At 69.6% G+C, this 51,532-nt stretch carries 39 protein-coding genes and 8 pseudogenes (1 of these 47 only partly in view); 32 read left to right on the forward strand and 15 right to left on the reverse strand.

Going from position 1 to position 51,532, the window contains the following annotated elements:
• The 4 genes and pseudogenes from H4687_RS44905 to H4687_RS44915 all read left to right on the forward strand — a co-directional run.
• Nucleotides 1–649: pseudogene (locus H4687_RS44905) on the forward strand (CoA transferase subunit A) (it extends 115 nt beyond the left edge of the window).
• On the forward strand, nucleotides 649–1,299 hold the full coding sequence (locus H4687_RS44910; RefSeq protein WP_046916611.1) for a CoA transferase subunit B: 651 nt from the start codon (nucleotides 649–651) through the stop codon (nucleotides 1,297–1,299). Before H4687_RS44905 ends, H4687_RS44910 begins: the two are co-directional and overlap by 1 nt.
• Nucleotides 1,300–1,498: 199 nt before the next feature.
• Nucleotides 1,499–1,567, forward strand: a pseudogene (locus H4687_RS47855) (TetR family transcriptional regulator); the annotation flags it as partial.
• Nucleotides 1,568–1,951 carry a TetR family transcriptional regulator C-terminal domain-containing protein gene (locus H4687_RS44915; RefSeq protein ID WP_233443684.1) on the forward strand — a complete coding sequence of 128 codons (384 nt, stop codon included), beginning with the start codon at nucleotides 1,568–1,570 and terminating at the stop codon, nucleotides 1,949–1,951.
• 164 nt (nucleotides 1,952–2,115) lie between these two features.
• Here H4687_RS44915 and H4687_RS44920 read toward each other — a convergent pair whose 3' ends face one another.
• Nucleotides 2,116–3,096, reverse strand: coding sequence for a carbohydrate kinase family protein (locus H4687_RS44920; protein WP_192781846.1), 981 nt, complete (start codon nucleotides 3,094–3,096; stop codon nucleotides 2,116–2,118).
• 257 nt (nucleotides 3,097–3,353) lie between these two features.
• Here H4687_RS44920 and H4687_RS44925 point away from each other — a divergent pair, with 257 nt between their 5' ends.
• The 10 genes from H4687_RS44925 (at nucleotide 3,354) to H4687_RS44970 (ending at nucleotide 17,325) form a co-directional block, all read left to right on the forward strand.
• On the forward strand, nucleotides 3,354–4,376 hold the full coding sequence (locus tag H4687_RS44925) for a LacI family DNA-binding transcriptional regulator (RefSeq protein ID WP_079028238.1): 1,023 nt from the start codon (nucleotides 3,354–3,356) through the stop codon (nucleotides 4,374–4,376).
• Between the two features lie 74 nt (nucleotides 4,377–4,450).
• Entirely contained in the window at nucleotides 4,451–6,133 is a 1,683-nt protein-coding gene (locus H4687_RS44930; protein ID WP_046916610.1) for an ABC transporter substrate-binding protein, read from the forward strand.
• A 95-nt stretch (nucleotides 6,134–6,228) separates the two neighbouring features.
• Nucleotides 6,229–7,206, forward strand: a complete 978-nt coding sequence (locus H4687_RS44935; protein ID WP_046916609.1) for an ABC transporter permease — start codon at nucleotides 6,229–6,231, stop codon at nucleotides 7,204–7,206.
• Between the two features lie 13 nt (nucleotides 7,207–7,219).
• Nucleotides 7,220–8,140 carry an ABC transporter permease gene (locus H4687_RS44940; protein WP_046916608.1) on the forward strand — a complete coding sequence of 307 codons (921 nt, stop codon included), beginning with the start codon at nucleotides 7,220–7,222 and terminating at the stop codon, nucleotides 8,138–8,140.
• A gap of 3 nt (nucleotides 8,141–8,143) precedes the next feature.
• On the forward strand, nucleotides 8,144–9,097 hold the full coding sequence (locus H4687_RS44945) for an ABC transporter ATP-binding protein (RefSeq protein WP_046916607.1): 954 nt from the start codon (nucleotides 8,144–8,146) through the stop codon (nucleotides 9,095–9,097).
• Nucleotides 9,094–10,137, forward strand: coding sequence for an ABC transporter ATP-binding protein (locus H4687_RS44950; protein ID WP_046916606.1), 1,044 nt, complete (start codon nucleotides 9,094–9,096; stop codon nucleotides 10,135–10,137). The genes H4687_RS44945 and H4687_RS44950 overlap by 4 nt, the downstream gene beginning before the upstream one ends.
• Nucleotides 10,134–11,678: a glycoside hydrolase family 32 protein gene (locus H4687_RS44955; RefSeq protein WP_046916605.1), complete on the forward strand. Its 1,545-nt coding sequence runs from the start codon at nucleotides 10,134–10,136 to the stop codon at nucleotides 11,676–11,678. Before H4687_RS44950 ends, H4687_RS44955 begins: the two co-directional genes overlap by 4 nt.
• Nucleotides 11,679–11,761: 83 nt before the next feature.
• Nucleotides 11,762–15,334, forward strand: a complete 3,573-nt coding sequence (locus H4687_RS44960) for a glycoside hydrolase family 32 protein (RefSeq protein ID WP_192781792.1) — start codon at nucleotides 11,762–11,764, stop codon at nucleotides 15,332–15,334.
• A 207-nt stretch (nucleotides 15,335–15,541) separates the two neighbouring features.
• Nucleotides 15,542–15,784 (forward strand): ABC transporter permease family protein, encoded by a 243-nt coding sequence (locus tag H4687_RS44965; protein ID WP_046916246.1) that lies wholly within the window; start codon nucleotides 15,542–15,544, stop codon nucleotides 15,782–15,784.
• Nucleotides 15,785–15,849: 65 nt separating this feature from the next.
• Nucleotides 15,850–17,325 (forward strand): glycoside hydrolase family 32 protein, encoded by a 1,476-nt coding sequence (locus H4687_RS44970; protein WP_046916245.1) that lies wholly within the window; start codon nucleotides 15,850–15,852, stop codon nucleotides 17,323–17,325.
• A gap of 980 nt (nucleotides 17,326–18,305) precedes the next feature.
• Here H4687_RS44970 and H4687_RS44975 read toward each other — a convergent pair.
• Nucleotides 18,306–18,401: pseudogene (locus H4687_RS44975) on the reverse strand (hypothetical protein); the annotation flags it as partial.
• A gap of 154 nt (nucleotides 18,402–18,555) precedes the next feature.
• Here H4687_RS44975 and H4687_RS44980 point away from each other — a divergent pair.
• Entirely contained in the window at nucleotides 18,556–19,275 is a 720-nt protein-coding gene (locus H4687_RS44980; protein ID WP_046916244.1) for an IS6 family transposase, read from the forward strand.
• A gap of 41 nt (nucleotides 19,276–19,316) precedes the next feature.
• Here H4687_RS44980 and H4687_RS44985 read toward each other — a convergent pair whose 3' ends face one another.
• From H4687_RS44985 to H4687_RS44995, 3 genes and pseudogenes are all read right to left on the reverse strand, one after another.
• Nucleotides 19,317–19,469: a hypothetical protein gene (locus tag H4687_RS44985; RefSeq protein WP_159026177.1), complete on the reverse strand. Its 153-nt coding sequence runs from the start codon at nucleotides 19,467–19,469 to the stop codon at nucleotides 19,317–19,319.
• Nucleotides 19,470–20,025: 556 nt separating this feature from the next.
• Nucleotides 20,026–20,565: pseudogene (locus H4687_RS48660) on the reverse strand (FAD-binding protein); the annotation flags it as partial.
• A 664-nt stretch (nucleotides 20,566–21,229) separates the two neighbouring features.
• A complete protein-coding gene (locus tag H4687_RS44995) occupies nucleotides 21,230–22,138 on the reverse strand; it encodes a LysR family transcriptional regulator (RefSeq protein WP_046916242.1) in 909 nt (302 codons plus the stop codon).
• 184 nt (nucleotides 22,139–22,322) lie between these two features.
• Here H4687_RS44995 and H4687_RS45000 point away from each other — a divergent pair, with 184 nt between their 5' ends.
• The 4 genes from H4687_RS45000 (at nucleotide 22,323) to H4687_RS45015 (ending at nucleotide 25,679) form a co-directional block, all read left to right on the forward strand.
• Entirely contained in the window at nucleotides 22,323–22,769 is a 447-nt protein-coding gene (locus H4687_RS45000; RefSeq protein ID WP_046916241.1) for a nuclear transport factor 2 family protein, read from the forward strand.
• Nucleotides 22,770–22,844: 75 nt separating this feature from the next.
• On the forward strand, nucleotides 22,845–24,041 hold the full coding sequence (locus H4687_RS45005; RefSeq protein ID WP_046916240.1) for an NAD(P)/FAD-dependent oxidoreductase: 1,197 nt from the start codon (nucleotides 22,845–22,847) through the stop codon (nucleotides 24,039–24,041).
• Nucleotides 24,042–24,180: 139 nt separating this feature from the next.
• A complete protein-coding gene (locus H4687_RS45010; RefSeq protein ID WP_046916239.1) occupies nucleotides 24,181–25,014 on the forward strand; it encodes an NAD(P)H-binding protein in 834 nt (277 codons plus the stop codon).
• A complete protein-coding gene (locus H4687_RS45015) occupies nucleotides 25,011–25,679 on the forward strand; it encodes an NAD(P)-dependent oxidoreductase (RefSeq protein WP_046916238.1) in 669 nt (222 codons plus the stop codon). Before H4687_RS45010 ends, H4687_RS45015 begins: the two co-directional genes overlap by 4 nt.
• Nucleotides 25,680–26,857: 1,178 nt before the next feature.
• Here the strand turns inward: H4687_RS45015 and H4687_RS45020 are convergent.
• Both H4687_RS45020 and H4687_RS45025 read right to left on the reverse strand, forming a co-directional pair.
• Nucleotides 26,858–28,048 (reverse strand): IS110 family RNA-guided transposase, encoded by a 1,191-nt coding sequence (locus tag H4687_RS45020; protein ID WP_046916236.1) that lies wholly within the window; start codon nucleotides 28,046–28,048, stop codon nucleotides 26,858–26,860.
• Between the two features lie 434 nt (nucleotides 28,049–28,482).
• The gene (locus H4687_RS45025) at nucleotides 28,483–29,061 is read right to left on the reverse strand and encodes a TetR/AcrR family transcriptional regulator (protein ID WP_046916235.1); all 579 of its coding nucleotides are present in this window, start codon (nucleotides 29,059–29,061) and stop codon (nucleotides 28,483–28,485) included.
• Between the two features lie 88 nt (nucleotides 29,062–29,149).
• On the opposite strand from H4687_RS45025, the gene H4687_RS45030 reads away from it, so the two are divergent.
• Entirely contained in the window at nucleotides 29,150–29,596 is a 447-nt protein-coding gene (locus H4687_RS45030; RefSeq protein WP_046916234.1) for a DUF1772 domain-containing protein, read from the forward strand.
• A gap of 221 nt (nucleotides 29,597–29,817) precedes the next feature.
• Nucleotides 29,818–30,321 (forward strand): hypothetical protein, encoded by a 504-nt coding sequence (locus H4687_RS47220; RefSeq protein ID WP_079028235.1) that lies wholly within the window; start codon nucleotides 29,818–29,820, stop codon nucleotides 30,319–30,321.
• On the opposite strand, the gene H4687_RS45040 is transcribed toward H4687_RS47220, so the two are convergent.
• A complete protein-coding gene (locus H4687_RS45040; RefSeq protein ID WP_079028236.1) occupies nucleotides 30,305–31,204 on the reverse strand; it encodes an alpha/beta fold hydrolase in 900 nt (299 codons plus the stop codon). The genes H4687_RS47220 and H4687_RS45040 overlap by 17 nt on opposite strands.
• 57 nt (nucleotides 31,205–31,261) lie before the next feature.
• On the opposite strand from H4687_RS45040, the gene H4687_RS45045 reads away from it, so the two are divergent.
• Nucleotides 31,262–31,870, forward strand: coding sequence for a TetR/AcrR family transcriptional regulator (locus tag H4687_RS45045; RefSeq protein ID WP_046916232.1), 609 nt, complete (start codon nucleotides 31,262–31,264; stop codon nucleotides 31,868–31,870).
• A gap of 428 nt (nucleotides 31,871–32,298) precedes the next feature.
• Here H4687_RS45045 and H4687_RS45050 read toward each other — a convergent pair.
• Nucleotides 32,299–32,508: pseudogene (locus tag H4687_RS45050) on the reverse strand (helix-turn-helix domain-containing protein); the annotation flags it as partial.
• Here H4687_RS45050 and H4687_RS45055 point away from each other — a divergent pair.
• The 3 genes and pseudogenes from H4687_RS45055 to H4687_RS45065 all read left to right on the forward strand — a co-directional run.
• Nucleotides 32,502–32,717, forward strand: a pseudogene (locus H4687_RS45055) (IS6 family transposase); the annotation flags it as partial. The pseudogenes H4687_RS45050 and H4687_RS45055 sit on opposite strands and share 7 nt — an antisense overlap.
• Before the next feature lie 852 nt (nucleotides 32,718–33,569).
• The gene (locus H4687_RS45060) at nucleotides 33,570–33,779 is read left to right on the forward strand and encodes a plasmid mobilization protein (RefSeq protein ID WP_097248538.1); all 210 of its coding nucleotides are present in this window, start codon (nucleotides 33,570–33,572) and stop codon (nucleotides 33,777–33,779) included.
• Nucleotides 33,780–34,008: 229 nt separating this feature from the next.
• Entirely contained in the window at nucleotides 34,009–34,764 is a 756-nt protein-coding gene (locus H4687_RS45065) for a DUF5131 family protein (RefSeq protein ID WP_046916230.1), read from the forward strand.
• On the opposite strand, the gene H4687_RS45070 is transcribed toward H4687_RS45065, so the two are convergent.
• Nucleotides 34,736–35,857, reverse strand: a complete 1,122-nt coding sequence (locus tag H4687_RS45070) for a three-Cys-motif partner protein TcmP (RefSeq protein WP_046916229.1) — start codon at nucleotides 35,855–35,857, stop codon at nucleotides 34,736–34,738. The genes H4687_RS45065 and H4687_RS45070 overlap by 29 nt on opposite strands.
• Nucleotides 35,858–36,299: 442 nt before the next feature.
• Here H4687_RS45070 and H4687_RS45075 point away from each other — a divergent pair, with 442 nt between their 5' ends.
• The 3 genes from H4687_RS45075 to H4687_RS45085 are packed head-to-tail and all read left to right on the forward strand — an operon-like array spanning nucleotide 36,300 to nucleotide 39,765.
• A complete protein-coding gene (locus H4687_RS45075) occupies nucleotides 36,300–36,914 on the forward strand; it encodes a helix-turn-helix domain-containing protein (protein WP_046916228.1) in 615 nt (204 codons plus the stop codon).
• Complete coding sequence (locus tag H4687_RS45080; protein WP_192781793.1) at nucleotides 36,914–39,043, forward strand: hypothetical protein; 2,130 nt, start codon at nucleotides 36,914–36,916, stop codon at nucleotides 39,041–39,043. Before H4687_RS45075 ends, H4687_RS45080 begins: the two co-directional genes overlap by 1 nt.
• The gene (locus H4687_RS45085; RefSeq protein ID WP_046917658.1) at nucleotides 39,043–39,765 is read left to right on the forward strand and encodes a hypothetical protein; all 723 of its coding nucleotides are present in this window, start codon (nucleotides 39,043–39,045) and stop codon (nucleotides 39,763–39,765) included. The genes H4687_RS45080 and H4687_RS45085 overlap by 1 nt, the downstream gene beginning before the upstream one ends.
• Nucleotides 39,766–40,159: 394 nt before the next feature.
• On the opposite strand, the gene H4687_RS45090 is transcribed toward H4687_RS45085, so the two are convergent.
• On the reverse strand, nucleotides 40,160–41,062 hold the full coding sequence (locus H4687_RS45090) for a transposase family protein (RefSeq protein WP_046917657.1): 903 nt from the start codon (nucleotides 41,060–41,062) through the stop codon (nucleotides 40,160–40,162).
• A gap of 243 nt (nucleotides 41,063–41,305) precedes the next feature.
• Between H4687_RS45090 and H4687_RS45095 the strand changes: the two genes are divergently transcribed.
• Nucleotides 41,306–42,394, forward strand: a complete 1,089-nt coding sequence (locus H4687_RS45095; protein ID WP_404819317.1) for a pentapeptide repeat-containing protein — start codon at nucleotides 41,306–41,308, stop codon at nucleotides 42,392–42,394.
• A 132-nt stretch (nucleotides 42,395–42,526) separates the two neighbouring features.
• Here the strand turns inward: H4687_RS45095 and H4687_RS45100 are convergent, their stop codons facing one another.
• The 4 genes and pseudogenes from H4687_RS45100 to H4687_RS45110 form a co-directional block, all read right to left on the reverse strand.
• Nucleotides 42,527–43,819, reverse strand: a complete 1,293-nt coding sequence (locus H4687_RS45100; protein ID WP_225967023.1) for an IS256 family transposase — start codon at nucleotides 43,817–43,819, stop codon at nucleotides 42,527–42,529.
• Between the two features lie 7 nt (nucleotides 43,820–43,826).
• Nucleotides 43,827–43,958 (reverse strand): annotated as a pseudogene (locus H4687_RS48665) (IS701 family transposase); the annotation flags it as partial.
• 220 nt (nucleotides 43,959–44,178) lie between these two features.
• Nucleotides 44,179–45,483 (reverse strand): phospholipase D-like domain-containing protein, encoded by a 1,305-nt coding sequence (locus H4687_RS45105; protein WP_046919045.1) that lies wholly within the window; start codon nucleotides 45,481–45,483, stop codon nucleotides 44,179–44,181.
• Nucleotides 45,484–46,119: 636 nt separating this feature from the next.
• Nucleotides 46,120–46,884: pseudogene (locus H4687_RS45110) on the reverse strand (IS6 family transposase).
• Between the two features lie 8 nt (nucleotides 46,885–46,892).
• On the opposite strand from H4687_RS45110, the gene H4687_RS45115 reads away from it, so the two are divergent.
• The 3 genes from H4687_RS45115 (at nucleotide 46,893) to H4687_RS45125 (ending at nucleotide 51,403) form a co-directional block, all read left to right on the forward strand.
• Nucleotides 46,893–47,948, forward strand: coding sequence for a hypothetical protein (locus H4687_RS45115; protein WP_192781795.1), 1,056 nt, complete (start codon nucleotides 46,893–46,895; stop codon nucleotides 47,946–47,948).
• Between the two features lie 454 nt (nucleotides 47,949–48,402).
• On the forward strand, nucleotides 48,403–48,591 hold the full coding sequence (locus tag H4687_RS45120) for a hypothetical protein (RefSeq protein ID WP_046918770.1): 189 nt from the start codon (nucleotides 48,403–48,405) through the stop codon (nucleotides 48,589–48,591).
• A 277-nt stretch (nucleotides 48,592–48,868) separates the two neighbouring features.
• A complete protein-coding gene (locus tag H4687_RS45125) occupies nucleotides 48,869–51,403 on the forward strand; it encodes a DnaB-like helicase C-terminal domain-containing protein (RefSeq protein WP_046918771.1) in 2,535 nt (844 codons plus the stop codon).
• The last annotated feature ends 129 nt before the right edge of the window (nucleotides 51,404–51,532 follow it).

The following is a 51,532-nucleotide window of genomic DNA, read 5'->3' on the forward strand; positions in this document are numbered from 1 at the left end:
TGCACGCCCAGGGCGCCGGCGGCCTGAGCGTGGTCTCCAACAACTGCGGCGTGGACGGCCAGGGCCTCGGCATCCTGCTGGCGGCCGGCCGCATCGTCCGAGTGACCGGCTCCTACGTCGGCGAGAACAAGGAGTTCGCCCGCCAGTACCTCGCCGGTGAACTGGAAGTGGAACTCACCCCGCAGGGCACCCTCGCCGAACGGCTGCGCGCCGGCGGCACCGGCATCCCCGCCTTCTACACCCCGGCCGGGGTCGGCACCCAGGTCGCCGACGGCGGACTGCCCTGGCGCTACGGCCCCGACGGCAGCGTCTCCGTCGCCTCCCCGCCCAAGGAGACACGGGAGTTCCGCGGCCGGACGTACGTCCTGGAGGAGGCCATCACCGCCGACTTTGCCCTCGTACGGGCCGCCCGCGGTGACCGCCACGGTAACCTCGTCCTCCACCACAGCGCCTCCAACTTCAACCCCCTCGCGGCCATGGCCGAACGGACCACCATCGCCGAGGTCGAGGAGCTCGTCGAACCCGGCGCCATCGACCCCGACGCCGTCCACCTGCCCGGCATCTACGTCGACCGGATCGTGGGCCCGTCCCCGCCGACGACAAAGGCATCGAGAAGCGCACCGTGCGCGAGCGTGAGGAGCGGTACTGATGGCCTGGACCCGCGACGAAATGGCGGCCCGCGCCGCACGCGAACTGCCCGACGGCTCCTACGTCAACCTGGGCATCGGACTGCCCACCCTCATCCCGGGCCACCTCCCGCCCGACGTCCACGTGGTGCTGCACTCGGAGAACGGCATCCTGGGCACCGGCCCCTATCCGGCGGAGGACGAGGTCGACCCCGACCTGATCAACGCGGGCAAGGAGACCGTCACCGTCCGGCCCGGCGCCTCCTTCTTCGACTCGGCGCTATCCTTCGGGATGATCCGCGGCGGCCGCATCGATGTGGCCGTGCTGGGCGGCATGCAGGTTTCCGCGGCCGGTGACCTCGCCAACTGGACCGTACCCGGCAAGACGATCAAGGGTATGGGCGGTGCCATGGACCTGGTGCAGGGCGCCCGCAAGGTCATCGTCCTCATGGAGCACACCGCCAAGGACGGCTCCCCGAAGATCGTCGACGAGTGCACCCTCCCGCTGACCGGGCGCGCCTGCGTCCACCGCGTCATCACCGACCTCGCCGTCCTCGACATCACGGCCGACGGCCTGTCCCTGGTAGAACTCGCCCCTGAAGTGTCCCTCTCGGACGTTCGCGAGCGCACCGAACCGGAGGTGGGAATGGCACTCTCCGTCCCCCACGGCTGACTCCGCCACCAGGAAGAACCTCCGAATGTGTCCTGTCCTCACCCGACCCCTTCAGCAGGCAGCGGCTCACCGGGGCCGACTGGCGCCGCTTCCTCCATATACCGGAGGGACCGCGGCCGTCGGCGGACTGATGTGTACTGGGACCACGAAGGCCCTCCCGGATCGGCAGGATTGATCACGACATCACACAGGCCCTAGTGAGATCGTCGCCGCCAGCGGACTGTCCACCGGGGCGGTCTACAGCTACTTCCCCAGCAAGAACAACCTGGTGGCGGCCGTCTGCGAGAACGCCGTGGACAACCTCATCGACCTCGCCAGCATCCGCGACGCGGCCGAACTGCTCGACCGGGTCCGCGCCCGCCACGGCGACCACGCCCGGCTGATGGCGCAGGTCTGGGCCGAAGCCGCCGTCTCTCCCGACCTCGCCGCCCAGATCCGGGCGCAACTGGCCAAGGACCAGGAGAAGGTCGCCGGGCTCATCCGCCAGGACCGCTACGCCCGAGGCCTGCCCGACTCGCCGGACTGCTCCGGCGTGGCCGGCGCACTGCTCGCCATGCTCACGGGATATTCGCAGCGCCTGGCCATCGGCCAGGACTTCGACACCCCCGCCTTCCGACAGACCCTCCAAACCCTCCTCGGCGACGCGACCTGAAAGAACAGATCCACGCAGACAGAGCCGCCTCGCGTCGAAACGTCTTTCGGCAGCGGCACACGGCAGGCGGCCCACCGCCGACGACGCCGGGCCAAACCCCAGCATGCGCTTTGAATTCGACGCCCGTTGCCGCAGTCCTGTCTGTGGGAACGGGTATGCCACGTTCAGGCATGCGGCAGGAGCTGTTCCACGCCGACCTCCAGCGCCTCTTCGTCCAGCCAGGGCGGGTTCGCGCCGGAGACTGAGCAGGTCAGGGCGGCGACGCGGGCGGCGAAGGTGCAGGCGTCGGTGAGGTCGTCGAGGTTCAGCCGGTCGAGACGGCCTCCGAGGTGTCCGAGGGCGGCGAGGCGGTGGAGCAGGCCCGCGGTGAAGGAGTCCCCAGCGCCGACGGTGTCGACGACGTCCACGGCCGAGGTCGGGACGGTGACGCGGTGGCCGTCGAGGGAGGCGAGGGCTCCGCGCCCGCCGAGAGTGATCACGACCAGGCGCGTGCCGGCGGCGTGCCAGGTGTCGCACGCCTCCTCGGGGTCGGCACCGGGAAGCAGCAACGCGAGATCGTCCTCGCTGAGGCGAAGGATGTCGGCGAGGGTGCACCAGCGGGGAAGCCGTTCGCGGTAGACGGAGGGCGGTACGAGCAGGGGCCGGACGTTGGGGTCGATGGACCAGGTGACGTGCTCGCGCGCCCTGGCGAGATTGTCCTCGATGCGGCTGCCGCCGGGCTGCTGTATCAGCGCCAGGGAGCCGGTGTGCAGGCAGGCCGCATCGTCCAGCCGGGCGCCGGCGAGTTCGTCGTCGGTCCACTGCCAGTCGGCGGCGCTGTCGGCATAGAACGTGTAGGTGGCCTGGCCGGAGTCGTCGAGGTCGGCGACGGCGAGGGTGCTTGGCTCGGTGGCGGCGGTCACGCTGCCGGTCAGGTCGACGCCGGAGGCACTGAGGCGGGCATGGAAGAGGGCGCCGAAGACGTCGTGGGAGAACCGCCCGAGGAAACGAGTCCGGATACCGAGCCGGGCGAGGGCGACGGCGGTGTTGGCGGGGCCGCCACCGGGCAGGGCGCGCAGCGCGAGTTCATCGGAGCTGGACCGGGCGGGGTCGGTGAAGGCGTCGGCGACGCTCTCGCCGATGACGATGACGATGACGATGACGATGACGATGACGATGACGATGACGATGACGATGACGATGACCGGGGCCTGGGGCCGGGCCACGGTGACTGTCTGACTCTCCCAGGAAGAACGCAGGTCGCGAAGGGCACCGGGACGGTGGCCTGATGCAGCCCTTGCACGGGTATTGACATGCCGCTCAAGGCGGACGTAACTTCCCTGCCACAAGGAAGTAACGCGCGTTATTAAAGCGCGTAACCGGAGACGGTGTCTCGCCTCCGGCCGGCCGAAAGGGACTGGAAGTGGCCACGAACAAGACGCATCGCGTGACCATGAGCGATGTGGCGCTCCACGCGGGTGTCTCGCGGACCACCGTCTCCTTCGTCCTCAACGACAAGCCCGGCGCCGCCATCCCCGAGGAGACCCGTCGGCGGATCCTGGCGGCGATCGACGAGCTCGGCTACCGGCCCAACGCCGGGGCGCGGGCGCTGGCCGCGAACCGCAGCGGGTGGTTCGGGCTGATCACCGAGATCGTGACCGGCCCGTTCGCGGGGGAGGTGATCACGGGCGCGCAGAGCCGCGCCTGGGGTGACCGGAGGTTCCTGCTGATTGCGGCGAGCGAGGGCGACCCCGCCCAGGAGGCCGCCGCGCTCGACCAGATGCTGGAACACCGCGTGGAAGGACTCCTGTACGCCACGACCTGGCACCGCGCCGTCACGCTCCCCAAGGCCGCCCGCGAGGTGCCGACGGTGCTCGTCAACTGCTACGACGCGGAAGGTGAGTTGCCGTGCATCCTGCCCGACGAGGTGTCGGGCGGATACAAGGCGACCCGCCGGCTCCTGGACGCCGGTCACACCCGCATCGGGTTCATCAACCTCGACCCGGCGATCCCGGCCGCCATCGGCAGGCGCGAAGGATACGAACGTGCCCTGCGCGAGGCCGGGATCACCCCCGACCCCTCCCTCGTTCTCCCCGGCTGGGCGACCGCCGACAGCGCCTATACCGCCGCCTGCGAACTGCTGGACCGCCCGCCCGGCGACCGGCCGACCGCGCTGTTCTGCGGAAACGACCGGATGGCGATGGGTGCGTACGACGCGATCAAGGAACGTGGGCTGCACATCCCGCACGACGTGGCCGTGGTGGGGTTCGACAACCAGGAACTCATCGCCGCCTATCTGCGGCCGAAGCTGACGACGCTCGCCCTGCCCTTCGAGGCCATGGGCACCAAGGGCATCGACATGCTCGCCGCTCTCGCAGCGGGGCAGCCGCTCGACACCCATCAGGTGACGATCGACTGCCCGCTGCTCGAACGCTCGTCGGTCTGACCGCTAATCAGTCCGCCGAGGAATCCCATCCCGTCTTCGCCCTGTGTGTTGAAGAGAGGAAAAGAGTCTCCATTATGGCACCCTCCCGCATACCTTCACGGCGGCCCCGAGCCGTCCTGAGAGCGGTCACCGCGACCGCCGCCGCGGCCCTGGTCCTGTCCGCCTGTACGGGTGGCTCGGGCTCATCCGGCGCCGGTGACACCTCCGGCAACCAGCTGCTCACCATCCCGCGCGAGGATCTGGCGACGTTCACGCGCAACTTCAACCCGCTCTCCCCGCAGGCCGCCCCCATGACCCTCCAGGCGGTCTACGAGCCGCTGGCGGTGCACAGCATGGCGGACGCCAAGGACACACCGTGGCTGGCCACCAGGTGGGAGCAGGCCAAGGACGGCAAGTCCCTCACCTTCACGCTGCGCGACGGCGTCAAGTGGTCGGACGGCAAGCCGCTCACCGCCGACGACGTCGTCTACACCTTCGAGCTCCAGAAGAAGGTGCTCGGCGGCTTCGACTACCTCGACAAGGTCGCCGCGGTCGACGCCCACACGGTGAAGTTCTCCTTCAACAAGGCGTTCTCGACCGCCTTCTACGAGATCAGCGGCCACTACATCCTGCCGAAGCACATCTGGTCCAAGGTGAAGGACCCGGCGAAGTTCACCAACCCGGACCCGGTCGGCACCGGCCCGTACACCAAGATCGAGAAGTTCCAGAGCCAGTCGTACGAGCTGCGTAAGAACCCCGACTACTGGCAGCCCGCGAAGCAGCAGATCGCCGGCATCCAGATGCTCGCCTTCTCCGGCAACGACAGCGCCAACATCGCCTTCACCAACGGCGAGGTGGACTGGACGCAGTCGTTCATCCCGGACATCGAGAAGTCCTTCGTCGCCAAGGACAAGAAGCACAACCACTACTGGTTCCCGGCCACCGGTGCCATGATCAACTGGCAGTTGAACACCACCAAGGCGCCGTTCAACGACCCGGCCGTGCGCAAGGCGCTCAGCATGGCCGTCGACCGTGACCAGATCACCAAGGTCGCGATGAACGGCTACGCCGAACCCGCCGACTGCACGGGCCTGGCCCACACCTACGACAAGTGGCGTGACACGTCGCTGGCCGCCTCCTGCACCTGGACGAAGTACGACACCGACGCGGCGGCCAAGGCCCTCGACGCGGCCGGCTACAAGGAGAGCGGCGGCAAGCGGAAGCTGAAGAACGGCAAGAACTTCACCCTCGACATCTCCGTCGGCTCGGCCTCCTCCGACTGGATCTCGGTCGCCAACATCATCAAGCAGGACCTGGCGAAGGTCGGCATCACCGCCACCGTGAAGACGCCCGACTGGTCGGCGGTCTCGTCGTCGTACAACACCGGCACGTTCGACACCGGCATCGTGTGGAGCAACAACGGCGCCACCCCGTACGAGTACTTCCGCGGCGTAATGTCGACCAAGATGGTGCAGCCGGTCGGCAAGCAGGCCACGGAGAACTACCACCGCTTCGGCGACAAGAAGGCCGACAAGCTCATCGACGCCTTCGCCGCCGCCACGGACGAGAAGACGCAAGCCGAGCAGATGAACGGTCTGCAGGCGCTGTACAACAAGGACGCGCCCGTCGTCCCGCTCTTCACCGGCCCCGAGTGGGGCGCGTACACGGACGCCCGCTTCACCGGCTGGCCCACCGAAGAAAACCCGTACGCCACCCTCGGCAACCGCAACGGCAGCACGGTCCTCGTGCTCACGTCGCTGAAGCCCGTCAAGAGCTGACGCCGCCCGCGGACCGGCGGCCGCCCTCCTCCCCGGACGGCCGCCCCCGCGCACCGCCACACACGTTCACCCCCCACCGACAGGGAGCACGACCCGTGCGTCTGATCCTGCGCAACCTGGGGTTCTATCTGCTCGCCTTCTGGGCCTCCATCACCCTGAACTTCGTTCTCCCGCGCTTCATGCCGGGCGACCCGGTCTCCCGGATGTTCGCGCAGGCCCAGGGCACCATGCAGCCCGACCAGATAGCCCAGTTGCGGAAACTCTTCGGCCTCGACAACCGCCCCCTCTGGGAGCAGTACGTCTCCTACGTCAAGAGCGTCTTCACCGGCGACCTCGGCATCTCCATCTCCCGCTTCCCGACCCCGGTCTCCGACGTGATCGGCTCGCAGATCGGCTGGACCCTGCTCCTCGGTGGCGTCGCGCTCGTCATCGCGGCCGTGCTCGGCAACCTGCTCGGCATCGTCGCCGCCTGGCGGCGCGGCGGCGTCCTCGACTCCGCCTTCCCGCCTCTGCTGATCTTCGTCGGCTCGTTCCCGTACTTCTGGCTGGCCATGGGCGCGCTGTACCTGTTCGGGGTAAGCCTCGGCTGGTTCCCCATGCGGCACGCCTACGACGTCGGACTGACCCCCGGCTTCAACGGCGAATTCCTCTCCAACGTCGCCACCCACCTGGTGCTGCCCGCGCTGACCATCGTGCTGGTCTCCATCGGCGGCTGGATGCTCGGCATGCGCAACACCATGATCGCCACAACGGCCGAGGACTACATCACCATGGCCGAGGCCAAGGGGCTCAGCCCCTCACGGATCATGTTCCGCTACGCCGCCCGCAACGCGCTGCTGCCCTCCGTCACCAACTTCGGCATGGCCCTCGGCTTCGTCGTCGGCGGCGCCCTGCTCACCGAGGTCGTGTTCGCCTACCCCGGCATCGGCTACCAGCTGCTGATGGCCGTCCAGGGCCTGGACTACCCACTGATGCAGGGCATCTTCCTGACGATCACGGCGGCGGTACTGATCGCGAACTTCCTCGTCGACCTCGTCTACGTCCGCCTCGACCCGCGCGTCCGCGTCCGCTGAGGAGGCTGCCGACATGACCGCCATCGAAATCGCCACGGCCCCCGCGCCGACGGCCCCCGCGCGTGCTTCCCGTAGGCGCGGACTGCTGCGCCAGCTCATCGACAGCAAGAAGGCACTGACCGGGCTGATCCTGCTTGCTCTCTTCGCCCTGCTCGCCCTGCTCGCACCCGTCCTGGCACCCGGCGACCCGTCGCTCATCAACTCCACGGGCAGCCAGACCCCCTCGGCCACACACTGGCTCGGAACGACCGCCAAGGGACAGGACGTACTCGCCCTCACCCTCTGGGGCGCGCGCAGCTCCCTCTTCGTCGGGTTCACCGTGGGGCTCGTGGCAACCACGGTCGCCATCGTCGTCGGCCTCGCATCCGCGTACTTCGACCGCGTCGTCGACGACGCGCTGACCCTGGTCACCAACATCTTCCTGCTGCTGCCCGGCCTCCCGCTGCTCATCATCCTGGCCGCGTTCCTGCCGCCCGGGACCTCCACCGTGATCCTGGTCCTCGTCGTCACCGGCTGGGCGGGCTCGGCCCGTGTCCTGCGCGCGCAGGCCAAGTCGATCCGCGGCAAGGACTTCGTGGCCGCCGCCGTCGTCACCGGAGAACGCCCCCTGCGGATCATGTTCCGCGAGATCCTGCCCAACATGGCGTCCGTGGTGATGACCACGCTGCTCGGCTGCGTGATCTTCGGCATCGGCGCCCAGGCCGGCCTGGAATTCCTCGGCCTCGGCGACAGCAGCGTCGTCAGCTGGGGCACCAACCTGTACTGGGCCAGCAACGACGGCGCGCTGATGACCGGCACGTGGTGGGCCTTCGTCCCCTCCGGACTGTGCATCGCCCTCGTCGCCTTCGCCATCGCGCTGGTCAACTACGCGGTCGACGAGATCACCAACCCCAGGCTGCGCAACCGCCGTGCCCGCCGTGAGAGGAGGGGCTGAGCCATGGATCCCGTACTTGAGGTGAACGGCCTGCGCGTCGAATACCGCGGCGACGGACGCACCGTCGTGGGCGCCGACGACGTCTCCTTCTCCATCGGCGCCGGAGAAGTCTTCGGCCTCGCCGGAGAATCCGGCTGCGGCAAGTCGACCATCGCCAACGCGGTGATGCGGCTGCTGAAGCCCCCGGCGGAGATCACCGCGGGCACCATCCGCTTCCAGGGCAGGGACGTCCTCGCCCTGGACGCACGCGAGCTGCGCGCCTTCCGGTGGCGGGAGATCGCCATGGTCTTCCAGTCGGCGATGAACTCGCTCAACCCCGTCCTGACCATCGGCGAGCAGATCGTCGACATCTTCACCACCCACGAGCGGATGAAGAAGCGGGCCGCGCGGGAGCGGGCCGGCGAGCTGCTTCAGCTGGTCGGCATCGACCCGGGAAGGCTGAAGGCGTACCCGCACCAGCTCTCCGGCGGCATGCGCCAGCGCGTGGTCATCGCCATGGCCGTCGCACTCCACCCCCGGCTGCTGATCATGGACGAGCCGACCACCGCGCTCGACGTGGTCGTACAGCAGGAGATCATGGCGCAGATCCGCGACCTCCAGCGGGAGCTGGGCTTCTCCATCCTCTTCATCACCCACGACATGTCCCTGATGGTCGAGCTGTCGGACCGCATGGGCGTGATGTACGGCGGACGGATCGTCGAACTCGCCGACGCCAAGGACTTGTTCGCCAATCCGCTCCACCCCTACACCGAGGCGCTGATGAACGCCTTCCCGCCGCTGACCGGCCCGCGCCAAGAACTCACCGGCCTCTTCGACGCCCCACGCACCGCCGACAGCTGCGGCTTCCACGTCCGCTGTCCCGAGGACCGCTCGGACTGCTCCATGAACATCCCCGACCTACGCGAGATTGCCCCCGGCCGGTGGGCGGCCCAGAGCGCCCAGGGAGCCCCGCGATGACCCAGCCCCTGCTGTCCGTACGCGGTCTGACCAAGGACTTCCAGGTCGGCACCGTCTTCTCCCGGCGCCGCGTCCGAGCCGTCAACGACATCTCCTTCGATCTCCCGGCCGGCCGGATCACCGCCCTGGTCGGCGAGTCCGGCAGCGGCAAGTCCACCATCGCCCGCTGTCTCGCCCGCCTCGAACAGCCCTCCGCCGGACAGGTGCTGCTCGACGGCGAGGACGTCCTGCGCACCGAGCGGCGCCGGGCATCACGGGCGTACCGCCGCAAGGTCCAGATGGTGTTCCAGGACCCCTTCGGCTCACTCAACCCCGTCCACCGCATCGAGCACTTCCTCACCCGGGCCCTCATCCTGCACGGCCACTCCGCCACACCAGAGACGCTGCGCGAGCTGATGGCGACGGTCGGCCTGACCGAGGACATGCTCCAGTCCTACCCGCACGAACTCTCCGGCGGCCAGCGTCAGCGCGTCTCCATCGCTCGCGCGTTGGCAGTGGAACCGCGCCTCATCCTGGCCGACGAACCGACGTCGATGCTGGACGTCTCCGTACGCGTCGGCGTGCTCAACCTGATGCGGCGCCTGCGCGACGAGCGGAACATCGCCATGCTCTACATCACCCACGACCTGGGCTCCGCCCGCTACCTCGCCGACACCACCATGGTCATGTTCGCCGGCGAACTCGTCGAGGGCGGCGACGCACTGGCCGTCATGGACGCCCCCGCCCACCCCTACACCCGCCTGCTGCTGTCCGCCGTACCCGACCCCGAACGGGTCGGCAGCTACGACCCCGTCGAGCGCGCCCGCCTGCGCGAGGCGATCCTCAACCCCACTTCCTGCCCCTACGGCGACGACGGCACGTGCAGCCGCATCGACCCCGTCCGCCACATCGTCGGCGAAGACGACGGACAACCCCACTGGGTGCGCTGCCATCTGCGCGCACCCGCCTCCGACATCGCCCGCCGCGCCCTCAAGGCCACCGACCGGCCGGACGGCGAGGCCACAGACGACACCGAAGAAGCGGAGACCACCGCCGCATGACCCACGACCTCACCCTCCCCTCCGGCAGTCCCACCGCCGAGGGGCTGGCCGAGCGCGCCCTACGCGACCCCCACCGCCCCCGCTTCCACTTCACCTCGCCCGGCGGCTGGCTCAACGACCCCAACGGGCTGAGTCACTGGAACGGCGTCTACCACCTCTTCTACCAGTACAACCCGCTCGCCGCCGCCCACCACCGCATCCACTGGGGCCACGCCACAAGCACCGATCTCGTCCACTGGACCGACGAACCGGTCGCCCTCGTCCCCGGCACCGCTGGCCCAGACCGCGACGGCTGCTGGTCCGGAGTCCTCGTCGACGACGGGGGAGTGCCCACGCTCGTCTACTCGGGCAGGCACGGCGAGCGTGAACTCCCTTGCGTGGCCAGGGGATCAGCGGATCTTAGGTACTGGACCAAAGACCCGGCCAACCCGGTCATCACCGCCCCGCCGGAGGGCGTCGACATCACGGCCTTCCGCGACCACTGCGTCTGGCGGGAGGGCTCGGGCGAGAACACGGTGTGGCGTCAGCTGGTGGGCTCGGGAATCCGGGGCGTCGGCGGAACGGCCTTCCTGTACGAATCCGACGACCTGCGCAGCTGGCGCTACGTCGGCCCCCTGCTGACCGGCGACGCCTCGCAGAACCAGGGCCAGCTCGACTGGACCGGCACGATGTGGGAGTGCGTCGACCTCTTCCGGCTCGGCGAGGACGAGGAGACCGGCAGCACCGACGCGCTGGTCTTCTCCGCCTGGGACGAGGGCACCACCCACTACCCCCTGTACTGGACCGGCCGCTACCAGGGCGACACCTTCACCCCGACCGCCCTCCACCGCCTCGACTACGGCGGACGCTACTTCTACGCCCCCCAGTCCACTTGCGACGAGCACGGCCGCCGCATCATGTTCGGCTGGCTCCAGGAGGGACGGACGGACGAGGCGAACGCGCAGGCCGGCTGGTGCGGCGTGATGTCCCTGCCGAGGGTCGTCACGCTCGCCACGGACGGCGGCCTGCACCAGGCCCCGGTACCGGAGCTGACCGAGCTGCGGCGGGAGCGCGTAGAGGTGGCTCCGGGCCGTCTGGCCGACCCGTACACCCGTCTGTCCGCCGTGCGCGGGGACCAGCTGGACATCGAGACGACCCTGCGTCTCGCTCCCGGAGCGACCGCCCGGCTCGTGCTCCGCGAGACACCGGACGGCGCGGAACGCACGGTGGTGGAGGTGAGCAGGGTGCCCGACGGAGCGAGCGGCACGCTCCGCCTGCGCCGCGAGACCAGCAGCGTTGACCCGACGGTCGACACCGAACCCCGGTACGGCGAGCTGCCGTTGGACCCCGACGGGCGGGTCGACCTGCGGGTCCTCCTCGACCACTCCGCACTGGAGGTCTTCGCCAACGGGCGTGCCCTGACCGCCCGCATCTACCCCACCCGCCCGGACGAGGCCGTGAGCGTCGGTATCGGTGCCGACGGCGACGTGGCCCTGGAGCGGTTCGACGCCTGGCAGATGGCGTCGGCCTTCACCGACGGACCCCGGCCGCTGTGGCCGTGAGGGTCTTACACACGACCACGGCCCGCGGGGTGGACGTCCCCCGGGCCGTGGCTCACCCTCCCCTGCTCTCCTCAGGAGCTGCCATGAGCGTGTCCCGCCGCACCCTCCTGCTCGCCGGAGGAACCGCCGCCACCCTGCTGCCTCTCGGAGGCATCCTCCCCACAGCACAGGCCGCCACCCCGAGCGCCGCCGGAGCGACCCCCGCCGCCACCCCGATTCCCGACCCCATCCCCGTCACCGGCACCTGGACCCGCACCTCCGACGGCGGCCAGAAGGCGACCGCCGACCGGCGCGGGCCCGCCCTCGCCCTGTCCGAGCAGCAACTCGCGACCAAGGGCACGTACGCGGCCCGCGTCACGCCCCAATCCTCTTCCGCCGTAGGCGCGTTGGTGTTCCGGGCCGCCCTGGACGGCTCGACCGGATACGCGGTCGCCCTCGACCCCGGCCGCGCCCGCATACGGCTCTACGACCTGACCGGCGGCGACACACTCGCCACCGCTCCACTTCCAGGCACGCGGACCGCAAGACCCTATGACCTCGAAGTGGCAGTCGACGGACCCGAGCTGACGGTGCATGTCGACGGCAAGCGGCTCCTCCACACCGAGGACCACCGCCACGACACCGGCTCGGTGGGCCTGCTCGCCCAGGGCGGCACGGTCACCTTCGGCCCGCCCTCCCTCTCCTCAGTCACCACCAACCTCACCGGCTGGACCACGAGCGGCGGCACCTGGACGGCGAGTCCGCTGGGCTGGCGCGCGGCCCCGACCCAGGGAGCCACCGCCCGCGCCATCACCACGACCAAGACCTACGACACCGCGCTCCAGGCCGACCTGCTCCTGCACGACGCCTCCGCCATCGCCTCACTGCTGGTGCGCGCCGACGCCACGGCCACGCACGGCTACGGCGTCCAAGCCGACGCGGACCAGGGCAGGCTGAGGCTCTACCGCATCGACGGCGACGTCACCCTCGGCACGTACGCGACCACCATCAAGGCCGACACGGTCTACCGCCTGCGCGTCGAAGCCGAACGCGACGAACTGCGCGTGCACTGGCAGACCAACTTCCTCTCTCCCGACGGCTACAGCCCCGTCATCACCGCCCAGGACTCCACCCACACCAAAGGCCGACTCGCCGTCACGGCATCGGCCGGAGCGGTGTCCTTCGAGAACATCGCCGGTGCCGATCTCGCCACCGGCCTCCAGGGCTGGACGGCCCGCTCCGGCACCTGGACCCTCGACCTGCGCGGCAACCGCGGCGAGAACGGCCTGCGCACGGCCCCCTTCACCGACGGCGACCTGGTGGCGAGAGCCGACATCACCCCCGGCGGCCCCTCCTCCTCGGCCGGCCTCGTCCTGCGCGCGTCCGCGAACGGCTCCGGCGGCTACGAAGCCCGCCTGGAAGCCGGCCGCAACGCCGTCGTCCTGCTGGACCGCTCCTCCGGCGCCCGCCTCGCCTCCGCTTCCGGCCCGGTCCGGCGCATCGCGTCCGGCGGCACCTATCGCGTCGAGGCCCGAGCGACGAACAGGACGATCGAGGTGTACGTGGACGGCGCACGGGCGCTCAAGACCCGCGTGTCCCGAACCACTGGCGCCACCGTCGGCACCGCGGCCGCGCACGGGGCGTCGTACTTTCAGAACGTCGAGATCCGCAGCACCGCCGACTACTTCACCGAGCCGTACCGCCCCACGTACCACTACTCCCAGCTCAGCGGCTCCACCAGCGACCCCAACGGCCTGGTCCACTACGACGGCGAATACCACCTCTTCCACCAGGACGAGGGCCGCTGGGCGCACGCGGTGAGCACGGACCTCGTCCACTGGCAGGCCCTGCCGATCGCCCTGCCCTGGAACGCCTACGGCCACTGCTGGACCGGCTGCGCGGTCGTGGACGCCGACGACACCTCCGGCCTCTTCGACGGCGGCTCGGGCCTGATCGCCTACTACACGAGCTACCACCCGGACAAGCCGGGCGGAAACGCCAGCGTGCGCATCGCCTACAGCAGGGACAAGGGCCGCTCATGGCAGTGGCACAGCGGCTCAAGTCCGGCCGTGCAGAACCCGGGAGGACCCGACGGCGGCTGGACCTTCCGCGACCCGAAGGTCATCCGCGACGAGGCTCACGACCAGTGGCTGATGGTCGTCTCCGGCGGCGACCACATCCGCTTCTTCACCTCCACCGACCTCCTCACCTGGACCCAGGTCAGCTCCTTCGGCTACGGCGACTGGGCCACGCCCGGCGTCTGGGAATGCCCCGACTTCTTCCCCCTGCCGGTCGACGGCGACAAGGACAAGGTGAAGTGGGTCCTCACCCTGAGCACCGGCGCCGTACGCACCACGAACGGCTCGGCCGCCCAGTACTTCACGGGCGAGTGGAACGGCACCGGTTTCACTCCCGACCAGAAGGCCGGCACAGTCCTGCGCGCCGACTCCGGCCGCGACTACTACGCCGCCATGTCCTTCTACGGCCTGACCGACCACCGCCGCGTCTGGCTCGGCTGGATGAGCAACTGGGACTACCCCTTCAGCGCCCCGACCGGCGGCTGGAACGGCCAGCTGAGCACCCCCCGCGAACTGACCCTCACGGACACCGCCGACGGCGTACGCCTGGCGCAGCGCCCGGTCCCGGAGCTGGTTACGCTGCGCACGTCCACCACAACCCGCAAGGACCTCGCCGTCGGCTCCACCTCCGCGAACCCGCTCGCGGGAGTCCGGGGCATCGCCTACGAGATCGAGGCCGAGATCACCCTCGGCACCGCCACGGAGATCGGCTTCCGGCTCCGGACCGACGACGACCAGCACACGACAGTCGGATACGACGCCGAGGCGCAGGAACTGTTCGTGGACCGCTCGGCATCGGGCCTGAGCGACTTCACGCAGTACTTCACGGGCCGCACCACCGCGCCGATGAAGACGACCGACGGCCGCGTGACACTACGCGTGTACGTCGACTCGTCCTCGGTCGAGGCATTCGGCGCGGACGGACAGGCCGCCGTGACCAGCCTGATCTTCCCCGGCCCGGACGCCGACGGCATGGCCTTCTACGCCAAGGGCGGCACCACACACATCGACTCGCTCAAGGTACACAAGCTGGACAGCACCTACCGCCTGGTGGATCGGGTGAAGCCGCTGGTGGCCGCCCCGACCAGCGGTGAATTCCGCTCGGACCTCGGCAACTTGACGATCACCCCCGCCGGCCGCTGGTCGACGGACAGCGCGGGCCGCGCCGGAAGCTTCGACAAGGACTCCAACGCGATCTCGTCCCGCGCGACGGCGGACTTCGACCTCACCACCCTGGTCCGGCTCGGCGGCCCCGACCCGGACACGGGCGGTGCCCTCTCCCTCCTCTGGCGCGCCTCCTCCGACGGCGCCGACGCCTACTGCCTCAACATCGACCCCGACCTGCGCGTGATCCGTCTGGTCGCCAAGGCCAACGGCTTCTTCGACGACGGCGCCGCCCTCGCCCGCGTCCCGGCCCTGGTCCGCCGCGGCACGACCTACCCCGTTCGCATCCTCACCGAGCGCGACCGCATCCAGGTGTTCCTCAACGGCACACGGATCATCGACGTGACGGACACGACATACGCCGATGGCCACATCGCCCTGAACGTGTTCGGCGGGAGGGCGGCGTACCAGGACACCTACGCGCAGGAGCTGTGACCGCTGGTCAAACCGACCTGTTCCGCGCCAATCGCGGGTGTTGGGCGCTCGGTGAGCGGGCCGACCGGGAGCAGTACGCGCTGTTGTCGGCGCAGGCCATCGTGCGCCAGGCCATAGAGATCGACGGCCTGGTGTCGGCCGGCGGCCGTCGCGCCATCGAAGGCCGCTTCCACCGTCGTCGTCCCGCTGCAGGGCGGTCTGGCGCTGGTGCTCGCCCTGCTCGTCAACGCCAAGGTCAAAGGCGTCAACTTCTTCTGGCCGCTGATGGTCGCCCAGAGCGAGGACCTGCGGCCGGTCATGGTCGGCATCGACTACTTCGTCCAGACCAACCCCTCCTGGGGCGAGATCATGGCCTACTCGTCGATGATCACCGTGCCGGTGCTCGCGCTGTTCGTGGCCTTCCAGCGGTCCTTCGTCGGCAGCATCGCCTCCAGCGGCGTCAAGGGCTGACCCCACCTGTCCTTCCCCTTTTTCTGCACCAGTGCGCGCTTCGCGCACCCTTCGAAAGGCTCCGTGTGCCCACGCCGCCCGCCGACCCCCACCTGCCGGCCGTACACCTGCGCCCGCCCCGCAACTGGATCAACGATCCCAACGGCATGGTCTTCCACGACGGCCACTACCACGTGTTCTTCCAGTACAACCCGTACGGCCTGCTCCACGCCAACGTGCACTGGGGCCACTTCCGCAGCCCCGACCTGATCACCTGGGAACAGCTCCCGGTCGCCCTCGCCCCCACCCCCGGCGGCGACGACGCCGACGGCTGCTTCTCCGGCAACGCGATCTCCGTCGACGGCCGACTGCTGGCCTTCTACTCCGCCAACCGCACCGGCCGCTGGTGGCAGCCGGTCACCACCGCCGAGTCGTACGACGGCGGACTCGCCTGGACCAAGCGGCCGGAGCTACTCATCCCGCAGCCGCCCGCCGACACCACCATGTACCGGGATCCCTACGTCTGGCAGCAGGACGGCCGCTGGCGGATGCTGGTCGGCTCGGCCCTCGCCGACGGCCGCGGAGCGGCACTGCTCTACGAGTCCGACGACCTGGAGAACTGGGTCCATCGCGGTCCCTTCCACGCCGGCAGCCTTGCCGCCACGGACGATCCGGTCGGATGGGAGTGCCCTCAGTACGCGACCTTCGGTGACCGTGGCGTCCTTGTCGTCAGCGACTGGACCCCGGACGACGGCCCAAGCCATGTGACGGTCCACACCGGCCGTGAGGAAGAAGGCCGCTTCAGGTCGACCGCACCCCCGGTACGACTGGATCACGGCCCGGACTTCTACGCCCCCGCCCTGCTCAAGGCCCCTGAAGAAGGCCGGTGGCTGTTGTGGGGCTGGTCCTGGGAGGCCCGCGACGACTCCTGGGCGCACGAAGCCGGCTGGGCAGGCACCCTCACCCTCCCGCGCGAGCTCACCCTGGCCGACGACGGCACGGTCGGCCAGCACCCCGCCCGCGAACTGCTCGCCCTGCGCGGCGAACGCCTCCTGCACCGCACCGGATGCATCGCCGAGCCCGAGCCGGTCGAACTGGGGCAGGTCAGCCACACCTTCGACCTCACCACCACCCTGACCCCCGACCCCACCGGCACGACCGGCCTTCGTCTGGTCACCTCCGGGGACGGCACCGAGTACCTCGACATCAGCCTCGACCCCGCCGCCGGCCGGCTCACCGTCGACCGCGGCCACGCATCACTGGACGTACGGGCATGGGCAGGCGTGTACAGCCTCCCCTGCCCTGCTGCGAAGGTGCCCGGCACACCTGTCGAACTCCGTATCGTCGTGGACCGTTCGATCGCCGAGATCTACCTCGCCACCGGGCAGGTCCTCACCCTCAGGTTCTATCCGGTCGGCGACGGACCATGGCGGCTCCAGGCCCACAGCACAGGCCCCGGCGCCGGTTGCTTTACCGTCGAGGCATGGGCCCTGGATCCCGGCGGAATCCATCAGGAACCGCTCCTGGCGGCGCAGGGACAGGACAACATGACGGCCCAGTGACGGTGCGACGCCAGAAGTCGCTGATGGACTGCGCACCTCTGACGTGCGGCCGTCCGGTGTCATCGACCTGCCGCCATGAGGGACGTGGCGAGTACACAGGGACCTGACCGCCAAAGAGGCTCCGCCCCGACTATCGGGGCGGAGCCTCTGCGCTGGAAACGGAATCCGCTGCGCTCAGGTTCGAGACCCGTTTTCCGAGCTGGCGAGATGCTCCCGCGCGGCTTCGGTCCGTTCCCCTGTGGCCTCATTGAGGCCGAGTTGAGGCCGCAAGGACAGGAACAGACTGACAAGGGCTGAGCCACATCCGCATGGACAACTTCATCTGACCTGCGAAAACGTCATGGATGAGCGTTGATCGGCAAGGGCCGCCAAGATCCTCAAAGGACTCATAATCCGTCGGCCGTAGGTTCTCGAGTCCCACCCGCCCCACCTGTACAGGCTTCTGACCTGTGAAAACGTTCTTCTTGGGTGTCGGGGCGTCAACTTTGCCCCGGACGGAATGAATTCGCTGCTCGCGCGTTCAACGCCGTTGCGGTCAGCGTTGGTCAGAACAGCCCTGACCTGCACGGACGTGTCATGCAACGGTCTGGGCAAGCTGCCGTAGGTGCCTATGCGAGCGGCTGGACGCTGAATTCGGGACGCTGGCAGGTCGCGGGGAATCGGAAGTGGCTGCTTCGGTATCCCGTCGACGCCGCCTGACGGTCAGATCGGGGGCGCAGCGCCCTCCCGGGCGGGCTTGACGCCAGCACCGCTCTGTACGAGATGACGCCGGCGGCGCGCTCGGCGGCGTTGCGCTCAAGGTGACGGCTCGGTGCCCAGACCCGGCACTGAGGCGTCGCCTTCGCCGTCGACTCGCCCCGCACCTACGCGTGACGAGCCAGGCTTACGGGTGGAAGCCTGTAAGGACTGAGCCGCTTGCTGGATCCGTGCGCGGTCCATGCCAGCGTGGGACGTGGACGTCGAGTCATCCCGGCCTGGCCTCATCGGATGTGCTTTGCCGGCTTGGTGGCGGTGTTGAGCAGATACTCCATGGGTCCGCGGCGGAAGAAGCGGGACCAGATCGCGGCGAACATGATCAGCGTCACCCAGGACTCCTCGTCGTAGGTCGCGCCGAACCAGGGCAGCCAGCCCTGTATGACGAAGTGGCCGACGTAGGCGGTCAGGGGGCACTGTCACGTTGGCTGGCCGGTGGGATGATCTTCTGGTTGATCGTGCTGGAGGGGGCTGTCCGTGGGGGCCGTGTCGCTGTCGTACAAGGGGCATCGGTACCCGGTCGAGGTCATCTCCCCCTGTGTGTGGCTGTACTTCCGCTTCCTGCTGTCGTTCCGCGAGGTCGAGGAGTTGATGCTCGAGCGCGGGATCGTCCTCTCCTGCGAGACGGTGCGCCATTGGTGCGCCAAGTTCGGGCAGGCCTACGCCAGCGCGCTGCGCCGCCGGCAGCCCCGGCCCGGTGCCAAGTGGCACCTGGACGAGGTCTTCATCAAGATCAACGGCGAGCAGAAGTACCTGTGGCGGGCCGTCGACCAGAACGGCAACGTCCTCGACATCCTGGTGCAGAAGCGCCGGGACAAGGCCGCGGCCAGGCGCTTCCTCCGCAGGCTGATGAAGAAGACGCGCATGGTGCCGCGGGTGGTCGTCACCGACAAGCTCCGCTCCTACGGCGCCGCCCACCGCGAGGTCATGCCCTCGGTGGAACATCGCTCGCACAAGGGCCTGAACAACCGGGCGGAGAGCAGCCACCAGCCCACCAGGCAGCGTGAACGGGCGATGAAAGGCTTCCGCTCCGTGGGCGGGGCCCAGCGGTTCCTGTCCGCGTTCAGCGGTATCTCGCCCCGCTTCCGGCCCCGCCGCCATCTGATGACCGCTCCCGGCTACCGAGCCGGGATGACCGTCCGCTTCGCCATCTGGGACCAGATCACCGGAGTCGCCGACCTCGCCGCCACGGCCTGAGCACAGCCCGAAACCGGGCTCCACCACGCCGCGACACACCATCAGACCTCTACCCACCCAACAACGTGACAGCGCTCCTCGGAGCGCTCCCGCAGCCTGGGCGCGAGGGCCCTTGCCCGGGCCAGGACGTCCTCCGCGGTGACAGGGGCCTCCTGCGCTGTGCAGGCGGAGTCCAGCAGGTCCATCAGGCTCATGCGCCGCTCTCCCAGCGTCCGTCGGGTCGGGGTCACCGGCGTAGGCCCGCTCCACCCGTACGGCGCCGTCATGGCCCGCGGCGGCCGGGTCGGTGGCGTCGGTGTCCGACACCTCGCTGAACAGGGCGGACCGGACGGCCTCGGTGACGATGATCTGGGTCAGCGCGTCCACCGCCTCTCGGGTCCCGTCGACGCACACATGCACCAGGTACTGTCCGGCCGGGCCGGCGTAGGCCCCGGCCGCGGTCTCGTTGTACATCTTCACCACGCCGCGGGTCAGGCCCTGGCTCACCCAGCGGCGCACCTCGGCGGTCGCGGAGCGCACCTTGTCGGGGCTGAAGTTGAGCCGGACCACCCGCAGTGCCTCGGGCCTCGGCAGCAGCCGCACCGTGGCCGCGGTGACCACGCCGAGACCGGACTGGACGAACAGCTGCACCAGCGAGGGGCCGAGGCCGTGGGCGTAGACCGGGGTCGCGCGGCCGGGTTCGGGCCACCAGCCGACCCGGATCAGCTCACCGCTGGGCAGGACGGCCTCGACGCCCGTCAGATCCTCCGTGCGCTGGTGGCGCAGGCCCACACCACGGTCCAGGGCATTGCCGACGATGCTGGTGTGCGCGGAGGAGGCGGTCACGTTCACCATGCGTTCGGTGCCGTGCAGGAGTTCGGCGAGCCGGGCCTGGCTCACCCCGGGCTCCACGACGGCCCAGCCCCGGGCCACGTCGATGTCGCGGATCCGGTCGAGGCCGGACAGGTCGAGCACGACCGCACCGTCCCCGGCGGGCTCACGCGAGCCCAGTCCCCAGTTGCCTCCGGTGCTGAAGGCGTGCAGAGGGGCGCGGGCCCCGCCGTCCGCGAACAGTTCGACGACCCGCCGCACCTCCTCGGCCGTACGCGGACGCACCACACCGCAGACGTCCCGCGCCCGGTACTGCCCGGCGTTCGGCCCCAGCACGGAGTCCGGTTCTGCGCCGCTGACGCCCCGGGGACGCGTGACCCGGTCGGCGCCCACGATTCGTGCGGCCCTGTCCAGCACGGCCTCGACGCCCGCACCGGCGGACACCTCGTGCTGAAGGTCGGTCACGGAACGAACGGTCATGGACGCACCCCGGTTCCTTCGCGGATGAAGCGGTGAGGTCTACGGCGGCTCCGCAGACACGACAGGCACCTACCGCCACGCTAGAAACCGCCCCACCACGGCTCCCCGCCGATCGCGCACGGGCTCTGACGATTTCGCGCACGCGTTCGGGACCGCGCCGTCCGGGCGGCCGGTGGCGCCGGCGGCGGTTGAATCCCGGTTCTGGTTCACCCTTTCCGTGCCGGAGCCACGCAGGGGCACCACAGCCGCGGTCATGAGCGGCCGTGGGTGATGTGTTCCTCCAGGACCTGTGCACCGGGCCGAAGGTGTTGTGCCCGAAAAGGCAGTGGCCGACGGCGAGTTGGCGGTCCGTGCGGGCCCGCGTGTCGGCGGAGCCGGCGGCGTGCCCTGCCTGTGCGACGGTGCCGGGCCCAGTGCGCAGCCGACACGTACGCCGCCTCGCTGCGACTTCGCAGTGTGTACCTCCCGTCCCTCCCAGGAGAGGGACGGACGGCTGGGCGGCCGAGCCCGGGCGGCCCGGGGCGCCGACCAGGCCGGAAGCGCATGTGCGCCGCAGCGAAGCGGATCCTCCGCATCGCGCGGATAGGGCCTCGCGGTGTCGGCCCTCCCCGGCCGCCCCGGCGCCGGCGACTGCGGTCGAACCGGCGGGGCTTGCGCTGTCCGGTCAGCTGCCGTCGTCCGCCATGGAGAGGGGACCGAGGTCGGCGGCGGTCTGGGCCAGTGCGCGGAGGGCGGGGCCGTCGGCGGCGGATCGCCACGTGAGGGCCCAGTGCATGGTGGGGGCGTCGCGAACGGGGAGGAAGACGATGCCGGGGGGACGGTTGTAGCGGGCGGCGATCTCGCCCAGCGGGTGGACACACTGTCCGGAGGCGACCAGGGAGAGAACCTCGTGGAAAGTCCGCGCGGCGGGCCCGCGCGGGATACGGCGGCCGAGCGGCGTACGTGTGGGGACCATGGCCGCGATCCAGTACTCGGGGGCGTCGGGGCCGAAGTCGACGACATGGTTGTCGCCGAGGTCCTCCAGCGACGCGGTCCCGCGCTCGGCCAGCGGATGGTCTGCCGCCACGGCGAGCACGCGGCCGCCGGTCAGCACGGTCGGGCCGACCGTGAGGTCCGGTTCGGCCACCGGGAGCCACAGCACGTGCGCGTCGTGCTCTCCGGTGCGCAGCGCGGTGAACGGGTCGCTGCCGTTGATCTCGCCGAACTGGACATCGCTGCCGGGGTGGCGGGAGCGGAAGGCCTCGATGAGGGGGCGCAGTTCGTGGCCGGCATGGCCGAACACACCCAGGCGCAGCGTCTGCCCCGTCGCCCCCGCGCCGGCCGCCTCGGCGCGGGCGAGCCCCTCCCGGAGAAGGTCGACTGCGTGCTGGAGGTCCTCGCGCAGACGCCGGCCGACCGGGGTCAGGGCGACGCGCCGGCTGGTGCGCTCGAACAGGACGACGCCGAGGCGCCGTTCCTGCTTGGCGATGGCCTGACTGACGCGGGCCTGGGAGACATGAAGCCGCTCCGCGGTGCGGCCGAAGTGCAGCTCCTCGGCCAGGGTCAGGAAGATCTCGATGTCACGCAGCTCCATGCACAACCCCCACCCATACATAACGCCCACCCATACATAACTGCCACCCATACATAACCGCCACGTTATGAATAGCTCAAGGAACCTTACATTGTTCCGCTGTCCCACCCGCACCGATGCTGGATCCATCACCACCGGACAGGCGGCACACGCCTGACGCACACATGGACGGGGAGGGAAACCGATGGGCGACATGCGGGCCATCGCCGATCGCATCGAGATAGAGGCGCTGCGGGCCGAGCTCACGGACGCGGTGATGATGCGTGACTTCGACCGCGCCGTCTCGCTGTTCACGCCCGAGGGCGCCATGCGCTGGCCGCACATCCACAAGCAGTTCGTCGGCCGCGAGGAGATCCGCGCGGGGATCGAGTGGGGCCAGTCGCTCTGGGAGTTCTTCGTGCAGAACGCCCACCCGGGCGTCATCCGGCTGGACGGCGACACCGCGGCCGGCCGGGCGCACATCCAGGAGTTCGGACGGATGCGCGACGGCAGCTCGCACCTGAACTACGCCGTGTACCACGACCGTTACGAGCGGACCATCGACGGCTGGAAGTTCAGCGAACGCATCTACGAGGTCCGCTACCTCGACCCCACCCCGCTCCGCGGCTCGGCGCCGCAGCGCCTCGGCTGATCCGTCCCGCCCGCCGCCACGGCGCGCCAGGCCGACATCGTGCATGCCAATCCCTGAAAACGGAGGAAAGAAACCATGGCTGAGAACACCCAAGTCGTCGTGATCGGCGGCGGTTACGCCGGGGTCATGGCGGCCAACCGGCTGACGCAGCGCGACGACGTGACCGTGACGCTGATCAACTGCCGCCCGGACTTCGTCGAGCGGATCCGGCTGCACCAGCTGGCGGGCGGAACGCACAAGGCTGTCAGCGACTACCGGAAGGTCCTGGGCGAGCGCATCCGGCTGGTGGTCGACACCGTGACCCGGATCGACGCGCCGGGGCGCCGGGTGGAGCTGGCGGGCGGCGACACGGTCGGCTACGACTACCTGATCTACGCGGTGGGCAGCGGCAGCGCCGACCCGGGCGTGCCCGGAGCCGGCGAGTTCGCCCATCCGATCGCCACGCTCGAGGAGGCGCAGCGCCTGCGGACGGTCCTCGACGCCGCTCCCGCCACGGCCCCCGTGACGGTGGTCGGAGCCGGTCCGACCGGCATCGAGACCGCCGCCGAACTGGCGGAGAAGGGCCGCACCGTCACCCTGGCCTGCGGCGGGCCGCTCGGGCCCTACCTGCACCCGAACGGCCGCCGCTCGGCCGCCGAGCGGCTGGCCGGCCTCGGTGTGAGCGTGCTGCAGGGCCCCGGCACGAAGGTCACGGAGGTGACCGGCGACACTGTGCGCCTCGGCGACGGCCGTGAGCTGTCGAGCGAGGTCACCATCTGGACCGCCGGGTTCGGCGTGCCGGACCTGGCCGCCCGCAGCGGGCTCAGCACCGACACCCTGGGCCGCCTGCTCACCGACGAGACCCTGACGAGCATCGACGACGAACGGATCGTCGCCGCCGGGGACTCGGCGGCACCGTCGGACATGCCGTTCCGGATGAGCTGCCAGGCCGCCGGCCCGCTGGGTGCACACGCCGCCGACACGGTGCTCAGCCGCATCGCGAGCAAGAGGCCCGCACCGATCGACCTGGGGTTCGCCGGCCAGTGCATCAGCCTGGGGCGCCGCGCGGGCATCTTCCAGTTCGCCCACAAGGACGACACCGCCAAGCGGCTCCACGTCGGCGGCCGAACAGGCGCGAAGGGGAAGGAACTCGTGTGCAGGCTCACCATCAAGCAGCTGGTGAACGAGGCACGCAGGCCCGGCTCACACACCTGGGCCAAGAGCACACAGGGCCGCCGACTGCTGCGGGCCCAGCGCCGCGAGACGGCGGCCGGCGCCGGACAGTCCGCCTGAACCACGCACCGGCAGCCGGCGTGGGGCCGCATGCCGATGGTCCCGGCGCACGGCTCGCCCGTGACGTCCTCCCGCGGCACGAACCGCGATCATTCACTGCGCAAGATCGATTATCGACACACCCACTGGGGGTTCAGTCATGATCCTGATCACCGGGGCCACCGGTGTCGTCGGCCGGGAAACCGTCCGCCTCCTGGTCGAGGGCGGAGCGGAAGTCGCCGCTGTCACCCGCGACCCGCACGCCGGATTCCCCGCGGGCACACAGCTCCTCCACCCCGCGAAGGTTCCCACCATCGACGGCGTGGAAGCCATCCTGCTCAGCCCGCGCGCCACCGGATCCACCGCTGCCGACCTGCTGGCCCGCGCCCGCGGGACGGGCGCGGCAAGGGTGGTCGTACTGTCCTCCGTCACCGTGCAGTACCCGGCCGGGCACGCACGCTTCCGCCGGCAGTTCCACACGGCCGAGGACGTCGCCAAGGGCAGCGGCCTGGACTGGACGATCCTGCGCTGCGCCGATTTCGCCGCCAACACCCTGGCCTGGGCCGGGCAGATCCAGGCGACCGGGACCGTGCGGGGGGCATACCCGCACGCGAGGACCTCGACCGTCGACGAGCGTGACATCGCCGCGGTGGCCGCCCTCGCCCTGACCCACCCGCAGCACCGCGGTCAGACGTACCTGCTCACCGGAGAGCAGCCGCTGAGCCAGCCGGAGAAGGTCGCCGCGCTCGGCACGGCGCTCGAGCGGACACTGTCCTTCGACGAGGCCGCACCGGACGAGATCCGTCGCGGCATGCTCGCCGCCGGCCTGCCCGAGGAGGTACCCGACCGGCTGCTCGGCTCGCTGGCCGACTATGCCCGCGAAGCCGGGCCCACCACCGACACCGTGCGGCTGCTGCTGGGCCGCCCGGCACGCACGTACGCCACCTGGGCGCGAGACCACCGTGCCGCCTTCACCGCAGGAGGACCCCGATGAAACTCACGATCGTTGCCGCCACCGGCGGTATCGGACGGCACCTGGTCGAGCAGGCGGTAGCCGGCGGGCATGACGTCACCGCCGTGGCCCGCCGCCCACGTGAACTGCCGGGCGGCGTCCGGACGGTCGCCGTCGACCTGACCCGGCCCGACATGCGGACGCTCGCCGCGGCGTTACGCGGCGCCGACGCCGTACTGTCCGCGCTCGGCCCGCGAAACCCGCGCGCGGACGCGGGCATCACCTCGCTCGGCACCCGTGCGATCGTCGCGGCGATGCATGCCGAGCACGTCCAGCGGATCATCATCGTCAGCGCCGCACCCGTCGGGCCGGTGCCGGTGCCGGGCCGGCCGACGCCACCCAGGCACGATCCCGGCGACGGCTTCTTCATGCGCTACCTGGGAGTCCCGTTGACCCGGGCAATGTTCGGCCGGCACTACGCCGACCTCGCCGTCACCGAGCAGACCCTGCGCGACAGCGGACTGCAATGGACGGTCTCACGCCCGCCCAAGCTCACCGACAAGCCCCTGACCGGCACGTACCGGACCGCGTGGAACCGCAACATCCGGGGCGGATTCTCCGTGCCACGCGCCGACGTCGCCCACCACATGCTCGCCATGGTGAACCAGCCGGACACCATCGAGCAGGTCATAGGAATCGCGAACTGACCAACTACCAGCCACCCGCACGACCCGGGCCGCGGGTGAGAGAGCGAGCGACGACCCGCGACGGCAACCAACAAGACCAGGAAGACGCCCCGGCCGTCGCGCCCGCCCCTTCGCCGCCCGGGTCACCCCTCACAAAGAATGTGATCATGACGAAGCGCACCCCGTTTCGTCAGCCCCGAACACGCGGGGCTGTTCGCCGGATCCCTCACCTCAGCCCTTGCCCCGGAACTCTCGCTGCGCGGCTTCGACAGCACCGTCCACACCCAGGTCCGGCCGGCCGAACTCGACTCCCTCGACCAACTCGCCCTCGTCACACTCCTGCCGGCACTGATCGCCAGGGGTACCGGTCTCCCAGACCCACCGAACAAACACCCGATGGTCGACCGTGGCCGCACTCGCCCCCCAGGTCTTCGCTCTCGGCCTCACGCGCATCGTCAAACCTGCCCGTCAACTCCGACCACCCCCACTGCAACGCCCAGCCCTCACCCTCCAACCGGACCAGCGCACGGGACCACTGACAGATCGCCCACGCCGAGGGCTGCGGCCGCACACCAGAAGGGTTCGACACGGCCGCTCTCCACGCCCACTCGCTGCTCCAGTCGGAAGGGGATGGCCGGCCCGTCAGGTGCCCCTCCAGCTTGGCGGCGGACAGACCCCCACGCGTGGGGACGGGACGAGGCCGCTTCCGCTTGTACCGGCGGCTGACCCGCACGGACAGACCCCCAGGCCTGGGTACGGGAGGCCTGGACCGACACCGATGACGAAGTGAGCGCCGAGAGACCCCCGCACTGGGGGACGGGACCATGCACACGGGGTGGTGGCAGGACTCAGCACGAGAGACCCCCACGTGTGGGGACGCGACCAACGTGGAGCGGTGTCTCGTGTCCCTTCCCTCGTAGCGTGAAGACCTTGACTGCAGGGGGAGTCGGGCATGGCGGAGAGCGGCGGAACTTCGATCCGGAGTTCGGTGAGGGGGCGGTACGGATCGGGACCGCGACCGGCAAGCCGGTCGCCGGGGCCGCCAGGGACCTGGGCACCAACGAGACCACCCCGGCCGGCCGGGCCCGCCGGGACGGCGCCGGCCGGCGTAGGGCGACGAGCCGGAGCGGCTGCGGCGCGAAACGCCCGGCTCAAGCGGGACAACGAGGAACTGGTCATGGAGCTTCCCAATCTTGTTGTCAAGCCGCCGCGGCAGCGGGTTGTGCAGGCTGGTAGCACTCTCCGTCACGGATCGTCGCCCATAGGACGTTGACGCGGCGGCGGGCGAGGGCCAGCAGGGCTTGTTTGTGACTCTTGCCCTCGTTGCGCTTGCGGTCGTAGTACGCCTTGGACGCGGGGCAGCACTTCAGGCTGACCATGGCCGACAGGTACATGGCTCGCAGTAGCCCGCGGTGGTAGCGCCGAGGCCGGTGCAGATTGCCGCTGACGCGGCCGGAGTCACGGGGTCTGGGGGCCAGGCCGGCGAAGCCGGCCAGCCGGTCAGCGGTGCCGAAGGCGTCCATCTCGCCGCCGGTCGCGGCGATGAACTCGGCGCCGAGCCTGGGGCCCATCCCGGGCAGGCTGCGGATCACCGCGGCGTGCGGGTGTTCGCGAAACCGGGCCTCGATCAGCGCATCGAGTTCGGCGATCTCCTCGTCGAGGGCCATCACCCCCTTCGCCAGCCGGAGCACCATCGCCGCGGCCAGCGTCTCGCCGGGCAACGCGGTGTACTGGGCCTGGGCGGCCTCCACCACGGTCTTCGCGAGAGCAGCGGCACCGTGGACCTTGCGGTTCTTCAGCCAGTTTTCGAGCCGTCTGGCGCCGGCGCGGCGGATGGCGGCAGGGGTCTGGTAACCGGTGAGCAGGGTGATTGGACCCTTGTTCGTCAGATCCAGAGCCCGCTCCAACGCTGGGAAGATCTCGACCAGTTGTGCGCGGAGCCGGTTGATGTGCCGGGTGCGGTCGAAGACCATGTCGAGGCGGCGGGTGGTGAGGGTGCGCAGGTCGACGGCGATCTCATCGCCGGGCCGGAGCAGACCGAGGTCACGGCGGACGCGAGCCTGGTCGGCGATCACGAAGGCGTCCTTGGCGTCGGTCTTGCCTTCGCCGCGGTAGGTGCCCGAGGCGTGGTGAACGGCCAGACCGGTGAGGTAGGCGACGGGCTGACCGTGGTTGACCAGCAGACCGATCAGCAGTGCGGCACCGCCGTGGTTAAGGTCGACGGCCCACAGTACGTCACGGGATATCTCCAGGACGTCGCCGATGAGCTGCAGCAGCTCGGCCTCGTCGTTGGAGATCCGGCGGGACAGCAAGCGGGTGCCGTCCGCGTTGATCACCACGCAGTGGTGATGCGTCTTGCCGATGTCCAGTCCGGCCCAGGTCTCCGGCACATATCCTCCGTGAGCTCGTCGTACACAGTTTCCGCAGACGACCTCGCCAGCGTTGCCCTACGAAGCGATCGAGTCGCAGTTCCCAATTGGCGGTCGAGTCGTCGCAGGACCCCGGGCGGCCAAGCTCCATAAACCATCCAAGTGGCACAGCGCGATGTCAGCCATACCCCAGGTCCCCGGGTCCGCCGATCTTACGAATGACCGGCTCAGACCCGAGAAGAAAGGTAGGGCGTGATGTCTCAGGCGCTGCACGGTCCCAGGGTGCGTACCGGGTCGTGATCGATGAGCAGCGCAGCGTGCGGGGCGGGTGCCCGACCGGGGTACGGGGCCCGGCGATCTGCGGCTGAGCGGTGTGGGCGCGAGTGACCGGAAGCGTTGCCGCAGGCAGGCAACGGGCCCGAGGACCCCGGCCGCGTGCCCGCCGGGACGGTGTGTCAGACCACCGCGAGCCGGTCCACCAGCAGTTCCACTCTCCGTTCGGCGTCTTGGTGCGGCAGCCGTCCCGCCCGGGTCAGGGTGGCCAGCCCGTGCAGAGCCGCCCAGAACACCTCGGTGAACAGTCCCGGGTGGACGCCGTCGCCGGCGACCTCGCCAAGGCTCTCCAGCAGGGCGGCGAAGGCGTCCTTCAGCGGCTCCGGGGTGTCCTCGTCGGCGAACAACAGGCCGCCGTCGAGCTGGAACATGGCGTCGTAGACCGCCGGGTTGCGCTCGGCGAAGTCGAGGTAGGCGCGGGCGAGGGCGGTGACCCGGGCGCGCGGGCCGTCCGCGGCGGAGGCCGCGTCACGCACGGCCGCGGCCATCTCCGTGGCGCCGTCCAGGGCGACGGCGCCGATGATCTCGCGCTTGCCGCGGAAGTGGCTGTAGAGGACGGGCTGGCTGTACTCGATGCGTTCGGCGAGCCGGCGGGTGGTGACCGCGTCCCAGCCCTGCTGCTCGGCGAGTTCGCGGGCCGTCGCCACGATGAGGCGCTCGCGGCCCGCCCGTTCGCGCTGCTTGCGTTCCTGTACCGACATGATTCGATTCTAGCATCGCTAGACAAGTGAGCGGCGACAGTACTAGCGTTGACTCACCATCTAGCAACACTAGATTCCGGAGGTTGTCATGCTCAACGCACTCGAGGTCTTCACCACCGTGGTCGTCGGCCTGATGGTGGGGGTGGAGTTCTCCGTCGCCTTCGTCATGAACCCGATCCTCAACGCCCTCCCCGAGGACAGTGGCCAACTCGGCCACGCCCACGGGGGCCGGATGCTCGGTGCCCTGATGCCGTTCTGGTACATCGGTTCGCTCGTCCTGAGCGTGCTCTGGGCCATCGCCGAATGGCCTCACCACGGCGCCGGTCTGGTCGTCATCGCCGCCGCGCTGCTGATCCTGAGCGTGATCATGTCGCTCCTGCTGCTCGTCCCGATCAACAACCGGAACAAGACGTGGACCCCCGAGAACCGGCCCGAGGACTGGAAGGAGCAGATGAACCGCTGGCTCCGCTTCCACTACGTCCGCATCGCCGTCATCATCGCCGCCTTCACCCTGCTCGTCGCCGCCCTCGCCTGAGCCCGCAGGCCGACACCGCACTGGCTGCGCACAACCCCCACGCCCCGGCCGGCAGCAGGCCACCGGAATCCCGGCATCCGGGAACCCGTGGAAGACCTGCTGGGCCGGCCCGCGCGCACCTTCGCCGACTGGGCACACGACAGCGCACCCGCCTTCGGCGGCTGACCCGCCGCCGACTCCCACGACACCCACTCACCTCACCCAGGACCGGCAGTCCACCCATGAACCTCACTCTTTGGATCGCCGCCGGACTGCTGACCGCAATCGCCCTGGCCGGCGGCATCAGCAAGACCTTCATCCCCAGGGCGACACGGGCCACGCAGCACGGCGGGCCCATGGACGCAAGACGCAGGCACCGGAGGGGGACCGGTTGTCATGGCGGAGAAGTGTCACAACGGCTGACGGCGGGCTTCGCGTTTTCGACAACGATGACGCCACAGCATTCGACGCAGTCCGCGACGGAACGAGCACCGGGCCGACCTCACGTAGAGCTCGTAAAAGGGTCATGGGTGGGCCTTCTTGAGGCGTCGCCGGCAGATGAGGCTGCATGCCAGGCAGACGCAGGCGTCGTGGAGTTCGAGGCGTCGTTCTCATCGGATGGCGAGGCGTTTGAACTGGTGGAGGAGGGCGAAGGCCTGCTCGACGGCGTAGCGGAGCTTGTGAAGCTCCGCTACGCCGTTCGCGAAGTTCAGTTGTGTGGCGTGCCTGCTACCGGTTGGCCGTGAGGAAGTCCTCCAGGATCTCGACAAACCGCGCCGGCTGCTCCTCGGCCGGGTAATGGCCGCAGTCGTCGAGGACGACCCCCGTGACGTCGTCGGCCGCCAGCCGCATCGTCTGGGCGGCGCTCGCGCCGCTCCACAGCGCGCCGCCGAGGGCGAGCACCGGCAGCGTCAGCGGGGTCCTGCTGCGCTGCTCGTTCTGCGCGATCGTCTCGTCCAGCGCCCGGTAGTACGCGAAGCTCGCCCGCAGCGCGCGAGGATCCGCGGCGATCGCGTCGACGTAGACGTCGACGGCGTACGCGGGTATCGCGGTCCGCGTGGCGGCCTTGGTGGCGAACTGCCAGCCGAAGAAGAGCCGCTCCCGTCCCCGGACCAGTTCCTCGTTGAGGCCGGTGAGCCGGTTGAAGCCGAACTGCCAGAGCTTCAGGTTGACCGCGTCCGGGCCGAAGAACGGCGGGGACGGCGTGAGACCGGGGATCACTGCTTCGACGATGGCGAGCCGGCCCACCCGCTCGGGGCGATCGGCGGCGAGGGCGTATCCGGTCCACGTGCCGATGTCGTGGCCGACCACGTCGAACCGGTCGTGCCCGAGCGCGGCCATCAACGCGACCAGATCGGCGGCCAGCGTGCCGGCGTCGTACCCGTCGTCGGGCTTGTCGGAGAGGCCGGTCCCGCGCGAGTCGACGGCGACGACGGTGTGCCGGCGGGCGAGCGCGGGCATCACCTCCCGCCAGGCGTACCAGGTCTGGGGCCACCCGCCTATCAGCATCAGCGCCGGGCCCACCCCACCGGTGACCGCGTGCAGCCGCAGTCCGTTCACCTCCACGAGCCGGCTGGTGAAGACGTCAGGGAATCCGTCGGGCAGTCGCAGCGAACTCAAGCTCGTCATGCCGGCGACCATACCCATCTTTGAACGATCGGTACAAGATGTGTAGGCTGACGGACCATGGCAGGCCGCAAGCAATTCGACGTGGACGAGGCGCTACGACGTGCGATGCACGTCTTCTGGCGCTGGGGTTATTCGGAGGCCTCGATCGATCGCCTGACCGAGGGCACGGGCCTGGGCCGGGGCTCGCTCTACGGCACCTTCGGCGACAAGAGCGCCCTCTTCCGAAAAAGCCTCCAACGGTACGCGCAGACCTACCACCCGCAGTACGAGCAGGCACTGTCCGGCCCCCACCCCAGCCCGAACGCCGTTGTGGCCGCCTTCCTGCAGGTCGCCCTGAACCGCATCGCCGACCCGACGGTCCCGGACGGCTGCCTGCTCACGGTGTCGGCAACGCAGTTCCCGGCGCTCGACGCGGAGGGCCGGGCGATGGTCCGCGCCCTGATCGACGGTTTGCGGGCGAGGCTGGAGCAGGCGTTGCTGGCGGCGGGGGCAGGCGAGCAGGAGGCGGCGGAGCTGGCGTTGTGCACGCTGGCGACGAACAAATCTCTGGCAGTCCTCAGCCGCGCCGGCTTCTCGGGCGAGGACCTGGCAACGGTCGCGGCAGCCGCCGCAAAGAACGCCAAGGCCCCGCCTAACCGGCCGGCCGAACCGTCGGGGCCGCGATAGGCGGGAACGGCTCCGTCGCCAGTGGATCTGCAGAGACCTCGGGGCAGCCGGCGGCTCGGCAGGAAGTGACTCGGCCCAGCCCTCATGGGGGCTGAGCCGACCCTGGCGACGAAATCGCCCCACCGGGGGAAGAAGCAGACCTGAGCAGCCCTCAGACCCCGATCAGTTCGGCGTCGGGCTGCATGGGACAGGGCCGTCGAGCAGGGAGGCCGAGCTTGATCTGCTCCCGGGGGTACAGCCGTCCCGCAGCACCGGCGCCCCGAGCGCGAGGAAATGCGCCTCGGCCTACTCATGACCCTGCTCCTGGCGGCGGACCTGCTGCGCCGCCCGGCCGGAAGCGCACGAATTCGCCGATCCTGCGTCAGGAGCCACGGGAACCCGGACGCGAATCCCCCGATGGGCGGGGCTTCGCGTACGAGTTGCTGGGTCTAGTCCGCCAGGTTCTGCCATTCGCGCGGGGACATGCCGTAGAAGGCACGAAACGCCCGGCTGAAATGGGCGGGGCTGACGAAGCCCCACCGTTGGGCCACGGCGGCCACGGCGGCCACGGCGGCCACGGCCGGTCTGGTCCGGCGTGGACGGCCGAGTTCGCGTCGGCACGCCTCAAGACGGCGCCGGCGAATCCACTCGCTCACCGTCGCCAACAAGGCAGCGCGAACGGGCGATGAAGGGCGTCCGCTCCGTGGGCGGAGCACAGCGGTTTCTGTCCGCGTTCAGCGGCATCTCGCCCCACTTCCGGCCCCGTCGGCACCTGATGACCGCACACCACTACCGCGCCGAGATGACCATCCGCTTCGCAATCTGGGACCAGGTCACCGGCGCTGCCGACCGGCCCACCACGGCCTGACCACAGGACCGGCTCCCAAGCCCACCCTGCCCCGATGCGCCGTCAGCAGTCACACACGTGACAACGTGACAACGCCGCCGGGCGTGCTCGCGCACCGGGCCGACCCAATCGGCACACCGGATCACCACCAACGCCAGCAGCCCGGGGTATCGGACCGACTGGCGCACCGCCTCCTGACGGATCCGCCCGTCACGGTGGCATAGGGCAAGTGCGAGCCGGGACTCGCCCAGCCGAGTCAGGTCTGAGGGCAGCGGGGCGGAGTGTTCCCATGCCGACAGGAACTGCGGGCGATGCCATGCCACTTCACGCACTCTGATATGGCCGTGATCGCCAAGGGCCGCCGTTCGGCACGCTGCCCATCAGAAGCCGAACGCAGTGGCATCGCCACTGCTTCGCTTGCCGCTGGTGACAGGTAGCGCGCCGCATCGGTGTCAACCACCATGCTTTGGCCTACTGAAGTCGCAGGCCAGCGGATGCCGGTGGTGACAACTGTCGCGCTTCACAGCTCCGCAGCCGGTCAGCCGGGCTGGAACAAGAGAGGAAGATCGGGGATGGGCATCTCGTGCCGACCATGCAGAGTCCGCCCCCATAAATTGAGCCGACGCGCCGCCAGGCCGCGACCCCACTGCGACGGCGAAAACAGAACCCATGGCACGGCAGTGTTGAGACACTCCACGCCAGCCAGCCAGCCAGCTGGGCAGGCGTTCGTGTCGCGAGCTTCGCAAGCTCCGTCTCCGAACTGCTGGGCCCGGTCCGCAAGGGCGGCCGCGGTTTTGTCGTTCTTTGCCGCCGGGCGAATGCCGGGAAAGGATGAGGACTGATGGAACCGATGTCACCAGCTGGGAGGACCGTATGCGGTGGACGACTGAGGAGCAGACCGCCATCCGCGAGCACGCGGCCGTGCTGGGTATCTCGACGCAGGATTACATCCGGCAATCCGCCGTCAGCCGAGCGCTGGACTGGCAGCGGCAACGGGAAGCCTTCCGCGAGATGGCCCGACGGCGCGGGACGAGCGTTGAGCAGCTCCTTCAGCAGGGCATGCTCACGGACGACACAGCCTGACCGCTGCCCCGCAGAGGGGTGGCGCCGCCGGAGACGAATGGCTCGTTCGCGGCGCGCGCACCATCGCAGGAAAGGGTACACATGTTCTATTCAGTAGAAGCTGTGACGGCCTGCGGTGGCGGATGGTTGGATGCCGATATCTGGCGGCCTGATGGCTCGCTGGACACGCCACGGGCTGTACGACCAGGCCTGCGGGCGGCCGCGACTGCAGGGGATGGGGAGCCGACGGGTGAGTGACCGCAGTTCGATCGAGTGGACCGAGGCGACGTGGAATCCCACGACCGGCTGCGACCGGGTCTCGGACGGATGCGACAACTGCTACGCCCTGACGCTGGCGAAGCGGCTCAAGGCCATGGGGTCGGCCAAGTACCAGAACGACGGCGACCCCCGTACCTCCGGCCCCGGCTTCGGCCTGACCGTGCACCCGGACGCGCTGCGGGTGCCTCTGGGCTGGAAGGCACCGCGCACGGTGTTCGTGAACTCGATGTCGGATCTCTTCCACGCCCGCGTCCCGCTGGACTACGTCGAGCAGGTCTTCGACGTCATCGCGCAGACCCCGCAACACACCTATCAAGTGCTCACGAAGCGGGCACGCCGGCTGCGGCAGGTCGCCGACCGGCTTGAGTGGCCGGCCAACCTGTGGATGGGGGTGTCCGTGGAGAGCGCGAAGGAACTGCCGCGTGTCGACGACCTGCGGCGGGTTCCGGCCGCGGTGCGGTTCCTGTCGTGCGAGCCGTTGCTCGGACCTTTGGACGGGCTGGACCTGACGGGCATTCACTGGGTGATCGCCGGAGGCGAGTCCGGCCCCCGCTTCCGCCCGATGGAGCAGGAGTGGGTCACGGGGATCCGGGACGCCTGCCTGCAGGCCGATGTGGCCTTCTTCTTCAAGCAGTGGGGCGGCCGGACCCCGAAGGCGTCCGGCCGGCATCTTCAGGGCCGGACCTGGGACCAGATGCCTATGCCCGAACCTGTGTCTGCAGGCTGATCAGGCTCTTCGTCGTGAGCTTGCCCGGCGACTGGACGGCGATCACGCCGTCCTGCCGCATCTGCCGGGCCGCCTGCAAGGCGTGCTTCGGCATCCAGCGGGCGGTCTCCGTCAGCAGCCACTCGCCGATCGCCTCCACGGTGGTGGCCCCCGCACCCAGGCGCTGGGCGACCAGCTCGGCCAGCTCGTCGTCGATCAGACCCGCGGCCTGGAACAGGTCGAGCTGGCCGTCTGCTTTGGCACCTCGGGTGCGGGGGTCGCGGAAGCTCTCGCCGTCGAGGCCGTCGACCTTCCACATGGCGTCCTTCATCGCCTTCAGGCCCGCGGTGCTGCCGGTGCCGAAGACGAGGTAGAGGGGCTGCCCGGTGCGGGGGACGAGTTCGAACTGCAGCTGGTAGCCGAAGCCGGCCCGGCGCAGCGCGTCCCGGTAGGTGCGCAGCCATACGCGCCACTTCTCGTCGGGACCCAGCTCGTCGGCGGCCGCGGTCCAAAAACCGCGGCCACCGAAGACCGTGTCGAGGATGTCGGCGTTGAGCTCCTCGCGGCGGCTGAACCAGTTGGGTCCGAAGGTGGTGATGACTTCGCTGGAGCGGTTGCGGGCGATGCGGGACATCACATGCAGCGGTACGTTGACGCTGCCCCAGCTGTCGAAGATCCCCAGGATCGGGTGGCCCCAGGCTCCGAGCTCGTCGAGAACTGTGAGGCTGTCGCGGCCCGCTTCACCGCGCCGGACCTCCACCCGTACCGGCAGATCCTTCAGCGGCCCGAAGCGGGAGACGAGTTCCGCCACGAGGTGCTCGTGGCGCGCGCGGTCCTTCTCGATGAATATCAGATGCACCCGCCTGGGGCTGAGGTGCATGCGGTCGACCGCGTGATGACCGAGCAGGCGGTCCAGGATGAACACCGGCGAGCCCGGCTCGCCGTCCTCGTAGCGGCCGGGGCCGGCGAACGCATCCAGGAGCGTGACCCGGGGCCGGGAGTAGCCGGTGCTCTGGGAGGTCTGCAGCAGGATCGGCCACCAGGCGTCCAGGTACCGCTGGTACAACCGGTGCTTGGCCGCAGTCGCCGGCTCCAGCTTCCACAAGACGCCCATCCGTGCCCCCTGTTCAGGATCGCCACGGTCGGCGGCTGGCGCGTGCCAGTCGCATCCCCTGGTAACAGATGGTGTGCGCAACGACGTTCAGCGTAAAGACCGCGTATCAGCCGCCGGGGGAGCGGGCCGTCCAGCTGACGGAGGAGCGCCGGCCACGGATCGGCCCCCTCCCGGGAAAATGGCGCCCGGTGGGTCTTCGCGGAACCAGGCCAACGGGTCGGCCTCCTCGTCCCCATTCGCTTACCCCCAGGTGATTCTTCGCTCCCATGTGTGGTGATGACCTGACCGGCTGCCTCGTCCGCTTCCGTCACGGAGCCCACGGCAGGTAGACGTCTGGGGTTGATGGGCGGTATCTGGTCAGCGGCCTTTGACGGCCCCTCAGGACTCCGCTAATCTTCATGCCGAATCAGATATCCGAGTTTGCATGGAGGAGGTGGGTGGAATGCTGCTGACGACCGGACAGGCAGCCCAGGAACTCGGCTGCGCCATCACCACCTTCCGCCGTCTCGTGCACGCCGGACTGCTGCCGGGCCTGTCCCGCCGTGGCGTGCGCGTCATGGTTCCGCTCCATGTGGTCCAGGCACTCGGCCAGCGCCGGCACGCCCCGCTGGACCGGCTGGACGCTCAAGAGATCGCCGTCCTGCGGGTCGACGCGGCCAAGCAGGTACAGGAACCGGAACGGAACTGGATCGGCTTCGCGGCCTCCCTCGCCCCCGAGGACCTCCTCAAGGCGCTGCGCGGCTGGTGGCGCTGCGATGCGCCGAGCGTGGCGGCCGCCGGGGTCCTGCCGGTGACCCTGTCGGGCTACGTGGTGGCCGTGCTGACCGGCCTGGAGGTCTGGGAGAAGAACGCCGAGGGCCGCTATGCCTTCCCGCACGCGCGGCTGGCGGGCTACGTCACTGACCTGGCCACGCCCGTCCATCACGTGACCGCTTCCTCGCAGGCCGACCGGATGCTCGCTGATCTGCTGCTGGGCAGTCGGCTTGTCTCACACTCGGGCGGGGCGATCGCCTACGTCCCCGCACCCGCCGCCCGCCGTCCGGACAAGGAAGCCTGATGGACGCACAGCGCTACACCGCAGCCCTCGCCGAACTGCGCACCGTACGGGACGAGATCAAAAAGACCCGGGCCGCCCTGGCGAAGCTGGAGGCCGAGCGGGACCGGCAGATCACACAGCTGGCCGGGTACGAGAAGGCGAAGGCGGAACGGATCGCCCCGGCGGCCGGACTGAGCCTGGCCCACGTCGTCACCCTGGCCCCGGCGCTGGCCCCCGACCGCCTGACCACAGCCGAGACCACCCCGTCCCACCCCGAGCTGGATGCCCCGGCCACCACCACCGCCGACGACGGCACGAAGACTCCGCCCCGCCCCACCGCCCGGACGGGAGCGGTGGCGCCCGCGACGGCCGCCACCGCACCAGCACAGCCCGTCGTCGCCTCGCCGCCGGTCGCTCCTGCCGAGGGCGCTGCCTCCGCGAAACCCGCAGCCCCCAACGCGCCGCGTGCCCTTCCGTCGATCCCCGAGGGGGCAGCGGGCAACAGCTGGTTCACGCACACCCCGAACCTGCTCTCCACGCCACCGAACTTCACCCAGCAGGCCCGCTCCACGGTCTTCCTGGACACGGACACGGGCGTGCTGGTGCACCGCAGCCAGACCTACCGTCTCGACCTGGCCGACACCTCCGTCTCCGCCATCCTGACCGCCGTCTTTAAGACCCTTCCCGAAGGCACGGAGCGGATTTACATCACCGCCGGTGATCCCTGGCACCGCGACGCCGACCGCTACCCCTACCTGCGGGATGCGGTCGCGGCCTGGCTGAACGCACCCACGCCGGGCTGGCGCACCGACACCGGCCGCGGCCGTGACCGGATGGCCGGACACTTCGTCCACGCCCGCAACCCCGTCGGCCGCTACCAGCGCGACAACGGTGACCACCACGTGGAGATCCGCTCGATGGGGGAGTGGTTCGACACCGGCGGCGACGACCCGGCCACCGTCCGGGACGCGTTCGTACTGCTGTGGCAGGCACTGCGCCGCCACTGGCCCGATGCGGTCATCATGGGCTCCCCCTCGCAGACCGGCCGCGACCTGTGGACCCGCACCATCCCCACCCGCGGCCAGCATACCGAAGGCTTCCCCGTCCTGTCCGAGGAACTGCGCGGCCTGCTGCACGCCACCGCCGGCCAGGGACGCAACGAACTCATCCTCCCGCCCCGCGTCCCTGAGCAGCTGCCCCAACTCGTCGAGTACGACCGCACCTTCGCCTACGCCAAACACGCCTGGAAGTCCCCGGTCGGCACCCCCCGCCGGATCACGGCCGCCACCTTCGCCTCCTGGAGCGAGAAGGAACAGACCCGGGCCCTGTACGGCTGCGGCCACTGGCAGGTGCGGGTCACCGTCCCCGACGCCTGGAACCACGTCGGCATCCTGCCCGCCCCCGCACCGGGCGAGCGCGCCTGGCACTACCCGGCCACGCCCAACGCCACCTTCACCACCTGGGCCGGCGGCCCCGAAATCCACACCGCCCTGACCAACCCCCTCACCCCTTGGAAGATCGAAATCCTCGACGGGATCCTCTGGGACGACGGCAAACCGCTGGACGACTGGGCCAAGAAACTCAAAGAGACCTGGACCAACCTCTCCGCCCAGGCCCACTTCCAGGGCGACGCCCAGCAGGCCCGCGCAGCCCACCTCGCCTCCCGCGCGGTGCGCGCCATCCTTCTGTACGGCATCGGCTCCTTCGCCCAGCGCCCCCGCATGGTCACCGGAACCACCCCCCGCGCCCTGGAGCGCGACATCCCGCCGGACGCCGAAATCATCGGCTTCGACGACAAGCAGATCACCTGGCAGAAACCCACCGGCTTCAGCCGGGACCCCAACGCCCACCCCGAATGGGCCGCCGCGATCTGGTCCGGCGCCCGCGCCGCCCTGCTCACCCAGCGCCACCGCGACGACAACATCTACGCCGGCGCCCTGCACACCGAGCCCGGCAGCGTCGTCGCCTTCCGCACCGACGCCCTCTACCTCACCCGGCCACAGGCCTGGCCGCATCACCATCAGCCCGGCGATTACCTCCTCAAGGGCCACCTCACCGGTCCCGTGGCCGCCCCCACCACCGAGGCGGAACTCCTTGCCCTGCGGGACACCGGACGCACCGCCCTCACCCCGAGCGCAGGAGAAGCCTGATGCCACCCCGCCCCCGCCGCAACCGTTCTGCTGGGCAAGGCGAGTTGAACGAGGCCGCCCAGCTGGCCGACCAACTGCAGACGGCCGGCTACTCCAAGCGCGACATCGCCCGCATCATCAACCGAGATGCCTCTCTGGTCTCCCAGTTCTACACAAAGAACAAAGGCGCTGCCTTCGTTCCGGCCCTGCGCCAGGTCCTGGCTGCCGTCCAGACCGGCGGCATCACCGACCTCCCCGACCTCGCCTCCATCGCAAGCCGGCACATCACCCGCCGCACCACCGCCTCCGGTGCCACCGCCCGGGTCCGCAGCAAAGCCGTCCTGATCACCCCCACCGGCTCCGGCACCGGCCGCGTCGGCGCCCAGGCCATCGCCTCCGGATCCTCCCGCCTACGCCCCCTGATCGCCGAAGCCGCCCGCAAAGGCCTGCGCCTGGCCTTCACCGTCCGCCTCGCCAGGACCGCCTACACCCATCCCTCCGGCAGCCGCACCGACTCACCCGGCATCCGCCGCGACGCCATCCAGCGCGCCGACCACACCGAAGAACGCTCCTACGGCTCCGCCCAGACCGGAGGCTTCGACGCCGCCGACTTCGCCCGCCGAGTCGATGCCGCTGGCGGCGACGTCACCGCCACCGTGCATCAGTGGCTAGTGGAGACCGACCGCATCCGCCCCGATGCCCAGATCATCCACCTCGAAGTCCGCACCTGGCGGCCCCGCTGACAGAGCCCGGCGTGATGACACACCAGTACTGCCCGAACACAACGCCATGCGGACACCCCAAGCGGTCCTCCAAGACTGCCGATGCTGCCGATACGGGGAGGAGAGCGCACCGCCCAGACGTGAGGGATAGCACGCACAGAGGCAGCCACATTCCCGCAATGTCACCAACCCTACGTTGACGCCAGCAAGAACCCGGCCTCGATGCCAGGCCAACAGTCCTGCACCGGCCTCCTCGCCGTGCTGAGGGCTGCAGCGCCGACTGTTGCGCACGATCCTGTGCCTGAGCCGGTTCTGGGACTGTCAAACGAGTGGTGTAACTGGGGCAGTTGAGGTTACAACCTTGGGAGCGATTGAGTTCGGGGCGTGCTGGCCTGGCGTGTTGGCTGGTGGGTGATCAGCAGGCGGCCTGCCGGGCGAGCACCAGTTCGGTGCTCGCCTTGCGGCGGGTCGCCCGCCGGGCGGAGCGGTCAGAGACCAGGGTGGCGATCGCGAGGTGGGTCTCGGCGTAGGTCTCGCGGCGGCCGGTGAACCGCTGCAGGGGCCGCCACTGCTTGTACTCGGCATTGGTGTGCTCCACGCAGATCCGCGCGGAGGACTGGCGGCGTCGCTGCTCGCGCCAGGCATGGTGCTCGCCCAGCGGCGCGTCGTCCTTCGGCTTCTTCGGCGGGGCGCTGACCTGGCCGGGGAACTCGTTGGCCAGGCCCCGGTAGCCCTCGTCGACTACAGCCTTGACCTTGGGGTGCCGGAGGAACTGCTCGGCGATGCCCTCGGTGCGCACGGCGGTCTGGTCGTGCATGCGGCCCGGCCGGACCACGCCGCTGAACAGGGTGCGACCCTGCGGGTCACTGAAGGTGGTGGTCTTGATGGTGTTCTGCTTCTTCTTGCCGGAGACGAACGCCTTGCGGCCGGGGCGGTGGGCGCGGGGGCGGCGGACCTGCACTTCGGTGCCGTCGATGCGCAGGTCAACGCCCTCCGTGCCGGCGTAGGCGAACAGATCCTCCAGCGTGCGCAGCCGCACCCCCGGCCGGTCCGGGACGGCGAAGCCGCGGGCCGCCAGCAGCGGGCGGACCTCGCGGATCGCTCCGGAGACGGTGGAGCGGTCCACTGCGTACAACTCGGCCAGAGCGGCGTGCGGGATCCCAAGCCGCAGGTGGACCAGCGTGACCAGGAGCCGGTCGACGAAGACCAGGCGCTGCTTGGGCCCGGCGCCGGCCGCCCGTCTCCGGTCTCCGCCACGCCGCTCGTGTAGCGCCGACTCCCGCGCGGCCTGCCATCGGGGCGCGAGTTCTTTGAGCAACTCGCCGAAGTGTGCGCGCGGGACCCCGGACAGGGCAGGATGGGAACAGGCCGCACGGGCCCAGGTAAACCTCACAACTTACCCAACCCGTAAGGCCGTTCTCATGTCACGGGCCAGTGCCACAGCACTCTTGATCGTTTACTGAGTGGAGCTTAGGCTCCTGTGCCCATGGAGATGGGGGAACCGGACCGCGGGCGGCGGGCATGGCGCGACGGGCTGGTCAGGCGTCGTGCAGCCGTGGCTCTGCTGGCCGGGGCGGCGGGGCTGGTCGTTCTAGGCACGGTGTTCGTCGTACTGCCGGCTGTGGTGGTCGACCACGATCTCGCCGGGGCGAGCGTCGCCGCACAGGATCGACTGAAGGCGGTGAACGATGTCCGTACGACGCTTCTGCAGGTGGTCGGCGGCCTGGTCGTGCTCTTCGGCGCGTACGCCACCTGGCGGCAACTGCGGGTGAGTCAGGACGGTTTGCGCGCCACCCAGGAGGGCTACGTCACCGACCGATTCAGCCGGGCCGTCGACCAGCTCGGCAGCGACAAGCTGGATGTGCGCATCGGCGGGTTGCACGCGCTGTGGCGGATCGCGGAGCAGTCCGCCCGCGACCGGGAGGCCATCATCTCCATCCAGGCCGCGTATCTGCGTACGCACCTGCCCTGGCCACCCGCCGGGCCGGAATCACCGGCGGCAGACGTGCCCATCAACGACATCGCACCCCTGGAGACTCGCGCCGCCGACGCCCAGGTGGCGCTGACCGCGCTCGGCGTGCTGTGCCGGCACCGGGAGCAGTCCTGGGTCAATCTCAGCATCACCGACTTGCGCCGGGCCGACTGCGACGGACTCTGGTTCCCCGAGGTCAACTTCGACCGCGCTTGCATGGAGGCCGCAGGCCTGTACCACGCCAATCTGACCCAGGCGTCCCTGGTCTCGGTCAACCTGCGGCACGCCGACCTCACGACTGCGATTCTCCGCCGGGCTCGCTGCATTCTGGCCGACCTACGGGGCGCGAAGCTGGTCGAAACCGACTTGCGTGACGCCGACTTCACTGAGACCGACCTGCGCGAGGCGAACCTGCGCAAGGCCGTCGCCCACGGCGCGGTCTTCCAACGCGCCGATCTCCGCATGGCCGACTTGCGCGGCACCGACTTGAGCACCGCCAACCTTGTCGAAGCAAGCCTGACCGGCGCCGTGGCCAGCGAGCGCACCCTCTGGCCCGCCGACTTCGACCACACGGCCGCCGGAGTCGTCGACACCGATGACCCCGGCCCCGAGCCCTCGCCCCTACTCCAGCCCCCGGGGATGACGTGGCAGGCGCCGCCGCTGCGGTCCACTCCCTGACCAAGACGCGCCGGTCAAGACAGCGGCGACCGCGACCCGCCTGACGGCACCACTCCTCCTCAGCGGCGTCCTGATCGCGCAGGGGCCCAGACCGCCAGGCAGATCCGGGAGCTGGTATCGCTCCCAAGGTCGTTACTGGCGGGCCGCTGACAGGCGGCCGTCGAAGGTGATGTCGAAAGCGTTCAGCGCTGTTTTCCAGCGCATGGTCCAGCGTGCCTGTCCCTTGCTGGTGGGGTCGAGCGACATGACGGCCATATAGACGCACTTCAGGGCGGCCTGCTCGTTCGGGAAGTGACCGCGGGCCTTGACCGCCCGGCGGATCCGCGCGTTCACCGACTCGATCGCGTTCGTCGTGCAGACGATGCGGCGGATCTCGGTGTCGAACCGCAGGAACGGGGTGAACTCCTCCCAGGCGTTCTCCCACAGCTTCACGATCGCTGGATACTTCCGGCCCCAGGCATCGGCGAACTCGGCGAACCGGTCAAGTGCTGCCTCTTCGGTGGGTGCGGTGTAGACGGGCTTGAGGAGACGCGCGATCTTGTCCCAGTCCTGGCGGGCGGCATAGCGGAAGGAGTTCCGCAGCAGATGCACCACGCAGGTCTGCACGATCGTCCGCGGCCAGACCGTCTCGACCGCCTCGGGCAGGCCCTTGAGCCCGTCGCAGACCAGCATGAGAACGTCACTGACGCCGCGGTTCTTGATCTCGGTGAGGATGTGCAGCCAGTGCTTGGCACCCTCGCCGCCGTCACCGGCCCACAGCCCCAGGATCTCCCGCCGGCCCTCGGTCGTGACGGCCAGGGCCACATAGATCGGCCGGTTGGCCACCGCACCATCGCGGATCTTCACGTGGATGGCGTCGATGAAGACCACCGGATAGACGGCGTCCAGCGGACGGCTCTGCCATTCCGCCATGCCTTCCAGGACCTTGTCGGTGATGGTGGAGATGGTCTGACGGGAGACCTCAGCGCCATAGACCTCCGCCAGGTGGGCCTGCACCTCGCCGGTGGTCAGGCCCTTGGCCGCCAGCGAAATCACCATCTCGTCGACGCCGGTCAGGCGCTTCTGCCGCTTCTTGACGATCTTCGGCTCGAAGGAGCCGTCGCGGTCGCGGGGCACGGTTATCTCCACCGGCCCGACATCGGTCAGCACCGTCTTGGAGCGGGTGCCGTTGCGGGAGTTGCCGCCGTTCTTGCCTGCGGGGTCGTGCTTGTCATAGCCGAGATGGTCGGTGATCTCGCCCTCCAAGGCGGACTGCAGCAGTCGCTTGGTCAGCTGCTGCAGCAGCCCGCCCTCACCGGTCAGCTGCAGACCCTCGGCCTGAGCCCGGCCCACCAGCTCGTCGATCAACTGATCGTCCACGGCCTTCGCAGGCACAGCCTTCGTAGGCTCAACGGTCGCAGCCTCGGACACGTTCTCACTGGTCATCGATGCATCTTCCATGATCGGGAGTTACACCGATCGTTTTACAGACCCCCCGTTGATCCTTGCGCGGCACCGAGGCGAACACATCAGCGACCAATAACGCCAACTTCGCCCGAGCCCGGTTCACTTCATGTGCGTCCACACCTTCAGCGTTCCCCCAGGCAGGACCGACAGGCAGACGTAACGGAGTCCTACTAGGCCCAGTCGACTATCACTGCAGAGACTTCAGAAACGGGCACTCACTCCGGATTCGGATAGCGATGACTCGCTTCGCTGCCCATTAGATCATCCCACCCTGTCAACCAACGTGACAGCGCCCGACGGAGCCCTGCCCACAGGGGTGACCGAGCTGCGGGAAATGCCTACTCCTTGACCTGCTTCGGGTCGATCGGAATCTCGCGTGCCGTGTTCTCGGCGCGCTCCTCTGCGCCCAGCTTCAGCGTTGCGGTCCCGCAGCAGCGGTCGTACTGGTTCTGCCAGTCCGCCATGAACGCGTCATAGCTGGACCGGCCGACCAGCTTCAGGTCCGACTCGTCGTTGTGCCAGACGCCGTTGCTTGTCCAGTTCGCGGAGCCAACGAACACGATTCTGGAGTTGACCGCACCTGCGTAGCCGCCGCTGACCATCATGTACTTGTCGTGCGTGTAATGCAGGGCGTTGCCGTTCGCGTCGGTTCCGCGGCTGGTGTCGTGCACGGAGATGTTCGGCCGGTCCTTCAGGTAGTTCTGCACGCTGCTGTCGACCTGACCGGCGGTGAGGAGTATGCGGATCTTGACGCCGGTCTGTGCCAGGCTCACCAGCTTCTTCGGCAGTTCGAGATAGTTCCGGTCGCCCGGCTGCCCGTGAGAGGTCCACTGGAACATGGCTATGTTGATCGTGGCCGGCGCCTTGACGTTGTTCAGGAAGTCGACCCAGGTGTCGCTCTTGGAGCGTGCCTTGGGCCACTGGTAGGAGGGCGGGGACAGTGTCCTGGCGGCCTGGCCGTCGGTGGAGCTGTAGTAGTCGGGCATCAGCGGGCCCGGACCGTTGAGCGCCCCCTTGGCCATGGCGGTGAAGTAGCGGGCGTTGAGGTTGTACAGGTCGACGTTGCCCTTGACGGTGGCGCTGCTGTTCCACGCGGTATTGGCTTGGGCGGACGTGGGGTTGGCGCTGCTGACGGTCACGGTCCTGTTCGCGTCGCTCCCGCCGCTGAACATGTAGTACTTCGCGTGCAGGGAGGAGCCGGAATAGTGGGTCAGGCAGCCGCCCGGGCACAGCGCGGCGAAGCTGGAGGCTTGCGGATCGTTGCCGAGCTCGGTGACCAACGACTGCCAGACCGCGTTGTCGCTGTGCACGTCCATCAGCGCCTTGACGATGACGCCGCGCTGGTGCGCGGCGATCAGGGCGTTGGCGAAGTCCGGGCCCGGCTGCGTGCTGCCGATCGAGTACATGGCGACGCGTATGGTCTGCCCGCAACTGGCGCTGTTGATCGATTCGATGATCGGGTCCATGACGTTCATCCGGGCGTCGGGGTCCTCCGGGTCGTTGAAGCGAGGACCCGGTGTCGAGGTGAACGTCCGGGACTCGCAACTGAGGGGAGTCTTGGCCTTCTTGACCGCAGCGTGCGCCGCGGTCGGCGACAGCGCGGTGACGGCCAGTGCACTGATCAATGTGAACGTTCGCTTCATGGACGGGCCTTTCGCTGGGCTGTTGCCGATGACGAGTCGGGCGATGCTGTGCTGATCGCCCCGGGGTGGCCGCCGAGGCGAGCCCGGCAGCCGGCGTTCACCCAAAACGTCGCACAGCCCTCCCAGTCGACCTCCGCCGTGCGGTCGTGGCGGAGTGGGCCGCGCTGGCCGAGCCGCCGACGCGGCGAGGAGGCCGCCGGTCAGGGGCGCTGCCACGACGTTCGCCGTAAGGACGTGGACGCGTGTCGGGAGCGGGACCGGGAATGCGCCTGTGCTCGGCCACGCGTTGAGATCCTGCGATGGGACCGGGACATCCGCCGGACATCCCGGTCGATGAAGTGCTGGTCCGTTAGTGTCTGCCCGAAGTTGTTCAATGTATGACCCACTGATCCACTGTTCGGCAATCAGGAGACTTGCGAAGGCGTCGAAGGGTTGCACGATGAACCGTTCCGGGTTTGATCGAGTGGTATGCCCCGGTTCTATTGGAGTCGGGTTGCTGGGCAATTGACGATCCAGCAGCATTCGGAGGCCGTGATGCCCGGCAGCTATCCGCCTGGCGTTGTCACGTTGTTGGCTGTGTGACTGCCTGACGGCGCGTCGTGGTGTGGTGTGGGGGAGCCTGGTTCCGGGCTGTGTTCAGGCCGCGGTGGCGAGGCCGGCGACGCCGGTGATGTGCTCCCAGATGGCGAAGCGGATGCTCATCTCGGCTCGGTAGTCGTGGGCGGGCATCAGATGGCGGCGGGGCCGGAAGTGGGGCTAGATACCGCTGAACGCGGACAGGAACCGCTGCGCTCCGCCCGCGGAGCGGAAGCCTTTCATCGCACGTTCGCGCTGTCTGGTGGGCTGGTGGCTGTTCTCCGCTCGGTTGTTCAGGTCCTTGTGGGAACGGTGCTCGACGGAGGGCATGACCTCGCGGCGGGCGGCGCCGTAGGAGCGGAGCTTGTCGGTGACGATCACCCGGGGCACCGTGCGGGTCTTCCTGAGGAGTTTGCGGAAGAATCGTCTGGCTGCGGTCTTGTCCCGACGGTTCTGCACGAGGATGTCCAGCACGTTCCCGTCCTGGTCGACGGCCCGCCACAGGTACTTCAGCTCGCCGTTGATCTTGATGAAGACCTCGTCCAGGTGCCACTTGTCACCGGGCCGGGGCTGTCGGCGGCGCAGCGCGTTGGCGTAGGCCTGCCCGAACTTGGCGCACCAGCGACGCACCGTCTCGTAGGAGACGACGACACCGCGCTCCAGCATCAGCTCCTCGACTTCCCGAAACGACAGCGGGAAACGGTGATACAGCCACACACAGTGGGAGATGACCTCGACCGGGTACCGGTGCCCCTTGTACGACAGCGACACGGACCCCACAGACAATCCTCCAGCATGATCAACCCGAAGAACATCCCACCCCATCAGCCAACGTGACGGCGCCCGACAAACTGCTGCGGTCGGCGCCGTACAACGCGAGCCAGAGCCTGGCCTGGGCATACGGCGAATACCGGCTCGGGTCCTCCGGCAGACTGGCCGTCCTCGCGGCGGGCCTGCCCGACGACCCGGCCGAACTGCCCGGTCTCTGGACGCAGGACGGCATGGTCGCAGCCGCGGAGCGCATGGCGGACGCCTGGACCGGGCGCGTCGGGCGGACCCCGCATGTCGACGAGCACCTGGCCGACGGCCTGGAGACCGACCTCGGCATCACCGGTGACTGGGCACACCGCCTCGCGACGGGCGAGGCGATACCCGCGCAGGACAAGGGGTTCACGCTGGCCGAGGGCAGCGTCGTAGGGCACTTCTCCCTGCACCGCGACGAGTCCGACGGCACGACCGGCTCCTGGATACACCCCGACGACCTGCCGCACGTGGTCCCGGCGACGGCCCTGGCCTGGGCGCTCACCGAACGCCCCGTGGGCGACCCGTCCGTCACCTGGGCCACCGGTCTGTACCAAGACCTGCGCACCCTGCTGGACTCCCCGACGTACCTGATCCCCCTGACCCCCCGCCCGGACCTGGCTGCGTCCGTGGCCACGGACCCGTCCTACAAGCCGTACGAAGGCCGGTTCCACCTGCGCAGCAGGCCCTACCAGCCGGGCGGTCACACGCTCCCGTCGGCGTACGACAACGGCAGCCTCGTCGTCACCGTCCCGAACGGAAACGTCTTCCTCCGAGCCGCCACCCCCGTCGTCACCCAGCTCTACACCCCGGACGGCGGCCTGGCCCGCATGGTCCGGCGCGCCGCCACCACCCCGGTGCCGCCCGGCTCGTACGAAGCTAATCCCCTCCTCAGCGTCCCGGCCCTGGTCGGCGAAGGTCGCCACCGCCCTCTCCCTCGACGAGGACGCCGCCGCCCTCCACCACCAGCTCCTGACCCTCGCCCACCCCACGGACCGCAACATCCGCCGCTGGAACGCCTGGTCCCCGGCCCGCCACAAGGCCGCGCAGTCCGCCCTCGCCACCAGCGGCCTCACCGAGACCGGTAAACGCCCCCGCGCGGGCCGCACCGCCTTCATCCCGGGCCCCTGGACCGACCTCAAGACCCCACACCTCCCCCTGGAGACGGCCAAACTCACTCCGTACGCCGCCCCCAACTCCAACGGCAAGGACATATACGGCCCGTTCTGCCGCCTGCTCTCCCCGCTCCCGCTGCACGAGCTGTTCACTCAGGCCTGGGCAAAGTCGCCGTCCCGGCAAGGACGGTGATCGCGGTGCCCGGCGGCACTTGCCTTGTCGACCCGTGGACTTCGAGGACCCCGATGCCTGCGATGAGGGGCTGCAGCGGGAGTGGGTCCGGCATGCCGAGGTCAGCATGTCTCGCACGCTGCCCGAGCGGCTCCGGCGATTGCTCGATGAGGTGGAGGAAGCGGTCCATGCGCTCAGCGCCCGCTGCGGCCGAGCGGTGAACCCGACGAGCAGCGCCCTCTCCTCGCCGTCTATGTGGCTACCCGGCTCCAGGCGGGTGCCGAGGAATGGCAGAAGGAGGCCGTGCGCGCAGCCAGGGCGGCGGACTACTCCTGGGACGAGATCGCGCAGGCGCTCATGACGAGCAAGCAGTCCGCACACGAGAGGTTCCGGAGACACGTGCCTGACGAGCAGAAGAAGCAGGGGCCGGCAGCATACAGCTGACCTCGCATTGGGCGAGATTCCATCACCTGCCGGGCGAAGCAAGGAGAAGGCCGGGGCCGATGGGGACCCCGGCCTTCGTTCTGACCTCGGCCGCCCCGCTGATGACCCGACAGCTCCAGCAGGGCCGTCAACGCACACTCACACCCTCACGAATGAGTGAAGCAGAGCGATAAATTGTGTGACTTTACTTAAGTGACTGCGTGAAAAGTGCTATCATGGCGGTGAGTTTCTAGGTCTGGGAGGGTGAGTGAGTCAGTCGCCACAGGCGGAGGCCGCGATGAACGCGACCGCAGCCCGGAACGCCCTGTACTCGCTGGTGAGGCTCGCCGAAGAGGACGGGCGCACCACGTTGATCCACAAGCGGCAGGATCGCGCTCTGCTGGCGCCGCTGGACCGGTTTCCGGCAGCCCGGAAGACCGAGGCGTTTCCGTCCCACGTGCTGAGTGCGGCGCAGAAGGACTTCGGCGACCTCGTCACGCTGGCAGCGAAGGGCCAACCGCAGGTGCTCCTGCGGAACACCACACCGGTCGCGGTGCTGCTTCCCGCCGACCCCGTCTCAAGTGCCCTCTCGTCCGACATGGCCGCGCACCCCGGCGCGGCGACCGCAGGAGGTGCGGTGAACAGCCAAGGCAATCAGGACCGCAGCAGCAGCGCGCCGCGCAGGCTCGCCACGCTGGGCGACGCCATCGGTTCCGTACTCACCGACGGCCCGGTCGGCGGAGCCCTGTTCGGGCTGCCCGGCCTGGACTCCGCGACGGGCGGTCTGCAGCCGGGCCGGCTGACGCTCGTGGCGGCCGCCCCGAACGTCGGCGGGAGCCTGCTGGGTCTTGCCGCCGCACGGCAGACCGCGCTCGTCGACCGTCGCACGGTCCTGTATGCGGCGTCGGGACCGAACCGGGACGACATTTTCCGCCGGATCATCTCCGCCGAGACCGGCGGCGACTACCCGCGCCTGAAGCAGGGCCGTCTCACCGATCAGGAGCAGCGAGTCGCCCGGCAGCTGGTCCAGGCGGGCGACCTGCTGATGATCGATGACGGCACCAACCTGAGGGCCGAGGACATCGCGGAAACCGCGCCGCACATGCAGGGCCTGGCCCTCGTGGTCGTGGACCGCCTCCAGGCCGCCCACAGCGCCCGCCTGCCGCTGTCCGGAGAGCGTCTCCCCGATGCCTCCCAGGTCCTGGCCGGCCTCGCACGCACCCTTCACGTACCGGTCCTCGCCGTCGTGGACAGCGACGACCCCACGTTCCTGGCACTCCTGGACGCCGACGTCGTCGTGACGCTCACCGCGACCGCCGACCTGGGCAAGGTCCAAGTGACGGTCACCGAACGCGACTTCGGCACGATCGGCTCGGCATACCTGCAGCCCGACCTGCTCCACGCCCGCTTCCTCGACGCAGGAACCGACCGCGCCCACAGCCCGGCGGGCCCAGAGCTCTCGCCTGCCACTGGCGGAACGGGAACCGCGGTGCTGGAACTGGCCGAAGCCGCCCTTCCCTATACGTCCGGCGGACACCAGGGGATCCCCGCCGCCCTCACCCACGAACTCGCGGCATGGCGGACCGCAGTCGCAGGCGGCGACCAGGACGCCCTGAAGGAGATCCTGCCGTCGCTGCTCCAGGCCGCCGCAGCGGTATCGGAGATGCCGGACACTCACGAAGGGCACCGCCTCGCCGCCGCACTGCGGCCCTTCAGCACGCCCATGTCCGCCGACACTGCCGGAAGCGCCGGTCAGGCCGCTGCTGCCGGTGCCCCTGTGCACGCCCCGGCAGCCAGCGGCCAGGGGCAGGATGACGTAGCGGAAGACGAGGAAGACGGCGAGGGCGGTCTGGCGCCGGGGGATGAGGAGGACGAGCCCGAGGGCCACGTCTTCCCTGCTCTGAAGATCCTCAAGGACTCGGTCGGCCGCTCGAAGATGCACCCGATCCCCGTCATCCGCACCGAGGCCCGCGACAGCGCCCCGTGGACTCTGATCAGCGAGCACATGGACGGCGAGCCCCGCTGGGTACACCCCGACGTCACCGCCACCCGTGTTCCCCACATCCGGGCGAACGGAAAGCGCGTCCGGCGCGACCAGTTCGACGTGCCCGACTGCTTCGGAGAGGGCGTGCTGTGCCTGATCGACCGCAACGGCAGCTTCCCCTCCGCCTGTTCGGCCGTTCCCCTCGCCCCGAACAAGCTCCTGCACACCGGCCCGCTCGACGCGTACGACAAGGCCGGGGCCGGCATCTACCTCATCGACATCCCGGAGTGGAACCGCACCGACATGCCGCACCCCCTGGGGCGGATCATCGACCGGCCCGACGACGACGGCCGCGTGTGGGTCACCACCCCCCACATCAAGCAGCTGGAGAAACTCGTCCGGGCGGGCCACCTCGCCGCCATGCCGGCCATTCACAACTCCTGGACCGGGAAGGCCAACGAGTCCCTCTTCAAGCCCTTCTACGAGGCCACCCGCAAGGCACGGACCGAGCTCGTCCAGGTCGGCGGCGACCCCTACAAGGCGTACAAGACCCGGCTGTCCATCGCGCTGCGTCTGCTGTGGCCCAAGCGCCCCGCACAGCGGTCCCCGTTCTGGCGGCCGGACTGGCGCATGAGCATGGTTGCAGAGGCATCCGTCCGGCACTGGAGTGTGGCCTTCAGGGCCGTCCAGCAAGGCCACCAGCTCCTCGCACTGCGCAACGTCGACGCGGCCGTCTTCTGGACGCCCGACGGCACCGCGCCCGCCACGTACCGGATCGGGACCGGCTTCGGCGAAGTGAAGGCCAAGTTCGTTAAGCCCGGCGAGATCATCCCCGAAGGTGACGACTGATGGCCGGCCCCACAGGGCGCGGCGGCTCCCTGGGCGCCGCTCTCAACGACCTCCTGCGCTCCCAGGTCACCCCACGTCACCGGCTGTCGTCGTACAACGCCAAGCACTGGCACGCCCAGCTCAGCCACT

The sequence above is a fragment of the Streptomyces stelliscabiei genome, from assembly GCF_014873495.1.
In the GTDB taxonomy this organism is placed as follows: Bacteria; Actinomycetota; Actinomycetes; order Streptomycetales; family Streptomycetaceae; genus Streptomyces; species Streptomyces bottropensis.

Coding starts and splice junctions, on each gene's coding strand:
- H4687_RS44910 (WP_046916611.1), top strand. CDS start 649: ATGGCCTGGACCCGCGACGAAATGGCGGCCCGCGCCGCACGCGAACTG.
- H4687_RS44930 (WP_046916610.1), top strand. CDS start 4,451: ATGGCACCCTCCCGCATACCTTCACGGCGGCCCCGAGCCGTCCTGAGA.
- H4687_RS44940 (WP_046916608.1), top strand. CDS start 7,220: ATGACCGCCATCGAAATCGCCACGGCCCCCGCGCCGACGGCCCCCGCG.
- H4687_RS44945 (WP_046916607.1), top strand. CDS start 8,144: ATGGATCCCGTACTTGAGGTGAACGGCCTGCGCGTCGAATACCGCGGC.
- H4687_RS44950 (WP_046916606.1), top strand. CDS start 9,094: ATGACCCAGCCCCTGCTGTCCGTACGCGGTCTGACCAAGGACTTCCAG.
- H4687_RS44955 (WP_046916605.1), top strand. CDS start 10,134: ATGACCCACGACCTCACCCTCCCCTCCGGCAGTCCCACCGCCGAGGGG.
- H4687_RS44960 (WP_192781792.1), top strand. CDS start 11,762: ATGAGCGTGTCCCGCCGCACCCTCCTGCTCGCCGGAGGAACCGCCGCC.
- H4687_RS44985 (WP_159026177.1), bottom strand. CDS start 19,469: ATGAGCCTGATGGACCTGCTGGACTCCGCCTGCACAGCGCAGGAGGCC.
- H4687_RS44995 (WP_046916242.1), bottom strand. CDS start 22,138: ATGGAGCTGCGTGACATCGAGATCTTCCTGACCCTGGCCGAGGAGCTG.
- H4687_RS45000 (WP_046916241.1), top strand. CDS start 22,323: ATGGGCGACATGCGGGCCATCGCCGATCGCATCGAGATAGAGGCGCTG.
- H4687_RS45005 (WP_046916240.1), top strand. CDS start 22,845: ATGGCTGAGAACACCCAAGTCGTCGTGATCGGCGGCGGTTACGCCGGG.
- H4687_RS45010 (WP_046916239.1), top strand. CDS start 24,181: ATGATCCTGATCACCGGGGCCACCGGTGTCGTCGGCCGGGAAACCGTC.
- H4687_RS45015 (WP_046916238.1), top strand. CDS start 25,011: ATGAAACTCACGATCGTTGCCGCCACCGGCGGTATCGGACGGCACCTG.
- H4687_RS45025 (WP_046916235.1), bottom strand. CDS start 29,061: ATGTCGGTACAGGAACGCAAGCAGCGCGAACGGGCGGGCCGCGAGCGC.
- H4687_RS45030 (WP_046916234.1), top strand. CDS start 29,150: ATGCTCAACGCACTCGAGGTCTTCACCACCGTGGTCGTCGGCCTGATG.
- H4687_RS47220 (WP_079028235.1), top strand. CDS start 29,818: ATGAACCTCACTCTTTGGATCGCCGCCGGACTGCTGACCGCAATCGCC.
- H4687_RS45040 (WP_079028236.1), bottom strand. CDS start 31,204: ATGACGAGCTTGAGTTCGCTGCGACTGCCCGACGGATTCCCTGACGTC.
- H4687_RS45045 (WP_046916232.1), top strand. CDS start 31,262: ATGGCAGGCCGCAAGCAATTCGACGTGGACGAGGCGCTACGACGTGCG.
- H4687_RS45060 (WP_097248538.1), top strand. CDS start 33,570: ATGCGGTGGACGACTGAGGAGCAGACCGCCATCCGCGAGCACGCGGCC.
- H4687_RS45070 (WP_046916229.1), bottom strand. CDS start 35,857: ATGGGCGTCTTGTGGAAGCTGGAGCCGGCGACTGCGGCCAAGCACCGG.
- H4687_RS45075 (WP_046916228.1), top strand. CDS start 36,300: ATGCTGCTGACGACCGGACAGGCAGCCCAGGAACTCGGCTGCGCCATC.
- H4687_RS45080 (WP_192781793.1), top strand. CDS start 36,914: ATGGACGCACAGCGCTACACCGCAGCCCTCGCCGAACTGCGCACCGTA.
- H4687_RS45085 (WP_046917658.1), top strand. CDS start 39,043: ATGCCACCCCGCCCCCGCCGCAACCGTTCTGCTGGGCAAGGCGAGTTG.
- H4687_RS45100 (WP_225967023.1), bottom strand. CDS start 43,819: ATGACCAGTGAGAACGTGTCCGAGGCTGCGACCGTTGAGCCTACGAAG.
- H4687_RS45105 (WP_046919045.1), bottom strand. CDS start 45,483: ATGAAGCGAACGTTCACATTGATCAGTGCACTGGCCGTCACCGCGCTG.
- H4687_RS45125 (WP_046918771.1), top strand. CDS start 48,869: ATGAACGCGACCGCAGCCCGGAACGCCCTGTACTCGCTGGTGAGGCTC.